46 protein-coding genes and 1 tRNA gene (2 of these 47 running past the window's edge) are annotated in these 57,671 nt (G+C 63.6%); 3 read left to right on the forward strand and 44 right to left on the reverse strand.

Annotated features, from left to right (window positions below; genetic code table 11):
• The 3 genes in view from ACPJXG_RS21145 to gspG are tightly spaced (at most 35 nt apart) and all read right to left on the reverse strand, a layout consistent with a single transcriptional unit that may run on beyond the window.
• Positions 1–512, reverse strand: the 5' end (the start) of a protein-coding gene (locus tag ACPJXG_RS21145) for a GspE/PulE family protein (RefSeq protein ID WP_425252246.1). 1,186 nt of this gene lie to the left of the window's left edge; only the first 512 of its 1,698 coding nucleotides appear in the window; its start codon is at positions 510–512; the stop codon falls past the left edge of the window.
• Positions 509–1,714, reverse strand: a complete 1,206-nt coding sequence (locus ACPJXG_RS21150) for a type II secretion system F family protein (protein WP_425252247.1) — start codon at positions 1,712–1,714, stop codon at positions 509–511. The genes ACPJXG_RS21145 and ACPJXG_RS21150 overlap by 4 nt, the downstream gene beginning before the upstream one ends.
• Before the next feature lie 35 nt (positions 1,715–1,749).
• Entirely contained in the window at positions 1,750–2,193 is a 444-nt protein-coding gene (gspG, locus tag ACPJXG_RS21155; RefSeq protein WP_034751618.1) for a type II secretion system major pseudopilin GspG, read from the reverse strand.
• 422 nt (positions 2,194–2,615) lie between these two features.
• Between gspG and ACPJXG_RS21160 the strand changes: the two genes are divergently transcribed.
• Positions 2,616–3,008 carry a protease inhibitor I9 family protein gene (locus ACPJXG_RS21160; RefSeq protein ID WP_425252248.1) on the forward strand — a complete coding sequence of 131 codons (393 nt, stop codon included), beginning with the start codon at positions 2,616–2,618 and terminating at the stop codon, positions 3,006–3,008.
• Between the two features lie 6 nt (positions 3,009–3,014).
• Here the strand turns inward: ACPJXG_RS21160 and ACPJXG_RS21165 are convergent, their stop codons facing one another.
• From ACPJXG_RS21165 to ACPJXG_RS21180, 4 genes are all read right to left on the reverse strand, one after another.
• Positions 3,015–3,689, reverse strand: coding sequence for a LuxR C-terminal-related transcriptional regulator (locus ACPJXG_RS21165; protein ID WP_425254777.1), 675 nt, complete (start codon positions 3,687–3,689; stop codon positions 3,015–3,017).
• Complete coding sequence (locus ACPJXG_RS21170) at positions 3,689–4,411, reverse strand: winged helix-turn-helix domain-containing protein (protein WP_425252249.1); 723 nt, start codon at positions 4,409–4,411, stop codon at positions 3,689–3,691. The genes ACPJXG_RS21165 and ACPJXG_RS21170 overlap by 1 nt, the downstream gene beginning before the upstream one ends.
• 137 nt (positions 4,412–4,548) lie before the next feature.
• Positions 4,549–5,187, reverse strand: coding sequence for an NF038129 family PEP-CTERM protein (locus ACPJXG_RS21175; protein WP_425252250.1), 639 nt, complete (start codon positions 5,185–5,187; stop codon positions 4,549–4,551).
• A 10-nt stretch (positions 5,188–5,197) separates the two neighbouring features.
• Positions 5,198–8,212, reverse strand: coding sequence for an ExeM/NucH family extracellular endonuclease (locus tag ACPJXG_RS21180; RefSeq protein WP_425252251.1), 3,015 nt, complete (start codon positions 8,210–8,212; stop codon positions 5,198–5,200).
• A 415-nt stretch (positions 8,213–8,627) separates the two neighbouring features.
• Here ACPJXG_RS21180 and ACPJXG_RS21185 point away from each other — a divergent pair, with 415 nt between their 5' ends.
• Positions 8,628–9,350, forward strand: coding sequence for a PEP-CTERM sorting domain-containing protein (locus tag ACPJXG_RS21185; RefSeq protein ID WP_255206181.1), 723 nt, complete (start codon positions 8,628–8,630; stop codon positions 9,348–9,350).
• Between the two features lie 66 nt (positions 9,351–9,416).
• On the opposite strand, the gene ACPJXG_RS21190 is transcribed toward ACPJXG_RS21185, so the two are convergent.
• The 9 genes from ACPJXG_RS21190 to ACPJXG_RS21230 form a co-directional block, all read right to left on the reverse strand.
• On the reverse strand, positions 9,417–10,451 hold the full coding sequence (locus ACPJXG_RS21190; RefSeq protein WP_099401027.1) for a TIGR03790 family protein: 1,035 nt from the start codon (positions 10,449–10,451) through the stop codon (positions 9,417–9,419).
• 74 nt (positions 10,452–10,525) lie between these two features.
• Positions 10,526–11,980, reverse strand: a complete 1,455-nt coding sequence (locus tag ACPJXG_RS21195; RefSeq protein WP_035825834.1) for a mannose-1-phosphate guanylyltransferase/mannose-6-phosphate isomerase — start codon at positions 11,978–11,980, stop codon at positions 10,526–10,528.
• Positions 11,981–12,042: 62 nt separating this feature from the next.
• Positions 12,043–13,197 (reverse strand): sugar phosphate nucleotidyltransferase, encoded by a 1,155-nt coding sequence (locus tag ACPJXG_RS21200; protein WP_035825832.1) that lies wholly within the window; start codon positions 13,195–13,197, stop codon positions 12,043–12,045.
• A gap of 33 nt (positions 13,198–13,230) precedes the next feature.
• The gene (locus tag ACPJXG_RS21205; protein WP_219313019.1) at positions 13,231–14,493 is read right to left on the reverse strand and encodes a glycosyltransferase family 4 protein; all 1,263 of its coding nucleotides are present in this window, start codon (positions 14,491–14,493) and stop codon (positions 13,231–13,233) included.
• Positions 14,474–15,784: a nucleotide sugar dehydrogenase gene (locus tag ACPJXG_RS21210; RefSeq protein ID WP_425252252.1), complete on the reverse strand. Its 1,311-nt coding sequence runs from the start codon at positions 15,782–15,784 to the stop codon at positions 14,474–14,476. The genes ACPJXG_RS21205 and ACPJXG_RS21210 overlap by 20 nt, the downstream gene beginning before the upstream one ends.
• Positions 15,781–17,796, reverse strand: a complete 2,016-nt coding sequence (locus tag ACPJXG_RS21215; protein WP_425252253.1) for an alginate lyase family protein — start codon at positions 17,794–17,796, stop codon at positions 15,781–15,783. Before ACPJXG_RS21215 ends, ACPJXG_RS21210 begins: the two co-directional genes overlap by 4 nt.
• Before the next feature lie 7 nt (positions 17,797–17,803).
• On the reverse strand, positions 17,804–19,672 hold the full coding sequence (gene asnB / locus ACPJXG_RS21220; RefSeq protein ID WP_035825825.1) for an asparagine synthase (glutamine-hydrolyzing): 1,869 nt from the start codon (positions 19,670–19,672) through the stop codon (positions 17,804–17,806).
• 26 nt (positions 19,673–19,698) lie between these two features.
• Complete coding sequence (locus ACPJXG_RS21225) at positions 19,699–20,733, reverse strand: glycosyltransferase family 4 protein (protein ID WP_161784214.1); 1,035 nt, start codon at positions 20,731–20,733, stop codon at positions 19,699–19,701.
• A gap of 231 nt (positions 20,734–20,964) precedes the next feature.
• Positions 20,965–22,176: a glycosyltransferase gene (locus ACPJXG_RS21230; protein ID WP_176388645.1), complete on the reverse strand. Its 1,212-nt coding sequence runs from the start codon at positions 22,174–22,176 to the stop codon at positions 20,965–20,967.
• A 315-nt stretch (positions 22,177–22,491) separates the two neighbouring features.
• Between ACPJXG_RS21230 and ACPJXG_RS21235 the strand changes: the two genes are divergently transcribed.
• Complete coding sequence (locus tag ACPJXG_RS21235) at positions 22,492–23,484, forward strand: hypothetical protein (protein WP_176388646.1); 993 nt, start codon at positions 22,492–22,494, stop codon at positions 23,482–23,484.
• A 50-nt stretch (positions 23,485–23,534) separates the two neighbouring features.
• Here the strand turns inward: ACPJXG_RS21235 and ACPJXG_RS21240 are convergent, their stop codons facing one another.
• The 28 genes from ACPJXG_RS21240 to ACPJXG_RS21375 all read right to left on the reverse strand — a co-directional run.
• On the reverse strand, positions 23,535–25,766 hold the full coding sequence (locus tag ACPJXG_RS21240; RefSeq protein ID WP_176388647.1) for a heparinase II/III domain-containing protein: 2,232 nt from the start codon (positions 25,764–25,766) through the stop codon (positions 23,535–23,537).
• Positions 25,767–25,964: 198 nt separating this feature from the next.
• Positions 25,965–26,909, reverse strand: coding sequence for a glycosyltransferase family 2 protein (locus ACPJXG_RS21245; protein WP_425252254.1), 945 nt, complete (start codon positions 26,907–26,909; stop codon positions 25,965–25,967).
• Positions 26,909–28,327 (reverse strand): O-antigen ligase family protein, encoded by a 1,419-nt coding sequence (locus ACPJXG_RS21250; protein WP_425252255.1) that lies wholly within the window; start codon positions 28,325–28,327, stop codon positions 26,909–26,911. The genes ACPJXG_RS21245 and ACPJXG_RS21250 overlap by 1 nt, the downstream gene beginning before the upstream one ends.
• Positions 28,320–29,858 carry a lipopolysaccharide biosynthesis protein gene (locus ACPJXG_RS21255; RefSeq protein WP_425252256.1) on the reverse strand — a complete coding sequence of 513 codons (1,539 nt, stop codon included), beginning with the start codon at positions 29,856–29,858 and terminating at the stop codon, positions 28,320–28,322. The genes ACPJXG_RS21250 and ACPJXG_RS21255 overlap by 8 nt, the downstream gene beginning before the upstream one ends.
• Before the next feature lie 27 nt (positions 29,859–29,885).
• On the reverse strand, positions 29,886–30,572 hold the full coding sequence (gene epsI, locus ACPJXG_RS21260) for an exosortase-associated protein EpsI, B-type (protein ID WP_425252257.1): 687 nt from the start codon (positions 30,570–30,572) through the stop codon (positions 29,886–29,888).
• Complete coding sequence (xrtB, locus tag ACPJXG_RS21265; RefSeq protein ID WP_425252258.1) at positions 30,569–31,477, reverse strand: exosortase B; 909 nt, start codon at positions 31,475–31,477, stop codon at positions 30,569–30,571. The genes epsI and xrtB overlap by 4 nt, the downstream gene beginning before the upstream one ends.
• Positions 31,477–32,355, reverse strand: a complete 879-nt coding sequence (gene epsG / locus ACPJXG_RS21270; protein WP_035828798.1) for a chain length determinant protein tyrosine kinase EpsG — start codon at positions 32,353–32,355, stop codon at positions 31,477–31,479. The genes xrtB and epsG overlap by 1 nt, the downstream gene beginning before the upstream one ends.
• Positions 32,356–32,368: 13 nt before the next feature.
• Positions 32,369–33,766 carry a chain length determinant protein EpsF gene (gene epsF / locus ACPJXG_RS21275; RefSeq protein ID WP_035825815.1) on the reverse strand — a complete coding sequence of 466 codons (1,398 nt, stop codon included), beginning with the start codon at positions 33,764–33,766 and terminating at the stop codon, positions 32,369–32,371.
• Positions 33,767–33,807: 41 nt separating this feature from the next.
• Positions 33,808–34,596, reverse strand: a complete 789-nt coding sequence (gene epsE / locus ACPJXG_RS21280) for a polysaccharide export protein EpsE (RefSeq protein ID WP_425252259.1) — start codon at positions 34,594–34,596, stop codon at positions 33,808–33,810.
• A 56-nt stretch (positions 34,597–34,652) separates the two neighbouring features.
• Positions 34,653–35,594, reverse strand: coding sequence for an EpsD family peptidyl-prolyl cis-trans isomerase (locus ACPJXG_RS21285; RefSeq protein WP_425252260.1), 942 nt, complete (start codon positions 35,592–35,594; stop codon positions 34,653–34,655).
• 543 nt (positions 35,595–36,137) lie between these two features.
• Positions 36,138–37,520, reverse strand: coding sequence for an undecaprenyl-phosphate glucose phosphotransferase (locus tag ACPJXG_RS21290; RefSeq protein ID WP_099401013.1), 1,383 nt, complete (start codon positions 37,518–37,520; stop codon positions 36,138–36,140).
• 8 nt (positions 37,521–37,528) lie between these two features.
• Positions 37,529–38,767, reverse strand: coding sequence for an XrtB/PEP-CTERM-associated polysaccharide biosynthesis outer membrane protein EpsL (epsL, locus tag ACPJXG_RS21295; protein WP_051959470.1), 1,239 nt, complete (start codon positions 38,765–38,767; stop codon positions 37,529–37,531).
• Positions 38,768–38,806: 39 nt separating this feature from the next.
• A complete protein-coding gene (locus ACPJXG_RS21300; protein WP_425252261.1) occupies positions 38,807–39,469 on the reverse strand; it encodes a CAAX prenyl protease-related protein in 663 nt (220 codons plus the stop codon).
• Positions 39,470–39,645: 176 nt separating this feature from the next.
• Positions 39,646–41,538 carry an ATP-binding cassette domain-containing protein gene (locus ACPJXG_RS21305; RefSeq protein ID WP_099401010.1) on the reverse strand — a complete coding sequence of 631 codons (1,893 nt, stop codon included), beginning with the start codon at positions 41,536–41,538 and terminating at the stop codon, positions 39,646–39,648.
• Between the two features lie 172 nt (positions 41,539–41,710).
• Positions 41,711–41,785, reverse strand: a tRNA-Arg gene (locus tag ACPJXG_RS21310).
• 76 nt (positions 41,786–41,861) lie between these two features.
• Complete coding sequence (locus ACPJXG_RS21315) at positions 41,862–42,878, reverse strand: hypothetical protein (protein WP_425252262.1); 1,017 nt, start codon at positions 42,876–42,878, stop codon at positions 41,862–41,864.
• 59 nt (positions 42,879–42,937) lie between these two features.
• The gene (locus ACPJXG_RS21320; RefSeq protein ID WP_035825799.1) at positions 42,938–44,410 is read right to left on the reverse strand and encodes an MBOAT family O-acyltransferase; all 1,473 of its coding nucleotides are present in this window, start codon (positions 44,408–44,410) and stop codon (positions 42,938–42,940) included.
• A 57-nt stretch (positions 44,411–44,467) separates the two neighbouring features.
• On the reverse strand, positions 44,468–44,662 hold the full coding sequence (locus ACPJXG_RS21325; RefSeq protein WP_152598871.1) for a hypothetical protein: 195 nt from the start codon (positions 44,660–44,662) through the stop codon (positions 44,468–44,470).
• Complete coding sequence (locus tag ACPJXG_RS21330) at positions 44,652–45,425, reverse strand: PEP_CTERM-anchored TLD domain-containing protein (RefSeq protein WP_425252263.1); 774 nt, start codon at positions 45,423–45,425, stop codon at positions 44,652–44,654. Before ACPJXG_RS21330 ends, ACPJXG_RS21325 begins: the two co-directional genes overlap by 11 nt.
• Positions 45,426–45,544: 119 nt before the next feature.
• Positions 45,545–45,937, reverse strand: coding sequence for a RidA family protein (locus ACPJXG_RS21335; protein WP_035828787.1), 393 nt, complete (start codon positions 45,935–45,937; stop codon positions 45,545–45,547).
• A gap of 26 nt (positions 45,938–45,963) precedes the next feature.
• Entirely contained in the window at positions 45,964–47,115 is a 1,152-nt protein-coding gene (locus tag ACPJXG_RS21340; RefSeq protein ID WP_425252264.1) for an acyl-CoA dehydrogenase family protein, read from the reverse strand.
• A gap of 1 nt (position 47,116) precedes the next feature.
• Positions 47,117–47,971: an enoyl-CoA hydratase family protein gene (locus tag ACPJXG_RS21345; RefSeq protein ID WP_425252265.1), complete on the reverse strand. Its 855-nt coding sequence runs from the start codon at positions 47,969–47,971 to the stop codon at positions 47,117–47,119.
• 2 nt (positions 47,972–47,973) lie between these two features.
• The gene (locus tag ACPJXG_RS21350) at positions 47,974–48,495 is read right to left on the reverse strand and encodes a MarR family winged helix-turn-helix transcriptional regulator (RefSeq protein ID WP_099401104.1); all 522 of its coding nucleotides are present in this window, start codon (positions 48,493–48,495) and stop codon (positions 47,974–47,976) included.
• 34 nt (positions 48,496–48,529) lie between these two features.
• A complete protein-coding gene (locus ACPJXG_RS21355; protein ID WP_425252266.1) occupies positions 48,530–49,330 on the reverse strand; it encodes an SDR family NAD(P)-dependent oxidoreductase in 801 nt (266 codons plus the stop codon).
• Position 49,331: 1 nt separating this feature from the next.
• Positions 49,332–51,707 (reverse strand): bifunctional salicylyl-CoA 5-hydroxylase/oxidoreductase, encoded by a 2,376-nt coding sequence (locus ACPJXG_RS21360; RefSeq protein WP_425252267.1) that lies wholly within the window; start codon positions 51,705–51,707, stop codon positions 49,332–49,334.
• Positions 51,704–53,323: an AMP-binding protein gene (locus ACPJXG_RS21365; protein WP_425252268.1), complete on the reverse strand. Its 1,620-nt coding sequence runs from the start codon at positions 53,321–53,323 to the stop codon at positions 51,704–51,706. Before ACPJXG_RS21365 ends, ACPJXG_RS21360 begins: the two co-directional genes overlap by 4 nt.
• Before the next feature lie 92 nt (positions 53,324–53,415).
• Entirely contained in the window at positions 53,416–54,126 is a 711-nt protein-coding gene (locus ACPJXG_RS21370) for a response regulator (protein ID WP_425252269.1), read from the reverse strand.
• An 86-nt stretch (positions 54,127–54,212) separates the two neighbouring features.
• Positions 54,213–57,671 carry the 3' portion of a two-component regulator propeller domain-containing protein gene (locus ACPJXG_RS21375; protein WP_425252270.1) on the reverse strand. It continues 720 nt past the right edge of the window, so only the last 3,459 of its 4,179 coding nucleotides appear in the window; its start codon lies off the right edge, out of view; the stop codon is at positions 54,213–54,215.

Here is a 57,671-nt window from a genome sequence, read left to right on the forward strand (position 1 = left end):
TCCGACACGCTGGCGAACGACAGCACGGCTGCCGTCTTGCCGTCGCGCCGCGCGTCCGTGGCGGCGCCGGGCAGCAAGCTGTCGACGGCGCGCGCCGATTCCTCCTGCTTCGACAAATAGGCGCCGATGTCGGCCTGCAGCGCCAGACGGATGCTCAAGGCGCCCTGCCCCGCGCGCGCGCCGAGCCAGGTTTGCAGATCAAGGTCGAAGGGGTCGGCGATCACGCCCACCAGCTGGCCGCCGGCGGCGCGCAGCAGCACGCTGTGGCGCGCCAGCGCCTGCGACAGGGGCAGCACATCGAAAGCCGGAGAAAACGCCAGCATGTCGGCCGTTTCCAGCACGTCCAGGCCGAACGGGCGCGCCAGTGCGCGCACCACGGCGCGCGCCTCGATGCCGCTCAGCTGCTGCAATTCCTCGACCAGGCTGCGCTTCGATTGGCGGCTCAGGATGCGCGCGCGCTGCAGCAACGCAGGGTCGATGGCCACGGTCGATTCGGCAGCTATGGGCATCATGAAATATCGCCGGCAAGGTCAAAGATGGGCATGTACAGCAGGATCACGATGGCGCCCACGACCAGGCCGATGGCGGCCATCAGCAGCGGCTCGAACGTGCGCGTAAAACGGTCGATCCAGCGGCTGATTTCGCCATCGTAAAAGGCGGCCGACTGCGTCAGCATGGGGCCCATGTCGCCCGTGCGCTCGCCCACGCGCAGCATGCGCAGGGAAATCGGCGTCGTCAGTCGATGCTGCTCAAAGGCCGACGACAGGGGCTGGCCCGCCTCGATGGCGCCGCGCGCGCCCTGCAGGGACGCCTGCATGCCCGGCGACACCATCGCTTGCACGGTGGAAATTGCCTGCACGATGGTGATGCCGCCCTCGGCCAGCATGCCCAGGGTCAGGTACAGGCGCGACAGTTCATAGATGCGCACGCGCTCGCCGATGCCGGGCAGCTTCGCCAGCAGGCGCGCCACGCCGCCATGGCGCAGCACGCGCCGCACGGCCGTGAACACGACGCTGCCGGCCAGCGCCAGCCCGAGCAACAGCAGCACGCCGTGTTCGGTGACGAACTGGCCCCAGCTGAGCATCACTTGCGACATCCACGGCAAGTTGCGCCCGGCGCCCTGGTAGACCTCGGCGAAACGGGGCACGACATAGCTGATCAGGAAGGCGCTGACGCCGCCGCCCACGGCCAGCAGGATGGCGGGATAAATGGCGGCGCTGACGATTTTACTGCGCACCGTATCGATGCGCTGCTGGTAGTCGATGTAGCGCGACAAGGAGCGCGGCAAGTCGCTCGTGCCTTCGGCCGCCTTGACGATGCCGATGTACAAGGGGGGAAACAGTTCCGCTTGTTCTGCCAGCACGGCGGAAAAGCGCTTGCCTTCGCGCAAACCTTCCAGCAGGCGCGTGAGCACGCTGCGCGTGGCCGGCGACGCTTCCTTTTCCAGCAAGGCTTCCAGCCCTTCGACGATGCCCAGACCCGCGTTCAGCAGCGCCAGCAATTCCTGGCTGAACAGCAGCAGGGGCAAGGCCCGCGCGCGCTGGCGTCCGGCCGCGCTGAACGGCGTGGCCCGCAGCGGGCGGATGGCGCTGACGAACAGGCCGCGCGCCTCGGCCTGACGGCGCGCGTCGGCTTCGTCGCGGCCGTCGATCACGCACGTCTGCAAGGTAGTTACGGCTTGGTCCGTGGAAAGCGCGCGTACTTCGAACTGCATGATGGCTTGTCCGTAGGAAAAAGAATGCGCTGGCGCTATTGCGAGCTGATGTCGGCGTTCTCGCCGCTGCCGCCCGGCTGGCCATCCTTGCCCATCGAGACGATGTCATATTCGCCCTTGCTGCCGGGCGCGCGGTATTGATAGGCATGGCCCCATGGGTCGAGCGGCACGGCCTTTTTCAGGTAGGGGCCATTCCAGCGCGTGCCGGCGGCGGGCGGTGCGACCAGCAGCGCGGCCAGGCCTTCTTCCGTGGTCGGGTAGCGCCCCACGTCGAGGCGGTAGGTATCGAGCGATTTTTCAAACGCCTCGATCTGCGCCTTGGCCACCGTCACTTCGGATTTGCCCAATTGGGCGAAATATTTGGGGCCGACATAGGCCGCCAGCAAGCCAATGATCACGATGACGACCAGCAATTCGAGCAAGGTAAAGCCGCGCGCATGGCGCGTTGCCGCAAGGTTCTGCCTGTGTGCTGCATGCATCCGGTAACTCCTTCTTGCCTACCTTCAATACATTGCCGCCATGTGCGCCGCTAGTGGCCGCGCACAGGCGGCGCGCGCCTGCCTGATGCCTAAGTAACCCCCAATAAATTATTGTAATTTCTGACCTCCATAACCGGCGCTAGGCGGCGTTGCTCACTGCTAGCAGTGCTCGCACTGCGTCGCAGCGAGCGCCTTGCATAGCATCCGGTTCTGTTCGTCATAAATTCACACTAATTTCCCGAGGCTTACTTAGCAGGCTACCATGCCGCTTATGGTTAATACAATCTTTTGTTTGTACTGAAAACAACAAAATCCCGGGGGAAACCATCGCGTTTGCACTAACGCAAGTCGCGCGCCACCCACCCTGCGGCCGGCGTAGAATCGGTGCATGAGCGGCCACGCCGCCTGCCTCGGGAGCTTGCATGTCTGCAATCCGTTTCAGCCTTGCCATCCTGGCCGCCGCCAGCGTGCTGCCTGCCGGCGCATCGGCGGCGCAGCGCCAACTGTATATTGTGCAACTGAGCATGCAACTGCCCTCACCGCCTGACGCGGTACAAAGGGAAGACCAGCGGCAAGCGCAGCGGGAAGCCGACCGGCGCGCCGTGCTGGCGCTGGTGCCCGATGCCACGGTGCAATACCACACGGTGCAATACCAATATACGGCCGCGCTGAACGGCTTTGCCGCCCTGCTGACGCCGGACGAAGTCACGCGCCTGCGCGCCAGCCCGCTCGTGGCGCGGGTGGCGCCTGGCACCGAGGATCAGTTCAACGATGGCGGCACGCACACAACCACCGCACCCCGGCCGCAGCACTAAACGGCCTCAGGCGGCCAGCAGGCGCAGCGCGATGCCGCGCGACACGGCTTGCGTGCGATTGCTTACGCCCAATAATTTGTAGATACGCTGCAAATGGCTTTTCACGGTCCCGCCGCTGATGCCGAGAATTTGCCCCACCTCTTCATTGCTCTTGCCGATGCTGACCCAGTGCAGCACTTCCAGCTCGCGCGCACTGGCCGCGCGCGCCACGCCGGCGAGTGCTGCCTGCACGCCGTCCGGCAGCGCCAGCCAATGCAGGTGCAGGCAGGGCAGCAGCAATTCCAGCACATAGGCCTGGCGCGCCGGGTCGGTCCGGGGCACGCCGAACAGGGCAAAAAAACTGCCGCCGCCCGCCGCCGCGCTGCCATGCACCAACACGCCATCGAGGATGGCCACGCGCCGCCCGCCTGCGCGCCACGCTTGCGCCAGATGCGCCACCTGCCCCTGGCGCGGGTCGCTCAGCGCCCGCACCTCGGCCTCGGCGAGCACCGCGCTATGCCAGGCCGCGCTGCGCGCCACGCCGCCATCGGCGCCCAGCTGCGCGCAGACGAGGACGGCATGCGGCAGCAGCGCCTGCAGCGGCCCCTGGCTCCACAAAAAGAAATCGCCGGGCACGGCGATGCCATGCGCGCCGAGTATGGCGTGCAGCAAGTATTCCTGTTCCCGCCCCGTCAGCAGCATCAGGCGCACACGGCGGTGTCAAGGGCATCCAGCGCCAGATAGCGGTAACCGCTGCCGCGCACGGTTTCGATGCGGTGGCCGCAGCCGCCCGGCTGCAAGGCGTGGCGCAAGCGTCCCACGTGGGCGTCGACCGTACGCTCGTCGAGATAGGCCGCATGGCCCCACACCTGGTCCAGCAATTGCGCGCGGCTATGCACCCTGCCCGGATGGTCCATGAGGAAATGCAGCAGCTTGAATTCCACGCGGCCCAGGTTGACTGGTACCTTGCCGGCCGTCACGCGCCGGGTGTGCGGATCGAGGCGCAAGGCGATGGCCCCGGCCGTGCCTGCGCCTGCGCGCAAGACCGCTGGCGCGCGGCGGCGCAGCAGCGCGTGCACGCGGGCCAGCATTTCACGGGGACCGACAGGTTTGCACAGATAATCGTCGGCGCCGCTGTCCAGCGCCAGCACCTTGTCTTGCTCGCTGTCGCGGGCGCTGACCATGATGATGGGCAAGTCGCACAGCACGCCATCCTGGCGCAGCTGGCGCAGCAGCGCGATGCCAGATGCATCCGGCAGATCCCATTCCAGCAACAGCACGTCGGGCGGGCCAGCCGCCAGCAGCGCCAGCGCGCCGCGCGCATCCACGGCGCAGCTGACCCGGTAACCGGCGCCAGCCAGGTTATGCGCCAGCAGCGCTTGCATGGCGGGCGCAGGGTCCAGCACCAGGATATGGCCAGGCATCGATGCATCTCCCAAAAAAGTTGGCGGCAGTCCATGAAAAACTAGACTGCCCGACAAGTTTTTGACTATGCATCAAGCGTAAAACAGTGGCCAATACAATTTAGTTTCCTGATTTATAGCTATTACGAATAAATAGACTAGGCGCGTGTGACAGCTTGGCGGCGGCGCAGGGCAAAACCGATCAGCGCCAGGCCGCCCGTCAGCATCATCCATTCCGAAGCTTCCGGCACGGCCGAGATCGTCGCGATGCTGGCGTAAGTGCTGCCCGTAATGCTGGCGGGCAAACCTCCGTTCAGCGGCGTCAGTTCAAATTGCACGAGGTTGCCATTTGCATTGCCCAGGTAAGTGGTGCCTGTGTAGTCGAGCAAGCCCACGCCAAACGTCGTGCCCGCGTTGCCAGCCGTGCTCAGGAAGTCGCCGCCGAAGACGACGTTGAAACCGAACTTGCCGCCCAAGGTCACATTGTGAAACCAGTCGTTGTAGGCGCCGCTGTTACCAAAGGCCAAGGTGCCGGGCACGCTGCCGCTGACATTGCCTTCCAGCGATTCGAGCGCGCCAAAGGCGCCCGAGAAATTGCTCAGCACGGCGCTGGCGCCCGGCGCCGGGCTGTTGCCGGCGATAAAGGCGAAGTCGAGGAAACCGGCGCCGGAAAACGCGCTCGTGTCGATTTCCACGCGGTAGCCGAGCGGGTCCGCCAGCGCCACGCTGGAGCTGGCAGCCAGCATGGCGGCCAGCACGGCGCGGCGCAGAGTCAGATTAAGTGTCGTTGTCAACATGATGGTGTCCTTAGAAGTTGCCGGCGTAGATGCTGGCCGAGTAATTGATCGTCACTTTCGACGGATTGCTGAAACTGACGGCAAACGAGGCCGTCGCGCCCGGCGCCAGGCTGGCCGCGTTGACGGTGACGTAGGCGGCGCCCGCATGGCTGCCCGTGGCATTGGCCAGGCTGACGCCGGCAGGCAAGCCGCCAAACACCACCTGGAACGGGCCGTTGAGCGTGCTCGTGCCCGTATTGGTGAACGAGAACGTGCCCGTGTATTTTTGCGTCGCGCGGTTGTAGCTCAGGCCCGAGCTCGCTTGCGCCACGCCGGACGTGATGTCGCGGTAGGCAGGCTGCAGGTCCAGGCTGATGACGACGGGATCGTGGTCCGAAGCGCGGTAGGGCAAGGCGTTGTACAGGTCTTGCGGCTTGGCCGAATCGATGTTGTAGTCGATCACTTCCGGCTCGTCCGCATTCACATGCCATTCGGCCACGCCGGCCACTTGCGGGCTCAGCGAGGCGCTGGCCAGCGCATGGTCGAGGTAGCCGCTCTGGCCGCCGAATACATACGAGTACGGCATGCCGGACGGCCGCACGAAACGCTCGAGTTCATTGACGAAGCCGGCGCCCGTGATGACCTGGATCGGGTCTTCCGCGCCATACGAATTCAAGTCTCCGATGACCAGCACGTCCGCGTCGCCGGCAGCGGCCGCCACCTGCGGCACGAAGCTGCCCACCAGACGCTGGGCTTGCTGCACGCGGGTAGCGTTCCAGCAGCTCTGGCTGTCGTTCTGGTCCGCGTCCAGCCCGCTCGACGGGCAGCTGCCCTTCGATTTCAGGTGGTTGACGATCAGCGAGAATTTCTCGCCATTGCTTGCAAGGAAAGTTTGCGCCATCGGTGGGCGATTGTTGATGGCGTTGGCGTCCGACAAGGCGCCGCCCACCAGGCCCAGCTTGCCTGGCTTGTAGATCATCGCCACGCGGATGGCGTCCGTGCCCGTGGCGGCCGGTTTCGGCACCACGGCATAGGTGACGCCGCCGATGGCCGCGTTGAGCTGCTCGACGAGGTAAGTGACGGCGATTTCGCCATTGTTCTGGATTTCCATCAAACCCACCACGTCCGCATCGATGGCTTTCAGTTCGGCGACGATCTTGTCGCGCTGGCGCTCGAACTCGGCCAGGTTGTCGGCGCCGCGGCAATTGCTCTTGGTGGTCGAAGTGCCGACGGTACAGCCCTGCCCCGTTTGCCCAAAGATATTGTTGCCATTCGTAAAGGTCGTAAAGAAATTGAGCACATTCGCGCTGGCCACCTTGACATTGCCGGATGGAAGTTCCTGGCTACCCGTGCGCGGATTGTCGCGCGAGAATTGCGGCGTCTGCGTCGGCTGCAATTTGTAGGCGGCGCCGCCACCGCCGATGGCGCCGAAATCCACCACGCCCGTCAAGTCGGCCACCGTATCGCCGCTGCGCACGGTATTGTCCTGGCCGATGTACGGTATCGTCACCGGCGCCACGAAAATACCATCATCGAGCACAATCAGGTTGTTCGCATTGGCGGCGATCAAGGCTTGCGCCTCGGCGGAGCCAGCCGGATGGCGATTGGTCGGCACTTCGCGCCGGCCCGCCGACAGGGTCAGCTCGCCGCGCGCACCCAGGTAGGCGTTTTGCGACACGGTCAACGGTTGCGTGAAGCGCACCAGCATGCCTTCCACGGCGGCCAGGTTTTCGTTCGGTAAGGTTACATTCGTCGGCACGATGCCGTGGCCAGCGCCTTGCGTGAGGATGGCCGTCACGTCCTTGAATTCCGTATAGGAATTTTTCGCGCCCGAGGGCGTGTATTCGACCACCGTGCCCGTCACGCGCACCAGTTCGCCCGGCTGCACGGTGGTGGCCGTCGCGCCCGTGTATACAAAGATACCGTCCGACGTCGATGGGTCGCCATCGCCGGCCGCGTCCTGCATGAAGAAGCCCGTGCCCACTTTCAGGGTCACCACGCCTTCCGTCGTTTGCACGGAATTGGCATACGGGCTGGCCGCGCCCGATCCCTGGATTTGCGGAATCGTGTGGCTGACGGCGGCCAGGCCTTGCACGGCGACATCGATCTTGCAGCTGGCGCTTTGCTGCTGGTCATTGCTGAAGCTGACGATGACGGGATAATTGCCCACCGGCACGCCAGCGGCCACCAGCAGGCTGACCATGGCGCTCTCGCCCGCCACGCCGGCCGCGCTGAAATTGGCCAGGCTGATGCCGGCCACGGCGGGCGAACTCAAGGTGGCGGCATTCACGACGCCATCCACGTCGGACGCGCGCAGCACGGCATTGCCGCCATTGCCCACGGACAAGGCCAAGCTGGCCGGGCAGCTGGTAATGATCTGGTGCACGACCGGGCCGCCGCAGACATTCAGCGGCGAGGCCGTATTGCGCGGCGTCACGCTGCCGGTGGCAAAATCAACGCTGTTATCGTCCGTGTCGCCGCAGCCGCCATTCGCGCGCAGGATAGACAAGGTATTCGATGGTGCTTGTGCCACGGCGCCTTCAAAACCGTTGGCCGTGCCGAAGCCGACCAAGTCGATGACGGCCGCGCCCGTAGGGCTGGCGCCCGTTTGCGCCGTCTTGCCATTGCTCAGCAATACCTTGCCTGCCGTGCCGGACATGGCCAGGCTGCCCGTGGCGTCCGGCGTGGGCAAGTCTTGCGTGCCGCCCGTGCCCTTGGCTTGCTGAACCAGCAAATACTGGCCAGCTTGCAAATCGATAGCCGGCAAGGCCGTCACGGACCAGCTCGTGCCAGCGGCGGACGCGTATTGCACGCTCCAGTTGCTCAAGTTGACGGGACTGGCGCCACGGTTGAACAGCTCGATGAAATCGTTGCGGTACACGGCCCCCGTGTTGCCGCCACCGCCATACACCTGGCTGATGACGACGTCGGAGGCGGCCAGGGCAGGCAGCGACAGGCTGGCCAGCACGGCGGCCATGACCGTCAGGCGCAGCGGTTTGCCCAGGGACAGGGGTGAAACGGACACGGCGGCAAGGTGGGAAGTCATGGTTTTCCTGGTCAGTAAAATGACAACGAACTTATGATTTACATACGAATGTACATACTAAACAGGCTGCATGACGAGTTGATGACATTTCATTAAGCTGAACGGAGTAATGCGCAGCCAGGAGCACGGCTGGCGGCCGCATGCCATCAGTATCCTTTCAACAACGCCATGCCTTGCAAAGCAATCCCGGCCGTTACGCAGCCGCACAATATGATATAATTCAAACAAATAAGTTTAGTTCATGACAATAAATTAAACGGCAACACCAGACCCAGTAGTGCAGGCCCCATCCATGCCTGACCTTGAAACGCACTCCCACCTTGCTCGCAACGGTAGCCTGGACGGGAGCGGCAACATTCGCAGTGGATACACGCGCCGAGCGGCGCACCCTTCCATGCTTTTTGAGAGATCGATCATGCCAACACCAATTTTCACGCCAGCCTCTTCCCGTCCCTTGCTGCTGGCCGCAGCATTGATGCTGTTCGGCGCCGGCGTCCAGGCGCAAACGGCCGCGCCTGCGCAAAAGAATGAAAAGAATTGCCAGGCCAGCACGCAGTCGGCGAATGGCAATACGAAAGATGCCAACCTCGATGGCACCTACAGCGCTTGCAGCCTGTCCAACGGCTTCATCGGCGCAGGCACGCGCACCAACGACGGCACGAACAAGACGCCGGAATTTGACGGCATCGCGTCCGACCAGGAATTCCGCAAGGCTCCCGCGGCCGAAAGCAATCAGCGCCTGGCCACGCGCCAGTTGCCTGCCGGTGCCGCTGCCGGAGAACCGAGCAAGGCGCTCGCCAGCAGCGACCGCGACTTCAGCTTTGCCACGCGCGACTTCGTCGCTTCCGAAGAAAACCGCCCCTTCGATGACGCAGCCGGCTACCGTGGCCCGGGCCGTTCGTACCAGGGCCGCAGCGGCGACACCCAGGCACCATTGATCGTTTCGTCGTCGCTGGGTGAAAACTTGCCCACAGGCAGCAACGGTGTCGGCGGCGGCGGTTCGGGTGGCGGCTTCACGGGCGGCAGCATCCTCCCCGTGACACCGGAAATCCCAGCCGTGCCGGAACCGGAAACCTATGCCATGCTGCTGGCCGGACTGGGCCTCGTCGCCTTGGCGCGCCGCCGCAAGAGCAAATAACGTTGCACATTGCAGCATAAAAAAAGGCCCGCGAGGGCCTTTTTTATTATCTGGAAGAATCAGGCATCAACGCCGGAAGCCCGCATACGGGGCGGCCAGCGGGTCGCCGATGAACAGGCCCTGGGCCGGCCACAGCACGCTGCCCCAGTACGCTTCCAGCGCCGTGCTGCCGGACAGGTAGCGGCGCAGCAGCACGGTCGGATTGGGAAACTTCTGCCAATAGCTGCACGGTTCGCTGACGGTGCCATAGCTGGCCGTCGCGCCCGCTTCCAGCCAGCGCTGGCTGCTCATCTGGCTACTGCCCTGCAAATCGCCGCCAAACGAGGTCAGGTGGTCGGCAAGGGCGCCGGGCAGGAAATGCAGGGTTTCCAGCTTGGCCACCTTGGCCTGCCCCGTCTGGTACACCATGATGTCTTGCGCCCCTTCCAGGCTGTCCGCCTTGAGGTTCTTGACGGTCAGCTTGCGCTGGCGCACGACGCCGGCGGGCGGAAAGAAACCGGCCCGGCTGTTGCGCGCCGCGTCGCTGGTGGTCAGATAGTACGCGCTGGCGGCCGGCACGGAAAAGCCGCTGACGGCGCCCCGGTCCACCACGGCCTTGGCCTCTTCCACGAAATCGATGGGCAGCAGCATCGACAAGCGCAAGCCCAGCTGCGTGTAAGGCTGCGCCGCTTCGCTGTTGAAATACGCGCTGGGCTTGCCGGGGTCGCACGTCTTCGCGCATTGATCCCCGTCATAACCCAGGGTAAAAGCCGAGGTGATGGCATTGCATTCGACGGCATACGGCGCGCTCCACACCATCAGCACGGCCTGGATCTCGGGTTTCAGCTGCGCATTGATGCGCTCCTTCAACTGCGCGAACTGATCGATGCTGAGCTTGCGGGGGCGGTTGGGAATGTTGACGTGCGCCACATTGGCGGCCGGAATGCCGTGCGCCTTGCGGTAATACTCGCCCACTTCGATACTGTTGGGCTCGGCGTCGTTGATGACGATGGCCAGCTGCGACGCCTGCAATCCGGGCGGGGCCGCAGGTGGGACAGGTGCGACAGGCTCGGCATGGGCGGCGGCGGCCAGCGCCAGCGAAAGACAAAGGAAGTTGCGCAAGGGTCGGTGCACCGGTAAGGGAGGGATCGGAGGCAGGCGGCCAGGGGCGCGGCTGCCCTCCGATTATAGCGCCATCAGGCGCGCTGGTAGACATCCTCCAGGCGCACGATGTCGTCTTCGCCCAGGTAGCTGCCCGACTGCACTTCGATCAGGTGCAAGGGCAGCTTGCCCGGATTTTCCAGCCGGTGCGTCATGCCGATGGGGATGTAGGTCGATTCGTTTTCCGTGAGTAAAGTCACCTTCTCGCCGCACGTCACTTGCGCCGTGCCGCTGACCACCACCCAGTGTTCGGCGCGGTGGTGATGCATCTGCAAGGACAGCTTGCCGCCCGGATTGACGGTGATGCGCTTGACCTGGAAGCGCTCGCCGATATCGATGCCTTCATAACTGCCCCACGGGCGGTACACCTTGCGGTGCTGCACGTGTTCGCTGCGTCCCGCCTGCTTCAAGTGGTCGACCACCTGTTTCACGCGCTGCACCTGGTTCTTGTGCGCCACCAGGATGGCGTCGTCCGTTTCCACCACGATCAAGTCCTGCACGCCCAGCACGGCCACCATGCGGCGCTCGGCGCGCACCAGGCAATTGCGCACGCCGTCGAGGTACACGTCGCCGCGCACCACGTTGCCGTTGGCGTCCCCAGCTTGCACTTCCCACAGGGCCGACCATGATCCCACATCGCTCCAGCCGATGGCGGCCGGCAGCACCACCGCATGCGCCGTATGCTCCATGACGGCATAGTCGATCGAATCGGATGGGCAGGCGGCGAAGGCCTGCTCTTCCAGGCGGCAGAAATCGAGGTCGCGGTAGCCGTCGCGCACGGCCGTTTCGCAGGCGGCCAGCATGGCGGGCTGGAATTGCCCCAGCTCGCCCAGATAGCGTTCGGCGCGGAACATGAACATGCCGCTGTTCCAGGAATAATTACCAGCGGCAAGGAACGACTGCGCCGTGGCCAGGTCCGGCTTTTCCACGAAACGCTCGACCTTGCAGCCCACGGCGCCAGGGCTGACGGGCGCGCCGCTGCGGATATAGCCATAGCCCGTTTCCGGCGCCGTCGGCACGATGCCGAAGGTGGCCAGCGCACCATCGGCCGCCAGCAGTGCCGCCTCGGCGATGGCCTGGTGAAACGCGGCCACGTCGGTGATGACATGGTCGGCCGGCAAGACCAGCATCAGCGCCTGCGGGTCGATGGCCAGCAGGTATTGCGCGGCCACGGCCACGGCCGGCGCCGTGTTGCGCCCCACCGGTTCGAGCAAGATGCCCAGCGGCGGCAAGCCGATTTCGCGGAGTTGCTCGGCCACCATGAAGCGGTGTTCATTGCCGCACACCACCAGCGGCGGCATGACCTCGAAACCGGCCAGTCCGCTATCGCCGGCACGGCGGTTGGGCAGGCTGGTGACGCGCAGCGCCGTTTCCTGCAGCATGGTCTTGTCCGTTACCAGCGGCAATAGTTGCTTGGGCAGCACGGCGCGCGACAGCGGCCATAAACGGGTGCCCGAACCGCCGGACAGGATGACTGGGTAAATTTTCATGGTTTCATTTCAAAAACAGTTTATTGGGCAGCATTTACTAGGCAGCAATTATTGGGCAGCAATTATTGGGCAGCATACAGGGCCGGCGGCGTTTCGTCGCGGCGCAGGCTGCGCCGGTCGCGCGCATTGCCCCAGGCATCTTTCTCATAGTCGGAGACATGGCGCATCTGGCCGGCACGGTCGACACTATAATCCTTGAAGACGATCATTTCATCAAGCCGCACGCCAGGCAGCACGCGCGTGTACTCGAACAGCACGCTGCGCACCACTTCGGCGCCGCCGCAGACATGGCTGCCATGGCCGATCCAGGCCGGCCCGATGATGGTCGTGCCCGCCTCGATGCGGCAGCCCGAGCCGATGTAGACGGGGCCTTCGATGCGCGTGCCGCCGCTCCAGTCGATGCTCGTATTCAGGCCGGCCCACACGCCATCGGCGATCTGGGTACCCGGCACGTGCAAATTGGCCACTTTTCCCATCAGCACGCTTTGCAGCACTTCCCAGTAATCCTTGATGCTGCCGATATCGATCCAGTTGTACTGGCGCTTTTGCGCATAGAAGGGCAAGCCTTGCGCGACCAGCAAGGGAAACAGTTGCGAACCGATATCAAAGGGCTGGCCGGCGGGAATCAGGTCCAGCACGGCCGGCTCGATAATATAGATGCCGGTACTGACGCAATTGGACTGCGCATCGGCCTGCGCCGGCTTTTCCTGGAAGGCGCGGATGCGCCCGTCTTCGTCGCTGACCACAACGCCATAACTCGATACCTTGTCCCAAGGCACTTCCAAGGTGATGACGGACGCCAGCGCGCCCTTGCTGCGGTGCTCGCGCAGAGCCGCTTCCAGGTCGAGGTCGATCAAGGCGTCGCCGCACAGCACGATCGTCGTGTCGTCGAAAAAGCCGCCGAACTCCTGGATCTTCTTCATGCCGCCGGCCGAACCGAGCGGTTGCGGCACGACCTCGCCCGCATCGTTCGTATAGCCTTCGAACGAGTAGCCGATGCGCACGCCGAACTGGTGGCCTTCGCCGAAATACTCCTCGATCTTTTCATGCAGGTAGCTGACGTTGACCATGATGTCGGTCACGCCATGCTGCGCCAGATGTTCCACCAGGTAAGCCATCACGGGCTTGCCCAGGATGGGAATCATCGGCTTGGGCAAATCATAGGTCAGCGGCTGCACGCGCGTGCCCTTGCCTGCCGCCAGTATCATTGCTTTCATCGTCCAGCATGCTCCATCACGGTGGGGCGCACTTCAGCGGCCATCCTTGCTCAAGGTTACGGGAACGGCGGGCGCGGCGGCGGGAAACAGGCGCGCATACGCGGCCAGCAGCTTCGGTGCCTCATATTCCCACTCCAGCTCGTTGATCACGCGATGGCGGCCGAATGCCCCCATCTGCTCGCGGCGGGCCGGGTCGTCGAGCAATTCGACGATCTTGCGCGCCATGTCGATGGGATCGTTCTTCAAGGCATACAAGGATGCCTGCTGCGCGGACACCTTGCCCTCGACCAGATCAAACTGCACGATCGGTTTGCCCAGCGCCATGTATTCCATGATCTTGTTCATGGTCGACTTGTCGTTCATGTCGTTGGCCACGTCCGGGTTCACGCACACGTCAGACGTGTTGAGCATTTCCAGCAATTGCTGATCCGGCACGCGCCCCGTAAACGTCACGTAGTCGGCGATGCCCATGTCCTGCGCCATCTGCTTCATCTGTTCCAGCGAGGTGCCGCCACCGACCAGGCCGAAGTGCACATCCTCGCGCTTGAGGGTTTGCACGATGTATTGCGCCGCCTGCAGCAGCAGATCGATGCCTTCCTGCGCCCCCATCACGCCCACGTAGCCGACCAGGTAAGTGCGGCCCTTCTTGAGTTCCGGCACGGGCGGCAGCACGCGCAGGCGGTCCAGCTTGGGTCCGCTGCGCACCACGTAGACATCCTCGGGCCGCATGCCGCCACGCTCGATGGCGATCTTCTTGTACGACTCGTTGGTGGCGATCGACACGTCGGCGCTCTGGAACGACCAGCGCTCGAACAGCACCATCAGTTTATAAAAGAAATCGCGCCGGCCGAACTTGGCTTCGTACAGCTCCGGATTGATGTCATGGTGGTCGAACAGGAAACGCTTGCCCATCGTCAACTTGAAGAAGCCGCCGATGAGAAACAGCAAGTCGGGCGGATTGCAGGCGTGGATGACGTCGAAGCCGCGCGCGAAATGCACTTTCCACGCCAGGCGGAAGGTGTGGAACAGCGCCAGTGTATATTCGACCAGGTATCCCTTGGCTCCTTCCGCTTCCAGCGGCAGGTTGTAGCGGTAGATATGGATGCCGTCGATGGCTTCGTAGCGCGACTCGTAGCCCTTGCCCGTCGGGCAGATGATCGATACTTCGTAGCCATTCGCATGCAGGGTGGTCGCTTCCTGCCACACGCGCCGGTCGAACGGCGACGGCAGGTTTTCCACCAGGATCAGCACGCGCCGCGGCTGGCCTGCCACGGTGTTACCAGCAGATGCCGTCATATTGCTCTCCACTTTGTTCTTTGCTGATGCGCACCAGGTCGACGATGTGCTGGTGCGGCTGCAGGCTGCCTGGCACGCTCTTGAATTCGGCCGCGCCGTTGCCGATGACGATGGTGTCGGCAAAATCGAGCACGTCCTGCATGTTGTCCACCATCAACTTGGAAATGTGCGGGATCATGTTCAGGATATAATCCTGGTTGGCACCCGTCAAGGCGGCCAGGTTGACGTTCTTGTCGTACAGTTTCAGCTCGTAGCCCTTGCCCAGCAGGTATTCGATGACGTCGACCAGCGGCGACTCGCGCAAGTCGTCCGTGCCGGCCTTGAACGAGAAGCCCAGGATGCCCACCTTGCGCGCGCCCTTGTCGACGATCATCTTAATGCCTTTTTCCACTTGCTTCTGGTTCGATGGCAGGATGGAATTGAGCAAGGGCAAATCGAGATCCAGGCTGCGCGCCTTGTAGGTCAGCGCGCGCACGTCTTTCGGCAGGCACGAGCCGCCGAAGGCAAAGCCCGGCTTCATGTAGTACGGCGACAGGTTCAGTTTGGTGTCCTGGCAGAAAATCTCCATCACCGTGTGACCATCGATGCCGACGGCCTTGCAGATGTTGCCAATCTCGTTCGCGAACGCCACCTTGACGGCGTGCCAGGTGTTGTCCGTGTACTTGACCATCTCGGCCGTTTCCACGTCCGTGCGCACCAGCGGCGCATCCATCTTTTCATACAGCTGCACCAGCAGCGCGCCCGCCTTTTCATCGGATTCGCCAATCACCGTCTTCGGCGGATTGTAGTAATCGTAGACGGCCGTGCCTTCGCGCAGGAATTCCGGGTTGTTGCACACGCCAAAATCGACGCCGGCCACCTTGCCCGACGCCGCTTCCAGGGTCGGGATGACGAGCGAGCGCATGGAGCCGGGCAGCATGGTCGAGCGCGCCACGACGACGTGGAAAGTATCCTTTTCACGGATGGCGGCGCCGATTTCCTGGCACACCTTGCGCACGTGGCTCAGGTCCAGGTTGCCATTGAGCTGCGATGGCGTGCCCACGCAGATGAGCGACATGTCCGAGCCGAAGACGGCGTCGCGCACGTCGAAGGTGGCGCGCAAATGGCCGCTTTTCACGGTGGCGGCGATCATCTCGCCGATGTCTTTTTCAATGATGGGCGTGGTGCCCTGGTTGATCAGTTCCACCTTGGTCCTGTTCGGATCGACGCCGATGACTTCGTGTCCATCCGTTGCCAGGCAACCAGCCGAGACGGCACCCACATAACCCAAACCAAATATGCTAATTTTCATGTTTTCCTCGTATTTTCTGACAGATCAGGGGTAGCCAAACTCAGGTGAAACTCCGTGCGCAAGGTGGCCGCGCCTTGCAGCCGCCCGCGCCAGACCAACACAGGCGCAGCCTGTTTTTCATCGAAGCGGTGCGAAATCCAGCCCAAGGGCGGATTGTCGCTGCCGCACACCAGTTGCACGGAGGCCTCCGGCAACTGCGGCAAATGCATGTCCAGCGCGAAGGCGTCGCCTGCCACGCGCAACACCTGGCCGTCCAGCCGCACACTGCAGCGGGGATCGAAGTGCCAGAACAGCTCCACCGCGTGCGCGCCCTGGCATTCGAGCACGTCATCGACGACGATCAGCGCGGCGCCAGGTGCCACGCGCACGTCGCGCCGGTGCAGCAAGGCATCTTTCAAGCCCAGGTAGCCATCGTGGCTGGCGCTCCAGAATTGCCCGTCGGCATCGTCACGCCACGCCAGGCACTGTGCCGTGGCCTTGCGCAGCCACAGGAAGTTGCCACCGGACTCGGACTGGTCGCGGCCATCGATGCGCACGGTGTTGTGCGCGCTGGTGCCGCGGAAATAATCGCGCCACTGCTTTTGCGTGTGATAGGCATAGGTGCCCGGATCGACCAGCACCATCTGGCCCGCCACGGACAAGGTCAGCGCCAGCGCATCGGCATGGCCGTGCGCGGCAATGCCCAGGTAGCCCAGCGGGCCGGCGTCGGCAATAAGGCGCACTTCACCGGGCGTGCCGAAGCCGGCGCCCATCACGTAATAGCCGCCATCGGGGAAGGCGCGCGGCAAGGTATCGGGCGCGGCGTCCGGCAAGGCGTCAAATGCCTGGCTCCCCGCCGCGCCCAGCAGCCACGCGCTTTTCTCGTCGAAAGTGCGCGCCCTGGCCTTGAAGTCGGCGCGGCCGAACAGGGCCGCGCCGCTGGCCAGCAGCGAGGTGTAGGGATTGGCGTCCGGCGCCTTGTCCCAGTGCGCCAGCAGCGCGTCGTCGGCGTCGCCGATCATCGGCACTTCGCCCGCCACATTCGTCATGGCGGCGATAAATGCCAGCATGGCTTCCAGGCGCCGCAAAAAAGCGTCCGAGCGGGGCCGGCCATTCGCGCGGCCCGCCAGCACGCACAGCAGCATTTCATCGGCCACCGTGTGCTGATAATAAATGGCTTGCTCGCGGTTCACGCCATCGTGACCGTTTTGCTTGAGCGCCTGCGCTTCCAGCTCGCCTTCCGTCTGCGCCAGCCAGCCGGCGCTTTCCGGCCAGCACGGCCATGTGAGCGCGGCGATATGCAAGCCCGTCAACTCGCCAAACAGGTGGTTGTTGGCCGACGAGTGGCGCGAAAAGTGTCCCGCGATGAAATGGCAATGCTGGTAGATGCTGTCGAGCCAGCGCTGCAGGAAGGCTTGCCCTTGCGCACCCTGGAACAAGGGGCTGTTGATGCCACCGAGCAAATGCCACGCATGCGACCAGCTGACCAGGCGCAAGGCCAGTTCCAGCGCGCTGCTCCAGTTCGGCCCCAGCGGATACGGGCATTGCTGCCACCACGATTCCAGCAAGGCTTGCGCGCCGAGCGCATGGCGCAGGTCGTCGCCGAGCCGGTACGCCATCGCCAGGTCGGCCACGGCCAGGTGGCGGTTCGGTTCCCACAGGCATTTGATGTCGCCCACCACGGTTTCATCGCGGTAATTGAGCGTCTTGCCAAAGTCCAGCGGCGCCACGGTGCCCGTCTTCGGATCGCGGTTCCATTGCGGCGGGAAACCCAGCTCCGCATCGCGCTGAGCGAACACGTCGAAGCGGCCCGCCAGGATGCGTTCGGCCGCCGCCAGGTGCGGCGCAGCATCAATGGGCAAGCCCAGCCATGGCGCGCCGAAACGCTGGCGCGCGGCCGGCGGCGGCACAGTCGCCAGGCCATAGCCGCGCGCCTGCAGCCGTTGCTGCACCGCATCGCGCACGCGGTGCGCCACCTCGGGCGCCCCCATGGCGCGCAAGCGGTTCAGTTTCCAGGACAAGTTGCTCAGCATGGACGTCTCACAGATACTGGCGGTGCCAGATTTCCAGGGTGAGCAAGCTCCACAGCAGCTTCTCGTGGTTTTGCCGTCCGGCCACGTGCTCGGCCAGCACCTGCTGCAGGGCTTGCGCATGGTAATAGTGGCGCGTGCGCGACTCGGCGCCCGTCAAGTGTTCGTACAAATAATCCTTCATGGGGCCGCGGAACCATTCGTTGACGGGCACGCGGAAGCCCACTTTCGGCCGCGACAGGATATTTTCCGGCAGCAGCTGCTTCATGGCTTCGCGCAAGATCCACTTGGTGCTGCGGCCGCGCACGCGGTACTCGTCCGGCAGGCTCGACACATACGCGGCCAGTTCGTGGTCCATGAAGGGCATGCGCGCTTCCAGCGAGGCGGCCATGGTCATGCGGTCGCCCCGTTCGAGCAGGTTGTCGGGCAGCCAGCTCAACTGGTCAAAGCACAGGATGCGGCGCAAGGCGCTGTTGCCGGCGCTGCCGCAGCCCAGCGCGGGATCGCGCTGGCGCGACGGCGCCGGCATGGCCACCAGGCGCGCGCGTTCCTGGTCGGACATCATGCCGAACCAGCGCGGCATGCGTTCGTCGAACGCTTCCAGGCCCAGGTTGACGATGGCCGTCTTGGCGCGGCGGAAACGGTAGGGCAAGGCGCCGACGGCCGGCTCGATCACGCCGCGGCGCAGCAAGCCCGGCAGCATCTGATAATGGCCCGCATAGCGCTCGTACACGTGCTTGGGGTAGCCGCCGAGGATTTCATCGGAGCCTTCGCCCGTCAATACCATCTTGACCGTCTTGCGCGATTCTTTTGCCAGCAGGTAGATGGGAATGTCGGATGGTTCGGCCACGGGGGCGTCGCGGAAGCGCACGAGGTCGGGCAGCAAGGCGATGACCTGGTCGACGGACACTTCCAGCTCATGGTGTTCCGTGGAAAATTGCCGCGCGATATCGGCCGCATACGCCAGTTCGCTGAAGCCGCCCTCCTTGAAGCCGACGGAAAACGTTTTCACGGGCACGCCCGCATGGCGCGACATCAGCGCCACGATGGCCGACGAGTCGATGCCGCCGGACAGGAAGGCGCCGAAGGGCACGTCGGAAATCATGCGGATGCGCACCGATTCATCGAGCTTGTCGAGGAAAGTGGCGACGGGGTCGGCCGGCAACGGGGCCGCCAGGCGGGGCCGGCTGTCGGGCGGCGTGTAATACACGCGCTCGCGCAGCACGCCGTTTTCCCACGTGGCCGTGGAACCGGGCGCCAGCTTGCGGATGCCCTGGAACAAGGTGGCCGGGCCCGGCACGTAGCGGTAGGCGAAATAATCCCAGATGGCGGCCTCGTCCGCTTGCGGCGCCACGTCCGGCAAGGCCAGCAGCGCCTTGATTTCCGAGCCGAAAGCCAGCTTGCCCTCGTGCTGCCACAGGAACAGGGGTTTTTTGCCGAACGGGTCGCGCGCCATGAACAGGCAATTCTTGCGCGCATCCCAGATGGCAAACGCAAACATGCCCCGGAAATGCTGCACGCACTCTTCGCCCCATTGCACGTAGGCATGCACGATGGTTTCCGTGTCCGATGCCGTGCGGAAATGGTGGCCCAGCGCGATCAGCTCGTCGCGCAAGGGCTGGAAATTGTAGATTTCGCCATTGAAGATGATTTGCACGTCGCCCGTCTCATTGCCCAGCGGCTGGTGGCCCGTGGCGATGTCGATGATGGACAGGCGGCGGTGCAGCAAGCCCACCTGCCAGGCGCCGTCGGCCGTGGCCGCCTGGAGCACGCCCGTATCATCGGGGCCGCGGTGGGCGATGGCGCGTCCCATGGCGTCGAGCGCGGCCGGCAGGCCGGCAACGGACGAGGGAAAGATCAAACCGGCAATACCGCACATATAGGCTCGCTTAAAAAAGAATTCGGCTAGAGCGCCGGCGGCGCCAGCAAGGCGCGGTAGACGCGGCGGAAATCCTGCGCCAGGCGCTCGACCGTATAGGCGCTTTCGATGCGCTCGCGGCACGCTTGCCCCATGCGCTGCAACAGGGCGCGGTCGGCGTCGAGGCGCACGATGGCGTCCGCCAGCGCCTGGGGCTTGCGTGGCGGCAAGAACACGCCATGCACGCCATCCTGCATCACGTCGGCAATCGCGCCCACCGGGCACACCAGCACGGGCGTGCGCGCGGCCATGCTTTCCAGCAGCGCATACGGCAAGCCTTCCTGATGCAAGGTGGGAAAACCGAACAGGTCGGCCTGGCGCCACACGGCTTCCTTTTCGGCGCCAAAGACGGGGCCGAGAAAGCGCACCACCTCTTGCAAGCCCAGTTTGGCGACGCGCTCGCGCAACGCCCCTTCAAGGGGGCCGCTGCCGGCCAGTGACAGCGTTGCTTCCACGCTAGCGGCACGCGCCAGGCGCAGCGCTTCGAGCAGATCGAACAAGCCCTTACTTTCCGCCAGGCGCCCCACGTACACGAGTGACAGCGGACGCTGCGGCGCCAGCGGCCTGTCGCCAGGGTCGCTGCCCGCATCGATGGCGTTGGGGATCACGTCGAGCGCCAGCGCGGGATCGAAGTCGCGATAGCCCTGCAGTTCGCATTGCGCCAGCAGCACCACCACATCGGCCGCGCGCAGCACGCGCCGCAGCAGGCCCGTCAGCAATGGCTTGCCATTGAAAAACACTTGCGGCAAGGCGCCGCCATGCACCTGGTACACGACGCGCTTGCCCATGGCCTTGGCCAGCAGCAGATACACGATATCGCGCCAATAGCTGCGCCACTCCATGGAGGTGTTGATATGCACGATCTGCGGACGCTGCTTGCGCACGGCCTGCACGAACTGCACGGGACTCCAGGCAAAACGCAGCAGCTTGTGCAGGCGCGACTCGTTGCGGCCCTCGCTACCGACCTGGAAGTGCACCAGCTTGTAGTCTTGCGACAAAGAACTGTGAAATAGTTGATTCAAATGGGTGGTTACCCCGCTCACCGCAGTCAGTGCAGGTCCTAGCAGCATTATCGTAGTCATATTGGTATTATATGTTGTACTTTTGTAATTTAGACGCGAAGACAAATATATTTGCTGCATTGCGCTAATATCTACAACAATTTTCTTCCAGGGAACACCACCCATGGTGCATTCTGAGCGCCGTTTACGTGTTCGGCAACAACTTCTTGCCTGCTCATCCAGCCACGGGCGTCAACTGCGCGCACTGGCAAGATCCTGGTAGCGCTGCGCCAGTGCCTGCGCCAGCACACGGTAGCTGCGCTGCGCCTCGATATAGGCGACGCCGGCCTGGGCACGGGCGCGCGCCGCAGGCACATCGGACAAGATGGCCGTCATCGCCGCGGCCATGGCGGCCGGTTCGCTGGCCGTCAGCCAGCCTGCGCCGCTGGCCGTCAGCACCTCGACCTGATCCGGACTGTCGTTGCCCACGGCCGGCATGCGCAAGGCCAGATATTCGAGCAGCTTGGTGGGCGAACTGACGTCGAACAGGGCGCCACGGGGAATATACGACAGCGCGGCATCGGCCCCGGCCAGCAGGGGCCACGCCTGGTCCGAGGGCAGCCAGCCCGTCACGCGCACGGCATCGGCCAGCCCGGCGCGCTGCGCATAGGCAAGCAAGTCATCGACATCGGAGGGCGTATCGGAAGCGCCGATCAGCAGCAGGCAGGCAGCGGGGATGGTCTGGCGCACGATCAGCAAGGCGTCCAGCAAGCGTTCCAGCTGGCGCGACTGGTCGAGTGTGCCCAGGTAAGCCAGCAAGGGCACCTCCTCCCAGCCAGCCGGCCGGATGGGCGCGATGGCTTGCGCCTGCAACACTTCCATGTCGACACCCATGGGCACGGCCGTGAGGCGCTGCGCCGCGATGCCGCGCGCCTGCATCATGCGCAGCATCGCTTCGCTTTGCACGAAGACGTGATTGGCGCGTGGCAACACAATACGGTACAGCAACCATTGTTCGAGCAATCCCTTGCACAGCACCAGGCGCGCGCGCAAGGTGGGGCGTTGCGCCAGGCTGCTGCGCGCGCGTTCGATGCGTCCCTCGCTGATCAGGTAAGACACCCAGTAATAGAACGGGATGCCCTTCAGGCGCGCCGCCAGCAAGGCAAGCAGGCCCGTGGGTACCATGTCGCGCACCTGGACCGCATCGCAACTGGCGCGGCGGGCGCCCATCAGGGCGCGCAGGCAGGTCCACTGGAAAGCCAGTTCACGCAGGAGGCGGTTGCCCAGGAAGCGTCCGTGGCGCACGGAGCGGAAGCCCTGCGCCTGCGGCGCCTGTTGCGACGGCATGCCCACGATATCGCATTCGACGCCGTAGCGCGGCAGGTATTTACCGAACAGCACCGCCACATCGGGACGAAACGTGGGCAGGCTTTCCGGCACCAGTTGCAAAATCTTCAGGGACATAGGCGGTTCGACGGCAAAAGAAGGTTGAGGCAGATACAATACGCCATGCGCCGAAGCATATCACGGCCTTACGAAATGATTAATTATATTGCATTAATAGCATCACGACAAGTTTATGCTAGCAGCGGCCAGCAATGGCGCGGCACATCACCGCAGCGTGGCATGCCGTGCATTGAAACAATATGTAAACATCTATATTAATGCTATTGTTATAATGCTGTCGATTGCCAATCATTAAGTCAGTGACAACGACGGCCGCAACGGCGCTGGCTGTTGTTTTAATGTGATAATGTCCATTTTCAATAAGGCGCAACAATGATCCATGTGCTGCTGTCGGAAGCCGGAACCTACCACGACATCGTCGAGCACCTGGCGGCGAGCGGCGCGCGCGTGACGCATATCGGACCGGACGCGCAGGCGCAGCCGCACATGCGCAGCAAACTGTCCATCCTGGCGGCCATGCTGTCGCCATCACTGTTGCGCACGCGCAAATTATGGAGCCGGCAAGACCGCCTGCTGGTTGTCGGCTGGCAAGCGCTGCCCGTGCTGGCGCTGATACGCGTGGGCCTGCTGCCGCGCCCGCAGCGCCTGCTGGTAATGGCTTGCTTCATCCATGGCGCGCGGGCACGCAACGTGATCAACCGGGCCTGGCGCCTGCTCAATTTCCCCGGACTGGAATTCATTACCTTTTCCAGCGGTGAAACGCTGAACCTGACCGACAACGTCGGCATCGCGCCCGCCGCCGTGCATTTCCACCTGTGGCGCCAGCATCTCGACGGCGCCACCGCGCCGTCCCAGCGGCAAGATGACGGCAGCATCTTCGCCGGCGGCTTTTCCAACCGCGATTACGACCTGCTGCTCGATGCGACGCGCGGACTGGGGGCGCAGCTGGTGATCGTGGCGTCGGCGCAAAACCAGATCCCCGCGCAAGATCCGGCGCAGACGACGGTCCATCTCGACTTGCCGGAAGCGCAGTTTGAAATGCTGCTGGCACGCAGCCGGGTGGTCGCCATGCCGCTGAAAAGCCAGGGCGAAGCGTGTGGCCAGAGCGTGCTGCTACGGGTATTGCGCAATGGCAAACCACTGATCGCCACGCGCCACGAAGCCATCGAAGCCTACCTGGGACGTGATTACGCCGGCTTCGTTGCCGCAGGCGACAGCGGCGCCATGCGCGAAGGCTTGAGCCGCGCCCTGTCCGACGATGCCTTCCGCGAAGCCTTGGCCGGGCAAGTGTCGCGCGCCTATGCCCGCATGGAACAGCGCGGCGGACCGGGCCAGGAAATCGAACAATTTCTGTTGGCGCCTTGAAAAAAATCCACTGCCGCAACAACGACAGTGGATTTTGCTGGAACCAGCGCTCAGTTCGGCAATGTCACCACTTGCTTGCCAACCGTCAGCGTGCGGGCCGTGCCGTTGCTGCCCAGCGTGATCAGCGGCTTCTTGCAGCCGACATCGAGCACCGTGAGGAATTCACCGCTCAGCGCCGCGGCCGACTTGATGAACACCCCATGCTCTTCGTAGGTACCAGGCTGCGGCGGAGGTCCCGTGCGCTTTTCGAAACGCGCACCGGTGCTGACCGGCACCACGCACACCTTGCGGCCCTGATTCGTCACCGAGATGGCGCCGCCGGCGTCGACCACGATAGGCGCATACGTATGGAAGTTCCACTCGAACACGCGCGGCGTGGCCGATGTCACCTGGTCCTGCACCACCACGGCGTCCATCGTGCGCAAATACCACAGCTTGCGCAGCGCCGATTTGAGCTGGCCGCCATACGCCAGCGTGGCGTCGCCCGCCACGTAGTCGACGGTTGCCTTGGGGGCAAAAGCGGTGATGCGGCCATTGCGCGCCATGGTCGTTTCATAGCCGTCGACCAACTGGCCCTGGCCATTGTCGAACGTCAGGGCATTGTGCGCCTTGGTCTGGCGGTACCAGGAACTCCACAGTGGCGAATCGTACCAGTCATACCAGCCGCTTTCCGTCAGCAGGGGCACGCCCGCGCTGGCCAGCACAAAGCCGTTCTGGTCGCCATGGCTGTGATTGAACGAACCATAGGGACTCGATTTGAAATACACCGAGGTACGCTGCAGATTGCCGATGTCGCTGTGCATGGCGGCCCAGCCGATGCTCGGGTAATACGCCGAGTTCGCTGGCGGCGCGGCCGTGGTGACGGTCGACACCGGCAACGGGTACGGTGCCTGCAGCGTGGCCAGCGAATCGTCGGTACGGATCAGGTTCTTGAAATACCATGCCGCGGCAGGCGTGGCGAAATGCGCGGCGAAACCCTTCATCATGCGGATTTCAGGCAAGGTCTCGTGCCCGTCGCCAAACACGTGGGTCTGCGAACCGGGTGGCACGAAATGCATCAGGTAGTCGAGAAAGCCGCTGGCCCAGGGTTTGGTGAACAGGTCGACCTTGGTCGCGTAAGCCAGGGCGGGCCATATCTGCAGCGCGTAGTCGGCCTCATACTCGGCATACGCCGTGCCGTTGGCGAAACCGCCTTCCGGGCCGCTCCACACGCTGTAGGAACTGACAAAGGCGCGGAACGAAAAATCGAACCAGTCCTTCGCCTCCGGGATATCGCCCAGGGACAGCGTTGAAATCAGCGTCAGGAAACCGATATTGCTGGCGGCGTGGGAATCGTAGGGATACTGGTCCAGGCGCCCCGTCTGTGCGGCCAGGTCGAGGTACATCGCATTCGTGCGTACGCGCACCTTCTCCAGCCACAGGGCGCGGCGCGGCGCATCGAGGGCGCTGGCCAGATTGTCGATAGCCTTGATCAGGCTTTGCGCAATGGCGCGGTTGCCCTGGTCATGGTTGACAAAACTGGTGCCGCCGCTCGTGCTGAGCGCGGCATGCTGGTCGCCACGCTTGAGCGCCTCCACCAGATACTGGTTCTCGCCCGTCACGCGGTACAGCAGCGAGGCAGCCTCCAGCTGGCGTGCGCTCAGATTCGTGCGCGAAATGACGCGCGCATTCTGCGCCTCGTTGGCGGCGGTACGAACCTTGCCCGGCGACAAAGGCCATTCGGCGTCGGAAACGGGCGCGAGTTCCGTCATGTTGCGCTTGACCTCATTGCTCAGCCAGGTCAGCACCTGGCTGCGGTCGGTGCGCTTGGCCGCGCTCCAGTTCGCAAAAAAGGTCGCGTTATCTTCCAAGCCGCGCGGGCGCGGGCGCAACACGACGGCAGCGCGCAAGGTGCTGTTTTCCGGCACTTCGAACACTTTCGAGGTGGCATTGATCACAAAGGTTCGCGGGCTCGACCATTCATTGCTCGTGCCGGGACGCACGCGCCAGGTGTACGTGCCATCCGCAAATTTCCTGGATGGCAGATACCAGTTGCGCGCCGACGTGAAGGTGCCGACGACGGCGCCTGCGGAGCGCACTTCAATGATGTAGGACGCCGGCGACTGCGGATGGCGCGACCAGCTGAAACTGGGGGGATTTTGCGGCTGGATCTGGCGGTTGTCCGGCAAGGTGCGGATGGCCAGCGGGTCTGTCGCCAGGGCCCAGTCGGCCTGGGCCTGGCCGCAAGCTGAACAGACGAGCAGCAGCGCTACCTTGACCAGCGTATATTTAGCGAATTTCATAGATTACCTTCTTAACATCAACTATCGAGCAAGATACCGCCGCTGCGTGGGCATACGCCTCCTGTCGAGGCTGCTTGCGAGACACAGGACGGCCCGCCGTACAAGATCGGGTAATAGGCGAAGACACTGCGGAAGGCACTGCGAATATATGCAGCATATACCTAAAGTATTCTTACAAGCACTAATATTAGTTTCTTCTCAGCTACTAATGTGCGTTTCGCGCCACATTTGCCATTTTATGGCAAGCCTGGTCGGCAACATGCAACACAAGGCCAGGGCCACCCACCAGTGGCGCGACATGCCGCCGCTGGCGGCGCGGCGCAGCCCGGCCAGCGCTTCGCCGCGGCGGCCCCGCGCCAGCGCCGCGCGCGCCACGCTGACGCGCGCATCGGACACCAGCCGCAAGGCCGAACGGCGCGCCGGCTTGGCCGCCGGCCAGGCCAGGGCACGCTGCTCCAGTCGCTCGAAGGTGGGCGCCAGCACATCGACCGATTCGATCGCGCACAGACTGCCGACCACCTCGACACGGTAAGCCACCAGCTGTGCCGGCGTAAACACCAGCGTCAGGCGCTCGGCCAGCCGAAACCACAGATCCTGGTCTTCGCCAGCCGATTCGCCTTCCGGAAAGCACGGTTGCAAGGGCAACAAGTCGCTGCGCCAGATGGCCACGGAATTCGTGCAGAAAAACGGTCCGCCGCGGCGGCGGCGCTCGAAAAAGTCGTCGAGCAGGCGCGTCTCGCGCACCGCCACGCCCTGGTAGCTGAGCGCGGCCAGGCTGCTGTCCGGTATGCGTTCGAAGCCGCAGGCGAAAAACGACCCCGACGGATGCGCGCGCGCCATCGCCACCATGGTTTCCAGATACACGGGGCCATACCAGTCGTCCGCATCGAGAAAACAGATCAATTCGCCACGCGCTTCCTGGATGCCGCGGTTACGCGCGCGCGACACGCCGCCATTCGCCTGGCTTACCAGCCGCACGCGCGCATCGGCGCAGGCCCGCACGCGCTGCGCGCCATCATCGCTGGAACCATCATCAACCACCACCACTTCCCAGTCGGCATGGGTTTGCGCCAGCACCGAGGCCAGCGCCGCTTCGATATATGGCCCCTTGTTATACAGCGGCACAATGACCGAGCACAGCATCAAGCCATCCCCGGCACGCGCACCTTGCGCGCCCTGACCGCCTGCCGGTCGGCAGCCGGATAATACGCCGTCAAGATAATGAGCAGCAGCAGGTGCGTCATCGCCTCTGCGGCAAAGCCCGTCAGCGACAGCGGCACTTCGCTGATCGAACGGATGGCAATGAGCACGAACAGGGCCATCGACAGGCCCTGGCTGGCACGGGCCGTGCGCGCGCAGGCATACAGCAGTGCCATGGCATACAGTACCAGGCCGATGGCCCCGATGGTGCCAGCGCTGGCCAGACTCTGGTAAAACTGGCTATGCGCATGGGTGGCGTAGGGCATGCCGATGCTGACGCGGAACGCGTCATCCCACAGCGGCAAGCCATAGCCGAACACGGGATTTTTGTGCCATTCCTGCAGCGCCACCTGCCAGATCACGTCGCGGCCCGTCAAGCTGATCAGGTCAAAGCCTTCGTTGCTCGAGGCAAAGCGCGCCAGCTTGGCGTCGAGATTGCCGAACATTACCATCAGCATGCCCAACGTGCACAACAGGATGAAGCAGAAGATGCCGATGATCGACAATTGCGGGCGGCGGTAATCGAACAGCCGCTCCTTGATTTGTTCACGGAAACCGAAATACGCGACACAGGCAAAGCACAGGAAGCAGGCGATCCAACTGGTTTTCGATTGGGCCAGCAACAGGCTGCCCAGGCCCACACCCCAGGCGAACAGGTTCAGCAGGTGCGAGGCATAGGGCTTGCGCCACAGGCACAACAGGAACACCACCACCATCGGTCCCAAGCTGTTGGCGTGATTGGCCAGGCCCGTATAGCGAATGCTGAGGAAGGGAATCAGGCCGTGGTAACTCTTGTTGATGACCATGTTCGGCTTCCAGACAAACACGGCCGCGCTGAGCACCAGGAACAGCAAGGTGGCGTTGCGCATCGAAATGACGCTCAGGTCGACCTCTTTCGGCGTCATCAGCAGCGCCGCATAGCCGGCCAGGAACATGTACAGGTATTCATGCGAGACACTGGTATGGCGCCCCAACAGGGCCGGACTGACAATATTGCTGAGGAAGTACACGAACAGCGCCCAGAACAGCAGCATCGGCATCGGCTGGATCTTGTCGCGCGAAGTCAGGCGGTGCAATATGCGCTCGCCGCAGGCAAAGATCACGAACAGGGACGTGAGCCGGCCAAACCAGGCGCTGGCCGGGTTGCGCACCATCGCCTGCATGCCCATCTGGAGCTCATCGCCAGAGATATCGCGGTTCGACAAAATGGCCGCCACGGCGATCGACAGCAGTACCGGATAGAACACATAGGGCACCAGTCCCGTCTCGCGCTTGTTGCCCCAATGAATGCTCAAGGCGATCACGAACACCACCACCAGCGCGGCGACCACGGCAAACAGGCCAAACAGTATTTCACTCATGTAGTTCTCGCGTATCCAGTAAGTTGTCGCGCGCGCCACAGCGGGCGCGCAGATAAGAGACCACCCTGGCCGGCAGCGGCGGGCTGAAACGGGCCAGCATGCCCACCGCGCGCGTGCCCAGCAGTTCGGGCCAGGCCAGCACGGCCAGCAGCAGGGTCACGCCGCCGAACAGCGCGCCGCCCAGGAATGCCGGCAGCGGATGGCTGCCGCCCAGGCCGCCCAACATGGCGCCGCCCCAGCTGCCGGCGGCGGCCAGCAAGCCCATCGCCAGGCCGCGCGCGGCCAGTGGCGCCAGTTCGCCCAGCCCCACCTGCAGGCGCAGGCACGCCACCGTACCCACCACCAGCGCGCGCGCCAGCAGGGTGCCGGCGGCGATCATGGCGACCACCGCCCCGCCCTGCTCCGCCCACAGCACCAGCGCCGCGCCGGCCAGCACGATCAGCGGCAGCTGCAGCAGGCTTTCCAGGTGCTTGCCGCCCGTATTCCATAAAATCGGCGTCGACATGCCCCACGTGATGTACGCGGGCATGGCCAGCGCCAGGATGCTCAGCACGATGCCCGACTCTTGCCACACCTTGCCGTACAACACGCCGATCAAGTCCGGCGCCGTCATCGCCAGCAGCACGAACAGCGGCAGGATGATGATCCAGATGGTCGCCAGCACCGACAGATAGGTGTCGCGCAGGCGCGGCAAATCGTCCTGCAGCTTGGCGCCCGTGGCCAGGAACGCCGGCTGCAAGGCGCTCAGGAACAGCGAATTGGGCGTATTGGCCAGGTTGTAGCCGACCGCATACACGCCCACCGCGTGGGCATTCAGGAAGCGGCCCAGGAACACGCGGTCCATATTGTTCAGGCACCAGTTGCACAGATTCGTCACGAACACCGTCACGCCCACATTCGTCGAGCGCCGCGCGCCCTCGTACCACAGCAGCGGCTTGAGCGAGAAACGCGTGCGCGCATACGTCAGGACCAGCGCCGTGGCCGCCTGTCCCAGCCAGGCGCACACGAGAGTCCACACGCCGGCGCCCGCATACGCGAGCGGCAAGCCCACCAGCAGGTAGCCGACGATGTAGCTGCTCACCTGGATGATGTTGAGCCAGCGGAAATCGAGGGCGCGCCGCAGCAGGCTGCTACCCGGTGCCGTCAGCGCGTTCAGCAGGCAGGTCAGGCTCATCCACGCGATCACGGGCGCGATGCGCGGCTCCTTGAAATACGCAGCGATCCAGGGCGCCATGAAAAACAGCAAGGTCATGGCCGCCAGGCCCGTCAGCGCCTGCCACGTCACGGTAAAGCGCACATCTTCCTCGCTGAGCGTGCGGTTCTGCACCAGCCCCCAGGAAAAACCGAAATCGGCCAGGAAGTTGCTAAATGTCAGCACGATCAGTCCCATGGCAAACAAGCCGTAGTTTTCCGGCCCCAGCAGGCGCGCCAGCACCACTTGCGTGACCAGCTGCAGGCCAAACATGAGGACCGTGCCCATCGCCGCCCACTTGACGGCGCTGACGCTTTTCTTGTTGATGTCGCTACTCATGATTCTCGCTATCTGCTTCGCTGCGCCTCAACGGGACGGCGCGCCGATCAGGCGGCCACGCTCCGCCGGCGGCATACTGGCCAGCAAGCCATTGACGAAATCGGCCTGCAAGCGGTACGCGCGCGGCAAATCCGTATCGATGCTCGAGACGCGGAACAGCATGGCGTCGGCGACGGTGCCCGTCAGGCCGTAGCGCAATTGCTCCAGGCGCTGCTGCATGCCGACCTTGCTGATCTTGTCGCCGATGGTGATCCAGTACGTGATGGGTTCGCTGCGGTTGCCATTCACGGCCAACAAGCGCTTCACGGGCAGGCTGCCGTAGGCCGAGGCCAGCTCGCCGTATTCGTCGCGTTCGACCTGGAAACCCTGGGCCGCGTAGCACACTTCCGGCTTGTGCACGCCCATGTTGTCGCTCTGGTCGCCGCCGTAGGCGATCGACAGCATCACCCGTTCGCCATGCGCATTGATGTAGGTGCGCGACAAGGTCTGGTTGTAGATCTTGTTCAGGCGTTCCTGGGTTTCCGGATCCACCTGCAGCGGCACGATGGAACTGTCGACCCGCCACTCGCCGAACGCTTGCGGTATCGCCGTTTCCAGCGAAAAACTCGGGCGCTGGTCGGCCAGCTTCACGCCCGGCGCCACGCCGTGGCTGAGGATGGCCGCGCCCAGCAGCAAGGCGCCCAGCAGCATGTTCTTGCGCAGCGCCGCGTTCATGTCGACGCTCCCATGGCTGGCGCGCGGCCCGCCTGGCGCCTGCGCACGATCCACTGCAGCAGGCTGTCGACACTGAGGATCAGCAGCAGCGCGGAAATGAACAGCACCATGCCGGCGAAGCCATGCAGAAAGCCCTGCCCGGCCGCGTCGCCGAAGTAATACGTGATCAGGGTCAGCACGATCACGCGGATGACATTGGCGGTAAAGGAAATCGGCACGATCAGCAGGGCCAGCACGATGTTGCGGAACGGCGAAGTATGCCGCACCAGGTTCAGGTAAAACAGGCCCAGCGCTTCCAGCGTGAGCAGGGTCTGCAAGCCGGCGCAGGCGTCGGCCACCAGCAGTTGGTACTGGCCGATCTGCAGGATCACGCCATTGCGGGCGATCGGATAGCCGGCCAGGAAAAGCAGGTGTTCGGTGACATACGAAACGGCCATTTTCATCGGCATGGTCAGGGTCGTCACCAGCGGCAGCGGCAGCGGCACCATGAACAGCATGAAAAAGAAGGGAAACCACAGCACGCGCGCGGCAATCCAGCCGCGCTTGAGCAGCAGCAGGGCCAGGCCGGTGCCGATCAGGGCGAGGATTTCCAGCGACAGGATGTGCTGCGAACGGCCCAGCACATACAGCAGCAGCGCGGCGGCCAGCAGCGGCCAGCCGGCGCGGGCCGGACGGGCGCCGGCGCTCTGCGCCAGCATCTCGGGCCATTTGCGGTAGATCAGCCACAGCGACAGGGCCAGGATGATGGGGCCGTGCGCCTGCTCTTCGGTGGACCAGATGCCGCGGAACAGTCCGACCAGGCTGGGCGCGAGCATGGCCAGGAAGCCCAGCGCCAGCGGCAGCCAGTCCGGCACGGCGGACCGGCCGGACCGTGCCGGCGGCATGGCATGGCCAGGCGCAGTCATCAAAAGTCGACCATCACGGAACCGACCACCTGGGCGCCGCTATGCGTCATTTGCTCGGCCATGGCTGCCACTTCCGCCATCGGCGTCTTGTTCTTGCGCGCCACCAGCAGCACGCCGCCGGCACGCGCGGCCACGGCCAGCGCATCGGAACCGGTGGCATACGCCGGCACGTCGTAAAGCACCACGTCGTAGCGGCTTTCCAGCTGCTTGTTGAGCGTGACGAAGGAGGTCCGGCTCAGCAATTCCTGCGGATTCGGCGGCAAAGTGCCGGCAGCCAGCACCGACAGCGCGACAAACGATTCCACCTTGGCGATGATATCGAGTTCGGCGCGGCCGGCCAGCACGTCGGACAGGCCCTGGCGTGTCTTCAGGTCGAAGATTTCCTGCTGGCGCGGTGCGCGCAGGTTGGCGTCGACCAGCAAGGTGTGCTCGCCCAGCTGGGAAAACACCACGGCCAGGTTGGCGGCGAACAGGCTGGCACCGTCGCCCGGCTCCATGCCCAGCACCACCAGCGACTTGCTGCCGCGGGCGAACCAACGCAGCATCAGCTGGCTGCGCACGGCGCGCAGGGTTTCCACCTGGTGGCTGAATGGCTGGTAGGCGGCCACCAGTTCCTGCGGATACTTGCCGGCGCCCGGCTGCAGATAGGGATAGTCGAACTGGCGCGCCAGCACTTGCTCGATATCGGCTTCCGTGATCAGGCCCAGGCGCAGGGCCGCTTCGCCGAAGCGGATGCCCAGTTCCTTTTGCATGCGCAGCACGCGTTCGGCGTTTTCCGGCGTGATCTTGCCCGATTCGAGCAACAGGCCGCCTATGCTGGAATCGGCGCCGCGCACCAGCGGTGCGGTGGTATTCAGAAGGTGTGGACTTGAAGTCATGATAGGTTCCATCTCAGTTCAGGCGCAAGCGGCGCGGCAGCATACCGCGCATGCGGCGCTGTTTCGGTTTCCAGTCGACCACGCCGAACACGGGAATCTGCAGCACTTCGCTCAGGTCCTGGTCGGAACGGATACGGCGGTCCAGCAATTCGGCCAGCAGCGCGATGCCGCAGCCCAGCATGAGGCCGAGGAAAATCGACAGCAGCACGTTGCGGGGAATCTTCGGGCTGTCCGGCTCGATCGGCGCCGTGGCCGGGTTCAGCATGGCGATATCGGACTGTTCTGCCTGGCCTTCGATGCGCGTCTGCGACAGGCGCTGCGAGGTCACGTCGAAGGCGCGCTGGGCGCTTTCCACATCCTTGCTCAGCACGCCCATTTCATCGCGCGTCCGGTTCAGTTCCAGCACCTTGGCTTTTTGCGCCGCCAGTGCGGCGCGGATCGCGCCTTCGCGCTGCTGCAGGATCTGTGCATTGTTGCCCACGCTTTGCGAGGTGGCGCGCGTCTGCTCGGCCAGGTCGCGGCGCAGCTTGTCCACTTCCGCCTTGGCGCTTTGATATTGCGGGTGATTGCGGTCCAGGCGCTGGCCCAGCTCGGCCAATTTACCCTCGGCGTTGCCCAGGCCCAGCTTCAGGCTCTGGATCAGCGGATTCGACGCCACGTCCGGCGATTCGGACAGGTTGCCGCCCTGCGCCATGCGCTGGCGCGAATTGGCTTCCATGGCCTGGCCCTGCGCCAGCACCAGTTGCGCCGACAGGTCGTTCAGGCGGTTCGATTCCACGTCGAGGCGGTTGTCGACGCTGACGATGCCGTTATCTTGCTGGTATTTCGACAAACGGCTTTGCGCGCGCTCGACGTTATCGCGCAGCAATTTGGTCTGGTCATCGAAGTACGTCGTCGCCTTGCGCATCGGGTCGACCTTCAGCTGGATGCTGACCTTTTGATACTGTTCCGCAAAGGCGTTCGAGACGGCCGCGACGAATTGCGGGTCGGCGCCCTTGAAGCTGACATCGACCACGCTGCTTTCGCGCGACGGCATCACTTCGAGTTTCTTCAGCAGCAAGTCGGCCAGCCAGTCGCGCACCGTGCCCTTGCCTTGCGCCGCGTCATTGAACTGGGCGATCACGGCGGGGCTGCGCGCCAGCTCCAGCTGGTCGACGACGCGCAGGGCGACGTTCTTGCTGCCGATAATATCGACCTGGGTCGCCATGTAGCCGGGCAGCAACTGCCCCGGCATGGTCATGCCGGTCAGGGGATCGACGCCCTTGTAGTTCATCAGCAAGGTGCTGGTGGCCTTGTAGGTCTTCGGCAGCACCAGGCTGACGCCCAGCGCCAGCGCCACGGTGATCATCAAGGTCAGCAGCACGATCTTCTTGCGTGCCCGAAGAATCAGCAATAGTTGGGTGAGGTTCATTTGGAAACTTTCAATACAAAAAGGTAGGGAGCCAGTTGCTCTTAGAACAGGCTTTCCTGGACATACACGACATCGTCGACGCGCAGCAGGTCGTCATGCTTGACCGGCAGCACTTCCATCTGCCCTTCCGCATTGCGGCGCTTGACGCGCACGCCGCGTTCGGTGCCGCGCACCGTCAGACCGCCGCCCACGGACAGGGCTTGCAGCACGGTCATGTTGCGTTCCAGGCGGAAGGCGCCCGGGCGCTGCACTTCGCCGTAGATATAGAAGCGCGGCGCGCGTTCGACGTAGATGATGTCGTTGCCGCCCACTTCCGTGTCGCCCTTCAGGTCGCCGTTGCGCACGATGTCGAGGATATCGGCCACGTCGCGCGTGGCAGTGCCGCCGCGCTTGCGGATCACGGTGATCTGGTCGGCGCCGTCAGTACTGACGCCGCCGGCCATGGCCAGCATGTCCATCACGCTGCGCTTGCCTTCCACCGGATAGCGGCCCGGGCGGTTCACTTGGCCCAGCACGGACGCCTGCTGGCTTTGCAGGCTGGTGACGATGATGTTCACTTGCGCCTTGCGCAGGAAGCCGCCGCTCTCGAGCAGGCCGCCCAGTTTCTTTTCCGCTGCCGAGGTGGACAAACCGCCGATCGCTACCGCGCCCACCAGCGGGAAGGTGATTTCCCCCGCTTCGCTGACGCGCGTCTCCAGGCCCAGATCCGGATTGCCGTAGACGGAAATTTTCAGCACATCACCAGCCCCGAGGGGGACATCGGCTGCACCGGCCATGCCTGCGGCGAGGGCCAGGAAGGCCGCCATCATCCAGTTTGCGAGTCGTTTCATGATTACAGATTCCCGTTGGTAGATTGCTGATGTTTAACTACTTGTTGATACGTCACTTATTTCAAACCCGCTACGCCGCGCTCGTTGGCTTCATGCGCGCTGTTCGCCGGCGCCGCTGCCGCTGGTGCCGCCGCTGCAGTGGCAGATGCCGAGGCCGCCGCATCCTTGTTGAAATACTCGATCTTGGCGCTGGCGCGCAGACGCTTCAGCTCGGCTTCGGCCGCATCCTTGTTCTTCTTGTTGGCCAGGAACTGTTCGATTTGCGGCGCGGCCGCGTCCAGGCCCACCGGGCTATCCTTGATATCGGCCAGCGCGATGAGCAGGCTGCGCTCGCCTTCGCGCACGATGAACAGCTGGCCCTTGGGCATCGACTGCAGTTTGCCGCTCAGTTCGGGCGCCAGGTCGGCGCTGGTGCGCGACACCTGGGTGCGGCCAAACGCGATCTTGTGTTCGTCGAGCCATTGCGCCACATCTTCCAGCGACTTGGCGCGGTCCATGACGGCCTTGAGTTCATCGTTCAGCGCCGCCGTCGGAATGACCAGCTCGCGCAAATCGAATTGCTTGCGCTGGCTGAAGAACAGGGGGTTTTTCGCGAAGTACTCTTCCACTTCGGCCTTGCTCGGGCGGGTGGCCGCGCCGATGCGTTTTTGCATGTATGCCTGGGCAACGATCAGCGCCTTGGCGCGCTCGATGGCTTGCATGACTTTCGGATCGCGGTCGACCTTTTCCTTGGCCGCTTCATTCTGCAGCAGCTGGCGGTCGATCAGCGACTCGAGCAACTGCTTGCTGGCCGCGGCCTGCTGCGGCGCCTGCACGCCGGCCCGCTGCAACTCTTCATTCAACTGCAGGACGGTGATTTCTTCGCCGTTCACGCTGGCCAGCGCCTGGCCAGCCTTTTTTTCCTTGTTGCCGCAGGCCGACAGACCGGCGGCGGCCAGCAGGACCAGGGCGGCGCACAACAGACGTGGCGCGGGACGGGAATGAATAAAGTGGTTCAAGCGAGCTCCTTCGGATGACGGGTATGACGGCTGGAAAAATCCGGCGCGGCGTGCCGGCTGCATGGCCAGGCTGCACTGCTCAGATTCCTCCGAAAAATAGTTATTCGTCAAATAATTAATAATATTGTAAACATAATACACACAATGCATGACGACAAGCAAAATATTTGCTTAAAAATCTACTAATGAGATATAAAAACAACTATTTCCGCAGTCTACTTCATTGCAAAAAATTATGTATTGCACGGTACAGACTGACTTTAACAATGATAGTTGGCGCGTGCCGTCCCTGACGGCTGCCCGTCAGGCTGACGCTACGACCGGCAGGGGCAAGGCCGGATACTGCACCCTTCGTCGAACCCTTTCCAAGAGGAAAGTAATGGCGCATGGCCGGCACGACTCGCGGCAGGGTGAGCGCGGAGTGGTCGCGTGATGCGCTGGTGCTCTATGCTGGTACTCTAAAGATGCTCCATTTTAACGCGTATTGACTCCGTGCAAAGTATATTCAAACGCTATTTTTTCCTGCAGGCAGCATACTGGCGCTCAATGGGCGTTCTCGCGCGCCAGCACCACTTTCACCGTGCGCGCGATAATCCACAGATCCAGCCACAGCGACCAGTTGCGCAGGTAATCGAGGTCGAAATGGATGCGCGCCTCCATCTTGTCGAGCGTTTCCGTCTCGCCCCGCAAACCGTTGACCTGGGCCCAGCCCGTGATGCCGGGCTTGACCTTGTGGCGCAGCATGTAGCCCTTGATCAGCTTGCGGTACTGCTCGTTGTGCACCACCGCGTGGGGACGCGGACCGACGATGCTCATGCGGCCCTGCAGGACGTTGAGAAATTGCGGCAGCTCATCGAGCGAGCTGCGGCGCAGAAAGGCGCCGACGCGCGTCACGCGCTGGTCGTTCTTGGTGGCCTGCACCACCGTATCGCCGTCTTCGCCCACCGTCATGGAACGGAACTTGTAGACGACGATCTCCTCGCCATACAGGCCATAGCGGCGCTGGCGGAAAATCACCGGCCCCTTCGAGGTGCTTTTGACGGCGATGGCGATGACCAGCATGACCGGCAGCAGCAGCACCTGGATCACCAGCCCCAGCACGATGTCGCTGCCCCGTTTGACCATGCTGTTAAAGCCCGTGAACGGCGATTCGCGGATGGCGATCACGGGCATGCCGCCCACGTTGTCGAAGCGCGCCTGCATCAGGTCGAAGATATAAATATCGGGCAAGAAATACACGGAAGCCGTCGTATCTTCAAGCTCGTCGAGCATCTTGCGGATGCGCGGCTGGGCCGAAATCGGCTGACTGATGAAGATCATCTTGATATTGTGTTCGCGCACGTAGGTGGCGATATCGTCCATGCGCCCCAGCATCGGTTCGCGCATTTTTTCCGGCCAGCGGTCGTCCGTGCGGTCGTCGAAGAAGCCATGCACCTGCATGAACAGGTTGGCATTGCGCTCGACGGTGGCGGCAAACTTCAGGCTCGCGTCATTGGCGCCGATGATGACCACCGAGCGCACTTCGCTGTCGCTGTCCGGACGCAGACTGAACCGGCGCCCGGCCAGGTGCCCGGCCAGCAGCACGAAGGGCGTGAGGACAAACCAGGCCAGCACCACCTCGGTATCGAAATGATAGGCCAGGCCCGTGGCCGAGCCCAGGAAGATGAGAATCAGCGCGACGATCGTCCAGCCGACGAGGATATCGCGCGCATACGCCAGCATGCGGCCGCTGCGCCAGGTACGGTAGGGGTCGACGTGCTGGTACACCGTCGACGAAATGAAGACGGCCAGTATCATCAGCACCAGCGTATAGCCGGTAAAGGGCGAACCCGACAGAACCGTCATCAGGTACAGCAAGCCCATGATGATGATCGGGTCGAGGACGCGCTGAAAAAACGAAATCAGGGGTATATCATTGACAGTCATGTTGATCTTTAAAACTGGACGCTGCCATTGAAGGAAATGCCCTTGGCCCGATAGCTGCCGCTATCGATGATGGCGACGCCTTCGCGCCGCTCGTGGAACAGGCGCACGCCAAGCTGGATTTTCCGGTGCGGCGCATACGTGGCGCCCAGCGAAGCGGTGCGCGTGGTGTCGCGCCCGTCGCCGGGCAGCACCAGGCCGCTGACGGCTTCGAAATCGCGCCGTTCCTGGCGTAGCTGGGCATCGACGCGCACCTTCGAGGTGGCCGTCCATGTGGCGCCCAGGCTGCCCCCCGTGTTCAGGCTGCTTGTCACCAGCGAATTGTCGACGGAACCGAATTCACGCCAGACGATGCCCGTAAAATTGACCTTGCCCAAAGGCTTCCAGTACACGCTCAGCCGGCCATTCGTGCCGCTGGTGTCGCGCCCGGACAGCAAGTTGTTGCGATGGCGTACCCAGCCACCGAGGAATTCCACCTGCGTGATGTCGCTGTAATCCCAGAAGACATTGGCCTTGATCTCGTCCTGGCGATAGCCGTTGCCGTACACAGTGGCATCGAACGCGCCGCGGTTCGGATACTTGCCATTCAGGTGGCGCAACTGCAGGCCGACGCGGCTATTGCTGCGCGCCAGGTAGTCGACGCCCAACTCCGTCGCGTCTTCCGTCCAGTTGGAAAACGCTTGCGACGGCAAGTCATACGAGTAGCGGTCGCGCGACAGGCCGCCGCGCACGCGCCAGCTGGGGTGGAAGCGCCAGGCGCCATTCACGTACTCGCGGCGCTGCGTGCGCAAATTGCGCACCGTGCTCTGGAAGTCGCTGAACGGCGTCAGGGTCTGCGAATAACTGGCGCCCACATGGCCTTCGAGGTGGTTGGCGATGTGCCACTCCAGGTCGGCCAGATAATCCTTGCCATCGTAGTCGAACTGGCTGAAGCGGTTGAAGCTCACCTTCGACCACTTGGCCTGGCCCGTCAGTACCTGGCGGCCGATGGGACGGTTGAACAGGAAGCCCGCCTGCAGCATCCTCGACGTATCCGAACGGGGACCGGAAAAACCGGGCACGTCGTCCGGCAAGCGCATCAGGTTGTCGTCGTACGAATACGAGGTGGCAACGAAAGGCTTGATGGTGTCGCTGATGTCGGCCAGGGCGGCGCCGCTGGCCAGGGTGCCCAGGAGAAACAGCGCAGCCGGCAAACGCGGGCTGGCCATGAAGGCGGCGGCAACGGCTTTTTTACGCAAGGAATTCAACATGGTTTTGTCTTTGAAAGATCACACAGTTGATAGGCAATACTACCAGTAAATCCAATGCCCACCAGAAATAATCCAGAGCCCCAACACGCCGTTCGTCACGCCATGCGCGAGGATCGGCGACCACAGGGACTGGCTACGCATGTACAACAAACTATATGCCGCACCGGCCACCATGCCGGCCAGCCACAAATTATGTTCAAAGCCAAACAGCAACACGCTGATGGCGAAGGCCTTGGCGCTGGCCAGACGCGGATCGGCCCGCAAAAAATCCGGCCTGTCGATCCAGCGCAGCAGGAAGGAACGCCAGAACAGCTCCTCCATCACGGGCACCACCAGCGCCGCGCCGGCGATGCGCAGCACCACCAGGCTCCACTCGATGCGGCCATCGGTGCGGGGATCGAAGCCGTCCGGATTGCCGATGCGCATCCAGCTGGCGTCGAGATTGATCCACAGCAGAAAAACAACAACACCGCTGACCAGCGCTCCGAGAATGGCACGCGCGCCCAACGGCGTCCACAGCAATTCCGTGTAACTGCGGCGCCAGTACAACAACAGGCCCAGCACGACGGCTATCTTGATGGCGTACAGCCAGCGCAAGTCCTGCGCGGCAACGCCCAAGCGGCCGAGCACGTCGGCAATGACAATGAAGGAGAGATAGGCCAGGAATGGCGCTACCCGGGGCAAGGCGGCGCGGTCAAACATGCTGCTGCGCACCGGAGGTGGAACCGCGCACCGGACGCGGTGGTCCGGAGCGCATGTTTTTCATGACAAACATGCATCCCCCGATGTAATAAATATAATTATATAATTATATCAAGCTGAACCGTTGCCGTGGCAAATAATCCTGACTTAATTACAACAGGGTATGCAAAAAAGCATCAACTATTGGTGCGCGCCTCGATCAGTTCCCACTTTTCCAGCGCTTCCAGCAGTTCGCCTTCGATCTCGGCCACGCGCGCGTTCAGGCGCTTGCCTTCGGCCGGCGTCTTCTTGTAGAAGTCCGGGTGCGACAGTTCGGCGGCCAGCACCGACTGCTCATCTTCCAGCTTGGCGATCAGTTTCGGCAACTCTTCCAGTTCGCGCTGTTCCTTGTAGCTGAGCTTTTTCTGCTTGGCGGCCGGCGCGGCAGCCTCGACCTTCACGGCCGGCTTGCTGGCGGGCGCCGTGGCGATCGGCAAGGTGCGCACGCGCTCCCAGTCCGTGTAGCCGCCGACGAATTCGCGCCACTTGCCCTCGCCTTCGGCGACGATCACTTGCGTGACCACGTTGTCGAGGAAGGTGCGGTCATGGCTGACGAGGAAAACGGTGCCGGTGTATTCTTCCAGCAACTCTTCCAGCAATTCCAGGGTATCGATATCCAAGTCATTGGTCGGCTCATCGAGCACCAGCACGTTGGCTGGCTTGGCGAACAGGCGCGCCAGCAGCAAACGGTTGCGCTCGCCACCGGACAGCGACTTGACGGGCGAACGGGCGCGTTCCGGCGCGAACAGGAAATCGTTCAAATACGTCATCACGTGACGGCGCTGGCCATTGATCTCGACCCAGTCGCTGCCTGGCGCGATGGTTTCCATCAGGTTCGCCTCTTCGTTCAGCTGCGTGCGCATCTGGTCGAAATACGCCACTTGCAGCTTGGTACCCAGGCGGATGCTGCCCGTGTCCGACTCTTCCTGGCCGAGGATCATCTTCAGCAAGGTGGTCTTGCCGGCACCGTTGGCGCCGATCAGGCCAACCTTGTCGCCGCGCAAGATGGTGGCGCTGAAATCCTTGACGATGACCTTGTCGCCATAAATCTTGGAAACGTTTTCCAGGTCCGCCACGATCTTGCCCGAGCGTTCGCCGGCCGAGACGTCCAGCTTGACTTGTCCCTGCTGGTCGCGGCGCGCATTGCGCGTCAGACGCAGCGCTTCCAGACGGCGCACGCGGCCTTCGTCACGCACGCGGCGCGCCTTGACACCCTTGCGTATCCACACTTCCTCCTGCGCCAGGAACTTGTCGAACTTGGCGTTTTCCACTTCCTCGATTTCCAGCTGTTCCGCCTTGCGGGTCTGGTACGCCGTGAAGTTGCCCGGATACGACAGCAAGCGGCCGCGGTCGAGTTCGATGATGCGCGTGGCAACGTTGTCGAGGAAGGAGCGGTCATGGGTAATGAACAGCACGCTGCCCTTGAAGTCGCGCAACAAGCCTTCCAGCCACAGGATGGAGCTGAAATCCAGATGGTTGGTCGGCTCATCGAGCAGCAGCACGTCAGGCGCCGACACCAGCGCACGCGCCAGCGCCACGCGCTTTTGCATCCCGCCGGACAGGGTTTTCATGGCCATGTCGCCCGTCAGGTTCAGACGGTCGAGTACGGTTTCCACCTTGTTCGGCAAGCTCCACGCATCGGCCGCATCGAGTTTGACCTGGATGTCGTGCATGCGTTCCATCAGTTCGTCGTCATTGCCCTGACCAAACTGGCCCGTCAGCGCATCGTATTCCTTCAGCCACGCCTGCGATTCGCCCATGCCGGAAGCGACGGCGTCGAACACGGACATGTCCGGGTCGAATTGCGGTTCCTGCTCCACATACGCGATCTTGATGCCTTGCTGCATGACCAACAAGCCGTCATCGAGCTTGAACTTGCCCGAAATAACCTTCAACAGCGACGATTTACCCGTGCCGTTACGGCCGATCAAGCCGACCCGCTCCGTGGTTTCCAGTGAAAATTCCGCGTGATCGAGCAGCGCGACGTGACCGAACGCAAGTTGCGCCGATGAAAGAGAAATGACAGCCATAATGAGTAAGAGTGCTCGGGCGCCGTCTCGCGCACACCGCGTGGTGTGCAAAACAGCCGCCGATTGGATGAATGAAGCACGCATTGTACCGATAACTCGGACTTCAATCGCCATCGACCAGTAATTACCGCCTGGATGATCACAGGCTGCCGACGCGCGTTGCGTGGAAACGTGGTGTCGCCAGCAGGAATCGAACCTGCATTTAAGTCTTAGGAGGACCTTGTACTATCCATTGTACGATGGCGACACGCGCAGCGGCATTATACAGGCTAGTTCCGGCCATTGACAGTCCGGCAATCGGGCGCGTGCGTGGGGCCGGCGCCTCAGTGTCCTGCCACCTGGCGCAATGGCGCCGGCAACGCAGGCGATGCCGAAGGCAGCAAGGGCAGGATTTGCTGCGCCGCCAGATCGTGCGCCACAGGGTTCCAATGGCCGTCCGCCGGCAGGAAATCCATGCGCTCGCGCTGTTGCTCCCAATGGCGCGCGAATATGGGCTGCATGTCCACCACCTGATAGCCATGTCGCATTGCACTCTGGATAAAAAATGTGCGATCACCGGCTTTCCAGTTCGGCACCGCCTTCCGCGGCGCATACAGCATGTTCCGGTCAGCATCGACCACGAAGATAAAGCGCGTATCGTCAGCGCCGCCCAGCGCGCGCAATTGCGTCATGTAGTATTCAAGCGCGGCAGCGCGGCGTGCATCAGGCGCGCCGGCGGCCAGCTCCTGTGCCGCGCCAGGGGAACTGCGGCGCAACTGGCTCATCAACCAGTCAGGAAACTTCAAGTTGTAATAGATATAACGGACCAGGGCCGAATAGGAAACTAGCCGCTTGACCTTGGACTCGACATACGGGACGTGCACCAGCTTGATATTGTTTCCCTCGCTGACAAACATGCTATGGCCCCGCTGTGCTGGCGCCAGGATGTCGAGCATGTCCATCGGCTCGACAAACATCACCACCGTGCGCGGATGCAGCTGCGCACGCGTATAACGCAACACTTCCAGCGCATCGGCAAACCCGTTTCCCGAGGCGGAAGCGGCATACACGCCGCCGCCCAGTGTCTGAGCCAGCCGGCCTTGCAGGGTTTCCGGATACTCCAGCATCAAGCTTTCGATAAAGCTGTCACCGATGACAAGAACGGCCGCACCATCCTTAAAATCAGGAGAGTTGGTAAAGCCCTGCCGATTTGTCTTGCCATGCCGGGCATTCGCCAGGGCCCAGCCGTGCGAATACACGTAGTCCTGCTGCGGCAGATAGCGGGCATACGGGCGCTGCTCGCTGCTCTGTTCCATGCGCAGGCCGGACACCACCGGCAGGCATTGCAGCAACGCTTCCAACACCAGTGCCGTACCCAGGACACCCAGGCCTATCGCAAATATAGAGCGCATATGATTTATCAGAAATTAAAATACAAGAATTCAGAAACGCCACGCGTCTCACTAATTGCCAGCAAGACCAGGCACAGCATCAACATGGCCCCCAACAGGACGCTGCCCCGGTCACTTTCCAGGCGCTGCTCCGTCGACACGCGCAAGCCTCGCCCCAGCAGCTCATACACATTCGGCATGAAAAAAATGATGGCGGCACAGACGCCCAGCCACCACAGGCAGGAACTCAGCTGCATGATGCGGTTCACACCCAGCATGCTTTCCTGCATGGCGGGCGTCAGCGTGCCGCCGCACATGGCCTGGAGCACATCCAGCGCCGCGTCGATGGAACTGGCGCGAAAAAAGACCCAAGCCAGCACCACGGCAAAAAAAGTCGCCAATGCGCCGCCAGCGCGTACCACCAGGTTGCTGCGCTGGCCCAACAGGTGGCGCAGCGCATGGTTGACGATGAGATAAAAGCCGTGCAAGCCGCCCCATACCACGAAGGTCCAGTTGGCGCCGTGCCAGAGTCCGCCCAGCAGCATCGTGATCAGTAGATTGCGGTAACGCAAGAACCCGCCCTTGCGGTTCCCCCCCAGGGGGATATATAGATAATCGCGCAGGAAATTGGACAGCGTGATGTGCCATCGGCGCCAGAAATCGATGATCGAGGTCGCCTTGTATGGCGAGAAAAAGTTAATGGGCAAGATGATGCCGAACATATAGGACAAGCCGTAGGCCATGTCGCAGTAAGCCGAGAAGTCGAAATACAGCTGGAAGGTATATGCCAGCGCACCGGCCCAGGCCTCCAGCATGCTCAAATGGGCGTGATGGAGGTCGAAGACGGGAGCGACGTAGCGCGCGATCCCATCGGCCAGAATAACTTTCTTGAACAAACCAACCGTGAAGAATGCAAGGCCGACGATCAGGCGCCCGCGACTGAAAACATGCGATTCGGCCTGCACGAACTGCGGCATCATCTCCTTGTGATGCAGAATGGGACCAGCGATCAGGTGCGGAAAGTAGGTCACAAATAAACCATAGCTTTCTGGCTGGTAATCCTTGACTTTTCCGGCGTGGCAATCGACGAGGTACGCGATTTGCGTAAAGGTGAAAAACGAAATGCCAATGGGCAAGGTAATCCCCAGCGGCTGAAATGGCGCTCCCGTCAAGGTGGCAACATTGCTGATCACAAAATCAAAATACTTGAAAAACACCAGCAGCGACAAATTGAAGGCCAGTCCGGCCCACAACCAGCGCTTTGCCTCGCGCTTGCGGCCCGTCTCCTGACGCTTCGAGACGACTCGGCCAATAGTGAAATTACAGCAGATTGACAACAGCAGCAGCGGCAGGTAGGCGACGTCCCAGTAGCTATAGAATGCAAGCGAGGCCAGCAACAGGAAAATTATGGATAGCCGCAGCGAATACTTTGAAATGAGAAAGTATCCCAGCAACGCCAACGGCAAAAACACCAGAAAGAACGGAAATGAATTAAATAACACGGCGCGATTCCATAAAGTTGCTTACACGTGACGCTTCGGCGACCAGCAAGCGCAAGTCTAAACGCTTGATGCCGATATTTGTTTATTATTATTTTTAACATGAGGATGAGACGAGTTCTTGCCCGCACGACGCGCCATCATGCGCCGCACGGCCGCAATCACGCGCGCCATCGCCGTCAGCCAGTCCTGCGCACCATGTTCCTGTTCCGCCGCACTGTCGATCCCGTAAAAGCGTTCTGTCTTACTTGACACGCCTCGTTGCAAACGGCGGCACGCTCAATTTCCTGTGCCGCACGGTAGCTGCACCGACAAGCAACAAGCCGGCCAGCAACAGCTGCAACATCGCCGGCTCAGGCACGGCGCTGACGCTAAATACTTGCATGGCGCCAAACGTGACATTCGGATAGGAGCCGTACGGCGTGCCATCGAGCAAACTTGCGCCGAAGATGCCATTGGCCGGGTCGATGTAGGAGTAGCGCGAAGAAATGCCGTTCGTGCTCAGGTCCGCCGACATGCCCAGATCGGCGCCGATGCCGAAGGTGGGGCCGGCGTTGATGTCATTGAAGGTCTGATACGACCCCACCGAGTCCAGCGCATAGGTTTTCGGCGTTTGCCGGAAATGCTGGCCCGAAGTCAGGTTGAAGATGAAGGCCGTGCGGTCGCGGTCTTCCGGTGTCATGTTGTAGTGGCCCGACGAATTCCAGCTTTGCGGGTTATAGCCGCCCACCAGCCAGGTCTGGCCGGCGCTGTTGCTCGCCTGCATCACGGAAAACGTGCGTCCCCTGCCGTCGGCCGCCAGGTGAAAATCGCGCGAGGTGTCGCCCGCCGACTTCGTGTAGATGGCCGTCAGCGCCAGCGGACCTTCGCCCAGCCAGGCGGACAGCTGCGCTTCCTGCGCGCCGTTGAGCAAGGATTGCGCCGACGCGGCAGGCACGGCACCGATGCACAGCAAGGCGCCAGCGAGCAAGGTGACGGGCTGCACCGCCTTGATTTTCAGCATGATTTGTTGTTGCATCGCTCCCCCTGTGTAGTTGCCGCGAATTTTCGGCATATCAATATAGCACAAGGAAATGCATTAATTGCATTAATTTATTTCAATTGAAATGCACTTAATACAACAGTTTACTGCAGCCATCATGGCGGCAGCACGGCCGTCACCTCGATTTCCACCCTGGCGCGATCCTCGATCAGGCCGGCCACCTGCACGGCCGTCATGGCAGGAAAATGCTTGCCGATCAGCTCGCGGTAGGCCACGCCGATTTGCGGATACGCCGCCACGTATTCCTTCTTGTCGAGCACATACCAGTTCATGCGCACGATATGCTCGGGCAAGGCGCCCGCCTCGGCCAGCACGGCGACGATATTCTGCAAGGCCTGGCGCACCTGTCCCGCAAAATCGTCCGTATGAAACTGGCCCTGCGCATCCCAGCCTATCATGCCGCTGACGTACACCGTGCGTCCGCTGGCGGCCACGCCATTCGCATAGCCGCGCGGCCTGGCCCATCCCGGTGGTTGTAAAACTTGCATATTGCTTTCCTCGTTGTTGATGCGGGTCATGCGTCCGCCGCCTCGCGCAGCAATTCGCGCGCGATGATCAATTGCTGTACTTCGCTGGCGCCCTCGTAGATGCGCAAGGCGCGAATTTCGCGGTACAGGCGCTCGACCGGATGGTCGCTCACCACGCCCATGCCGCCGAACAGCTGCACCGCCGCGTCGATTACCTGCTGCGCCGTTTCCGTGGCCGTCAACTTGGCCATCGCCGCTTCCTTCGTCACCTTGCGGCCCTGGTCGCGCTGCCAGGCGGCGCGGTAGGTGAGCAAGGCGGCCGCATCGATGCCGGTCGCCATCTGCGCCAGTTTCGCCTGCGTCAGCTGAAAGTCGGCCAGGGTCTGGCCAAACATCTGGCGCTTTGTCGCGTGGCGCAGCGCTTCATCGAAGGCGCGCCGCGCAAAGCCCAGCGCGGCGGCGGCCACCGAGGTGCGAAACACGTCGAGTGTCGCCATGGCCACCTTGAAGCCCTGCCCCGCCTCGCCCAGGCGCTGCGACACGGGCACGCGGCAATTGGCAAAGCGCAGGCGCGCCAGCGGATGCGGTGCGATCACGGCAATGCGCTCGGCGATTTCCAGGCCGGGATTGTCGGCGTCGACGATGAAGGCGCTGATGCCGCGCGCGCCTGGCGCCTCGCCCGTGCGGGCGAACACCACGTAAAAATCGGCGATGCCGCCATTCGAGATCCACGTCTTTTCGCCGTCGAGCACATACTCGTCGCCGTCGCGGCGCGCCGCGCACGCCATGGCCGCCACGTCGGAGCCGGCCTGCGGTTCGGACAGGGCAAAAGCGGCGATGCGCTTGCCGCTGGCCACGTCCGGCAGATAGCGCGCCTTGTTCTCCAAACTGCCAAACAGGCCGATGGCGCCGGAACCGAGTCCCTGCATGGCAAAGGCGAAATCGGCCAGGCCATTGTGGCGCGCCAGGGTTTCGCGCATCAGGCAAATGGCGCGCGTGTCGATCTTGCCATCGGTGCCGGTGGCGTGCGCGAGCCAACCACCCTGCCCCAGTTGCGCCACCAGCGCGCGGCAAGCCGCATCGACATCGGCACCATGCGCGTCGTCCAGGTGCAGCGTCGCCCAGGCATCGAGCTCGCGTTCGAGTTCGGCGTGGCGCGCTTCGAAAAATGGCCAGTCCAGATAGCTCATGTCACGCATGTCAGTTACCCTCGAATTGTGGTTTTTCCTTCGCCACGAAAGCGTGATAGGCGCGGTGGAAATCGTTGGTGGCCATGCAAATGGCCTGCGCCTGCGCTTCCGCCTCGATGGCTTCGTCGACGCCCATGTTCCACTCCTGCTGCAGCATTTTTTTCGTCATGCCGTGGGCGAACGTGGGACCGCTGGCAAGGCCGGCCGCGAACAGCTGCGCCGCCTCGGCCAGCTCCTCGGGTTCAACCAGGCGGTTGAGCCAGCCCCAGCGTTCACCCTCGGCGCCGGCCAGGGAGCGCCCCGTGTACAGCAGCTCGGCGGCGCGGCCCTGGCCAATCACGCGCGGCAGCAAGGCGCAGGCGCCCATGTCGCAGCCGGCCAGGCCCACGCGGGTAAACAAAAAGGCCGTCTTGCTGCGCGCCGTGCCAAGGCGGATATCGGAGGCCAGCGCCAGCATGGCGCCGGCGCCCGCGCAAATGCCGTCGATGGCAGCGATGATGGGCTGCGGGCAGGCGCGCATGGCTTTCACCACGTCGCCTGTCATGCGGGTAAAGGCCAGCAAGCCTGGCATGTCGAGCTGCGTCAGGGGACCGATGATGTCGTGCACGTCGCCGCCCGAGCAGAAATTGTCGCCGCTGCCCGTGATGATGACGGCCTTGACGTCGTCCGCATGCGCCAGCGCGCGAAACAGCTCGCGCAATTCCGCATACGAGTCAAAAGTGAGCGGATTCTTGCGCTCGGGCCGGTGCAAGGTCAAGGTGGCGACGCCTGCGTCGACGGAAAACAGAAAATGCCGCGCGGCGTAGCTCGCCAGGCTGGCGCGGTTGCCTGGCAGGTCTTGCGGCTGGCCGGGTAGATGGCGCATGCTCAGTCCTTTATGGGGGTGTTATTCAACTGCTGTTTCATGTGCGACAGCAGGTCGATCAAGCGGGTTTTGTCGTCCGGCGTCACGCCGTGCAGCAGTTCGGCGATCCAGCCTTCGTGCACGCGCGCCATCTCGTCGAACGCGCGCCGGCCCGCCGGCGTCAGCTTGACGCTGTAGGAGCGGCGGTCTTTCGGATCGACCACGCGCACCACCAGCTTTTCCTGTTCCAGCTGGTCGGTGATGCCCGTGATATTGCCGCCCGTGACCATCATGCGCCGGGACAGTTCGCCCATGCGCAAGCCTTCGGGAAAGCGTTCGAGCTGCGCCATCAAGTCGAAGCGGGGCAAGGTGATGCCGAAGGTGGCGCGCAAGCGCGTGCGCACCTCGTTTTCGATTTTGACCGTACATGACAGCATGCGCAGCCACAATTTCAGCGACTGGTGGTGGTCCTGCGTCAGCCGGCTCGCCAGGTCCAGCACCGGTTCTTCCGGTATGGCTTCGTCCTGCACGGGTTCGTGCTGCATGTTATCGGGTTCTTTATCCATGGTCTTCACTCAGTTACATGACTTCGCCGCCAGCGACGGCGATCGATTGTCCATTCATGGCGGCCGACGCGGGCAGGCATAGCCACGCCACCGCATCGGCCACTTCCCGCGGCTGCACCAGCCGCTGCTGCGGATTGGACGCCGCCAGTTCCGCGCGCGCCGCGTCTTCGCCGCGCCCCGTCTTGCGCACGATGTTTTGCACGGCCTGAGCCACCATGTCCGTTTCCGTGTAGCCGGGGCAGACGGCGTTGACGGTGACGCCGCGCGGTGCCACTTCCAGCGCCAGCGCGCGCGTCAGGCCGATCACGCCGTGCTTGGCGGCGACATAAGCGCTGACGTAGCGATAACCCTTCAGGCCCGCCGTCGACGCCACGTTGACGATGCGGCCCCAGCCCGCTTCCAGCATGGCCGGCATAGCGGCATGGCAGCAGTGATACACGCCCGTCAGGTTCACGGCCAGCATCTGCTGCCAGATGGCGGCATCCGTCTTGCCGAAGGGCGCCGCATGCGCCTGGCCCGCGTTATTGATCAATATATCGATGCGGCCGAAATGCGCGGCCGCCTGCGCGAAGCCCGCTTGCACGGACGCTTCCACGGCCACGTCGAGCACGCAGATGGCGACCCTGCCCGCGTGGCCCGCCTCTTCCAGCTGCATGCGCGCGCGCGCCAGCCGCGCACCATCGCGCCCGGCCAGGGTGACCCTGGCGCCCGCGTCCAGCAAGGCGCCCGCGCACGCGAAGCCGATGCCGCTGCCGGCGCCCGTCACCAGCGCGTGTTTATCGGCCAATGCGCCGTCCAATTGTTCCTTGCTCATGTCATCCTTCCAGCAGCCGCGCGGCCACCTGTTGCGGGGTGAGGCCCGTATTGGCGGCGGCCAGCTGGCGCTCGCGCTGCAGATTGCGTTCCAGCTGCTGCTGGCCCGGCCGGTACTGTTTCGGCCACGCTGCGCCTGCGCCGCTGTAGCCGATGCGCGCCATTTCCGTCAGGGTCCAGGCGGGGTTGGCCAGGTGCGGCCGGCCCACGGCGCACAGGTCGGCGCGCCCGGCGGCGATGATGCTGTTGGCGTGATCCGCCTCGAAGATCGAGCCGACGGCCATGCTGGCGATGCCCGCCTCGTTGCGCACGCGGTCGGCGAACGGCGCCTGGAACATGCGCCCGTACACGGGCTGTTCGAGTTTGCTCACCTGGCCCGAGGAACAGTCGATCAAATCGGCGCCGGCCTGCTTGAACAGGCGCGCGATGCGCACCGCGTCGTCTGGCGTGATGCCGCCTTCGACCCAGTCGTGGGCCGAAATGCGCACGCTCATCGGTTTATCCTGCGGCCAGGCGGCACGCATGGCGCGGAACACGCGCAGCGGATAGCGGCAGCGGTTTTCCAGGCTGCCGCCATAGTCGTCCGTGCGGCGGTTGGTCAGCGGCGAGATAAAACTCGACAGCAGATAACCATGCGCGCAATGCAGTTCCAGCCAGTCGAAACCGGCGACGGCGGCGGCGAGGGTGGCGCGCACGAAGTCCTGCTCGATGCGCGCCAGGTCGCTTTCGGTGGCCGCGCGCGTCGTTTGCGATACGCCGGCCAGGTATTGCTGTTCCGAGGCCGCCAGCAGCGGCCAGTTACCGTGCGTCAAAGGCAGGTCGATGCCGTCCCACATCGGCCGCGTCGAGCCTTTCGGCCCCGCGTGGCCCAGTTGCAGGGCGATCTTCGCATCGCTGTTCGCATGCACGAAATCGACGATGCGGCGCCACGCCTGCGTGTGGGCTTCGCTGTACATGCCGGGGCAGGCGGGCGTGATGCGCGCATCGGCCGACACGCACGTCATCTCGGCAAACACGAGTCCCGCGCCGCCCATGGCGCGCGCGCCCAGGTGCATCAGATGGTAATCTCCCGCCACGCCATCGACGGCGCTGTATTGCGCCATGGGCGAGACGGCGATGCGGTTTTTCAGCAGCACGCCGCGCAGCCGGAAGGGCGTGAGCATGGGCGGCAGGGCCTCGTCCCGCATCGCCACTCCAGCCTGCTCGCCCGCGCGCCGCGCCAGCCACCGTTCATAATCGGCCACGTAGGCGGGGTCGCGCAGGCGCAGGTTTTCATGCGAAATGCGCTGGCTGCGCGTGAGCATGGAATAGGCGAACTGCGGCGCTTCCATGGCGCTGTAGCGCTCGACGTTTTCAAACCACTCCATGGAATTGCGCGCCGCGCTCTGGATTTTCAGCACCTCGATGGCGCGCAGCTGCTGGTAGGCGGCCAGCGCAGCATCGCTATCGCCATGCTGGCCGAAACAGCGCGCCAGCTCGATGGCGTCTTCCAGCGCCAGCTTGGTGCCCGAGCCAATCGAGTAATGCGCCGTGTGGGCCGCGTCGCCCATCAGCACGACGGGCACGCCGTCCTGTACATGCACCCATTGGCGGCAGACGATGCGCGGGAAGGTGATCCACTGCGCCGAGCCGCGCAAGTGCGGCGAATTGCTCAGCAATCCTTGCCCGTCGAGCTCCTCGGCGAACAGCGCGGCGCAAAAGGCGATGCCCTCTTCCTGGCTCATGGTATCCAGGCCCGCCGCGCGCCACACGTGTTCGGGCGTCTCGACGATGAAGGTGGAAGTGTCGCCGTCGTATTGATAGATATGCGCCTGGAACCAGCCGTGCGGCGTCTGGCGGAAGGCAAACGTAAACGCCTCGAATTTCTTGCGCGTGCCGAGCCAGACGAAGCGGCACTGGCGCTGGTCGATATCGGGCTGGTAGCTGGCCGCATAGCGCGTGCGGATGCGGCTGTTCAAGCCGTCGCTGGCGATCACCAGGTCGGCGCCGTACTGCTGCGCGATGGCCTGGTCGTCCTGCACTTCCGTCTCGAACACCAGCTGCACGCCAAGTTCCTCGCAGCGCGCCTGCAGGATGTTGAGCAGGCGCTTGCGGCCGATGCCGCAAAAGCCATGGCCGCCGGAACGCACGGTCTGGCCCTTGAAGTGGATCTCGATATCGTCCCAGTGGTTGAACGCCTGCAGGATGGCGCGCGCGGTCGGCTCGTCCGCGTTGGCCAGGTTGCCCAGGGTCTGGTCGGAAAACACGACGCCCCAGCCAAACGTGTCATACGGCCGGTTGCGCTCGATGACGGTGATGCGGTGATCCGGGTTCTGCTTTTTCATGAGCAGGCTGAAATACAGGCCGGCGGGGCCGCCGCCGATGCAGACGATATTCATGGCGTATCCGTACGAAGTTTGAAGCGCTGCAGCTTGCCCGTTTCCGTGCGCGGCAGGGAAGGCAGGAAGCGGATGGCGCGCGGGTATTTATAGGGGGCGATCTGCTGGCGCACGAAATCCTGCAGTTCGGCCGCCAGCGCATCGCTGGCCTGGCTGCCGTCTTTCAGCACGATGTGCGCTTCGACGATCTGGCCACGCTCGGCATCGGCGCGCCCGACCACGCCGCATTCGGCCACGGCGGGGTGGCGCAGCAGCGCCTCTTCCACTTCCGGGCCGGCGATGTTGTAGCCGGCCGAGACGATCATGTCGTCGCTGCGCGAGCGGTAATAGAAATAGCCGTCGGCATCCATCTCGAAAGTGTCGCCCGTCAGGTTCCAGCCGTTCTGCACATACTCGCGCTGGCGCGGGTCGGACAGGTAGCGGCAGCCGGTGGGGCCTTTCACGGCCAGGCGGCCCGTCACGCCGGGCGGCTGCGGCACGCCGGCATCGTCGACGATGCACGCCTGGTAGCCGGGAATGGCCTTGCCGATGGCGCCGCGGCGGATGCCCTCGCCCGTGGCGGAAATGAAGATGTGCAGCATTTCGGTGGCGCCGATGCCGTCCGTCATGGCCAGGCCTGTCGCCGCCTGCCAGGCGTCGCGCGTGGCCAGCGGCAGCGCCTCGCCGGCCGACACGCACAAACGCAGGCTGCGCACGTCGTGGCTGGCCGCCAGGGGCGCCATCTGGCGGTAAAAGGTGGGCGCCGTGAAGCAGATGGTGGCGCCGTAGGCGCCGATGGCACGCAGCAGGCTCTCGGGCGTGAGTTTTTCCAGCAGCACGGTGCAAGCGCCAAAGCGCAGCGGGAACAGCAGCAAGCCGCCAAGGCCGAAGGTGAACGCCAGCGGCGGCGTGCCGATAAAGATATCGCCGGCGCGCACCTGCAGCATGGAGCGGGGAAAGCAGTCGCAGATGGCCAGCAGGTCGCGGTGCATGTGCATGGTGCCTTTGGGGACGCCCGTCGTGCCCGAGGTAAAGCTGATCAGGCAAACGTCGTCGGCCGCCGTATCGCACGCGGCAAACGGTGCGGCGTGGGCCGCCATGCGCTGTTCCAGTTCCGCGTCATCGGCGCCAAAGCACAGCATGGCCGGCAAGCCGGGCACGCCATCGAGCTCCGCGCGCAAGCCTTGCGCGCACAGCACGGCGTTCACTTCCGCCTTGCTCACGATGGTGGACAGTTCGCGCGCGCGCAGCAGCGGCATGGTGGGCACGGCGATGCAGCCGGCCTTCAGCACGGCCAGCAGGCAGGCGGCCATCATGGGGGTATTCGCGCCGCGCAGCAGCACGCGGTTGCCGGGGATCAGGCCCAGGTCTGCGCGCAGCACGTGGGCGATGCGGTCGACCTGGCGCGCCAGCTGCGCGTAAGTCCAGTGCTGGCCGTCGGCAAGGATGGCGGTGCGTCCACCGCCGCCATTGGCCACGGCCGCATCGAGCAGCGCGGCGACGCAATTGAGGCGGGGCGGATACTGCAACTCGGGCAAGTCCAGGCACAACTGCGGCCAGAGCGCGCGCGGCGGCAAGTGCGCACGCGCGAAGTCGTCCCGGGGAGATGCGGTGGTAGGCGAAGGGTCGCTGCTCATGCTCGTCCTGGCTGGTGACGGGCGCGTGCAAAGGCCCGGAAGCAGATACTTTAAACCTAAAGTATTTTCCCGGCAAGCGGAAAACAGCGGATTCAGCCAGCGCCGTCCGGCTTCTGTGCCAGACGCGCCTGCTGCGCCACGCTGCGCGCCAGCGCGGCCAGGGCCGTTTGTATCTGGCCGCCGTCGAGCACCGCGGCCTGCAGCAGGGCCATCATGCCCGCTTCCGCGCCGTGCAGACCCAGGGTGCGGCAACCGAGGTGCAGGCGTTCGAGCTGCTGGCGCGCCTGGGCCGGTTCGCCGCGCGCCAGCAAGGCGTCGACCTGCTCGCCAGCGGCGACTATCTGTCCCTGGAAGCCCGTCAGGTAGGCCAGCAGACGTTCGCTGTCGATGCCCAGGCGCTGCAAGGTGTCGCGCGGCGCCTCGGCCGGCAAGGCCGAAACGTCGAAGCAGGCGTCGATATGCAGGCGCACCTGCTCCGGCTGGAAGGGCTTGACGATGTAGCCGGCGGCGCCGGCCTGCACGGCGTCGCGCACCGTGTCCTGGTCATTCGCCGACGACACGAGCACCAGCGGCATGGCATCGAGCGCGCTGTCGGAGCGGATTTTCTGCAGCAGCTCCATGCCGGACAGGCGCGGCATGCGCAAATCGCAAAAACACAGCGACGGACGCAAGCCGCCTTCGAGCTGCTCCCACGCCGCCGCGCCATCTTCGGCTTCCACGATATCGTGCACGCCGCAGCTGTCGATCAGATGCATCAATACCATGCGCGACACGACATCATCGTCAACCACCAGTACTTTCATTGCTTTCTCCATAGGCGGCAGCGTCACGGTGCCTGGCCATATTCTACCCAGTTTGGCCGCGCGCTCGATGGCCGGCATTGCCTATTTTACATTTCCTTGCCCAAAACGGCTATTTGCGCCAACAGTGCGCGCAACTGCGGCAAATGCAGGGCCACCTGCGTCCAGCGCCCGCCGTCCGCCGCCTCCTCCATTTCCGTGCACAGCATGTGCAGCTGCGTTTCATCGAGATAGGCGGCGCTGCCCTTCAAACCGTGCAGCAGGCGCCCGGCGTTGTCCTTGTCCTGCGCCGCCAGGGCGGCGTCGAGTTCACGCAAACGTCCCTCCAGGTCGGCGAGGAAAGCGACGCGGATGCGCCGTTGCAGTTCGCCGCTGCGGATGGACTGGGCAGGCGCCGGCACGGGAACCGCCGGCGCGATGCCGAACAGGGCGTCGAGTTCGGCCTGCCCGCGCGCGGCGGCGCGCGGCGCGTCCGACGGCATGCGCGGCAACATGAAACCGCGCTGCAGCTGGCGCTCGATGGCGCGCGCCAGCAAGCCATGCAGCACCGCCTCGTCCACCGGTTTGCTGAGGAAATCGTCCATGCCGACGCCAAGATAACGGTTGCGGTCTTCGTCGCTGGCGTTCGCCGTCAGGGCCACGATCATCAGTTCCTGGTCGCGCACGGGCTGGTCCGGCCAGCCGCCCACGCGGATCAAGCGCGTCGCCGTGGCGCCGTCCATCTCCGGCATGCGCCCGTCCATCAGGATCAGGTCATAGCGCGTATGCACGCAGGCGGCCACCGCCAGCACGCCGTTGGCGACGACGTCGACCCGGTGCCCCAGTTCCTCAAGCATGACGCGGATGATGATCTGGTTGGTGGGGAAGTCTTCCGCGCACAGCACGCGCAACTGGTGGCTGTGCGGCGCCAGCGCCACCTGCGGCACCAGCGGCGGCGCCACGCCATCGGCCAGCGGCAGGGTGAAGGCAAAGGTGCTGCCCTGCCCCGGTGTGCTGGCCACCTCGATCTCGCCCTCCATCAATTCGACCAGCTGGCGGCAGATCGCCAGGCCCAGCCCTGTGCCGCCGTAGCGCCGCGTGGTGCTGGCGTCGGCCTGCTCGAACTTCTGGAACAGGCGCGCCATCGCGTCCGCATCGATACCGATGCCGCTGTCGCTGACCGTAAAGCGGATCAGGTTGACACGCCGTCCGCCGCTGCCGCTGGCCACGCCGGCCCGCTCGACGCAGACGCTGACGCCGCCGCGCTGGGTGAACTTGAAGGCATTGCCGACCAGGTTGACCAGCACCTGGCGCAAACGGGTCGGGTCGCCCACCACGAACGGTGGCAGGTCGGGCGCGAAATCGATGGAGAAACCGATGCTGCGCGCGGCCGCCTGCTCCTCGAACAGGCTGACGACCGTCTCGATGGCCGCGCCGAGCGCGAAGTCGATGTTTTCGATACTCAGCTTGCCCGCCTCGATCTTGGAAAAATCGAGCAAGTCATTGATGATCACCAGCAGCGACTGGGCGTTGGCCTGGCCGCGCAGGATCTGCTCGCGCGTGGCGTCGTGCAGCTGCTCGTCGCGCAGGGCAAAGCCCAGCATGCCGATCACGCCGGCCAGCGGCGTGCGCATCTCGTGGCTCATGTTGGCCAAAAATTCCGACTTCTGGCGCGTCGCATCCTCGGCCTTGCGCTTGGCCTGGCGCAGGCTTTCCTCGTTTTTCGTCAGGCTGCTGTTGACTTGCGCCAGCTTTTCCGACTGGGCCAGCACTTCGATTTCCTTGCTCTGCAACTCGGCCGTGCGCTCGCTGACCTGCTTTTCCAGTTCATTCTGCTGATGCCGCAGCGCGCGCACGCGCTGGCGGTAGGCTCCATAAATGGCGCCCAGCAGCAGCGCGCCCATCAGGGTGCGGAACCACCAGGTTTTCCAGAACGGCGGCAAAATCGTGATGGCCAGGGTGGCGCCGCTCTCGTTCCACACGCCGTCCTTGTTGGCCGCCTTGACGCGAAACACGTAGTTGCCGGCATCGAGGTTGGTGTAAGTGGCAAAGCGCCGGCCCGCATCCGTCATGACCCAGTCTTGGTCGAAGCCTTCGAGCCGGTAGGCGAACATGTTGCGCTGGGGCGCGGCGAAATGCAGGGCCGCGAATTCCAGCGAAAAGACGCTTTCGCGGCTGGTCAGCACCAGCTGGCGCGTATGGTCGATGGCCGTCCTGAGCACGTGCGCGAACTCGCCGCGGCCGATGGCCACCGGCTTGTTGAATATCTGCAGTTCCGTGATGGACACCAGCGGCGGCACGCGGTTGTCGTGGATATCCTGCGGCACGAACGCCGTCATGCCGTTAAAACCGCCGAAGTACATGGTGCCGTCGGACGCGCGCAGGGCCGCGCCATCGAAGTAGGAGCCTTCCACGGTGCCGTCGGCGCTGTCGTAGTTGCGAAACAGGCCGCTGCGCATGTCGAGCCGCGTGATGCCGCTATTCGTGCTCAGCCACAGTTGCTCGTTGTCGTCGCCGAGGATGCTGGCGACGGCATCGTCGGCCATGCCATCCTTGCGCACGAAGCGCCGGAAACGGATCTCGCCCTTGGCGTCGACGTCCATGCGGTTCAGGCCATTGGCCGTGCCCACCCACAGCACGCCGCGCTTGTCTTCGTGCAGGAAATGCACTTCGTCGTGGCTCAGGCTCTGCGGGTTTTGCGGATCGTGGCGGAAATGGCGGAAGTGGCCAGTGGCGCGGTCGAGCAAGTCCAGGCCATGGAAGGAGCCGATCCACAAGCGCCCCTTGCCGTCTTCCAGCACTGGCCGCACCATATTGTCGGACAGGCTGTTCGGGTTGGCCGGGTCATGGCGGTAGGTGGAAAAGCGCTTGGTCGAGGGGTCGAAGCGGTGCACGCCGCCGCGCGTCGAGACCCAAAGCATGCCGCTGCGGTCGCTCACGACATTGCGGATGGTGTCGCTGTTCGGATCGCCGGCGGCAAAGCGCATGGTGAAAAAACGCCCGAGGGCCGGATCGAAGCGGTGCAAGCCCGTCGAGCCGCCCACCCACAGCACGCCGTCCGGCGCCTTGTACAGGGTAGTGACCTGCTCGTCGCGCGACATGCCGGGCGAACTGCGCAGGTCGAACAGGCGCGAGCTGCCGTCGCGCGTGTCGTACAGTTTCAGGCCGCCCTTGGTGGCCAGCCACAGCTTGCCATTGCCCGCGTCGGCCACGGCGCGCACTTTCTTGTCCGCCAGCGCGCCCACGTCGCCGGGCGCGCGCGCCATGCGCGAAAAGCCGCCGCTGCCCAGGTCGACCCGGCTCACGCCGTTGTACCAGGAGCCGACCCAGAAGGTGCCGGCGCGGTCGCGGTACAAGGATGACAGCTGGTTGTCGGCGACGCTGAACTTGTCGCCCATCTGGTGCCGGTACTGCAGGAAGGTGTCGCTCTCGGGCAGCCAGCGGAACAGGCCATCGGCATTGCTGCCCAGCCAGACCGTGGCGTCAATGTCCTGATACAGGCTGGCCACGCGGATGGCGGAAAAGCCCTGTTTTTCATTCAGGCGCAGGCGCGACTGCGGTGCCTGCCC

Source organism: Janthinobacterium sp. NFX145 (assembly GCF_049810325.1).
In the GTDB taxonomy this organism is placed as follows: Bacteria; Pseudomonadota; Gammaproteobacteria; order Burkholderiales; family Burkholderiaceae_D; genus Janthinobacterium; species Janthinobacterium rivuli.

Bases quoted from the DNA above. Each gene is read 5' to 3' on its own strand.
- ACPJXG_RS21150 (WP_425252247.1), bottom strand. From the start codon at position 1,714: ATGCAGTTCGAAGTACGCGCGCTTTCCACGGACCAAGCCGTAACTACC.
- gspG (WP_034751618.1), bottom strand. From the start codon at position 2,193: ATGCATGCAGCACACAGGCAGAACCTTGCGGCAACGCGCCATGCGCGC.
- ACPJXG_RS21160 (WP_425252248.1), top strand. From the start codon at position 2,616: ATGTCTGCAATCCGTTTCAGCCTTGCCATCCTGGCCGCCGCCAGCGTG.
- ACPJXG_RS21165 (WP_425254777.1), bottom strand. From the start codon at position 3,689: ATGCTGCTGACGGGGCGGGAACAGGAATACTTGCTGCACGCCATACTC.
- ACPJXG_RS21170 (WP_425252249.1), bottom strand. From the start codon at position 4,411: ATGCCTGGCCATATCCTGGTGCTGGACCCTGCGCCCGCCATGCAAGCG.
- ACPJXG_RS21175 (WP_425252250.1), bottom strand. From the start codon at position 5,187: ATGTTGACAACGACACTTAATCTGACTCTGCGCCGCGCCGTGCTGGCC.
- ACPJXG_RS21180 (WP_425252251.1), bottom strand. From the start codon at position 8,212: ATGACTTCCCACCTTGCCGCCGTGTCCGTTTCACCCCTGTCCCTGGGC.
- ACPJXG_RS21185 (WP_255206181.1), top strand. From the start codon at position 8,628: ATGCCAACACCAATTTTCACGCCAGCCTCTTCCCGTCCCTTGCTGCTG.
- ACPJXG_RS21195 (WP_035825834.1), bottom strand. From the start codon at position 11,980: ATGAAAATTTACCCAGTCATCCTGTCCGGCGGTTCGGGCACCCGTTTA.
- ACPJXG_RS21200 (WP_035825832.1), bottom strand. From the start codon at position 13,197: ATGAAAGCAATGATACTGGCGGCAGGCAAGGGCACGCGCGTGCAGCCG.
- ACPJXG_RS21205 (WP_219313019.1), bottom strand. From the start codon at position 14,493: ATGACGGCATCTGCTGGTAACACCGTGGCAGGCCAGCCGCGGCGCGTG.
- ACPJXG_RS21210 (WP_425252252.1), bottom strand. From the start codon at position 15,784: ATGAAAATTAGCATATTTGGTTTGGGTTATGTGGGTGCCGTCTCGGCT.
- ACPJXG_RS21215 (WP_425252253.1), bottom strand. From the start codon at position 17,796: ATGCTGAGCAACTTGTCCTGGAAACTGAACCGCTTGCGCGCCATGGGG.
- asnB (WP_035825825.1), bottom strand. From the start codon at position 19,672: ATGTGCGGTATTGCCGGTTTGATCTTTCCCTCGTCCGTTGCCGGCCTG.
- ACPJXG_RS21230 (WP_176388645.1), bottom strand. From the start codon at position 22,176: ATGTCCCTGAAGATTTTGCAACTGGTGCCGGAAAGCCTGCCCACGTTT.
- ACPJXG_RS21235 (WP_176388646.1), top strand. From the start codon at position 22,492: ATGATCCATGTGCTGCTGTCGGAAGCCGGAACCTACCACGACATCGTC.
- ACPJXG_RS21240 (WP_176388647.1), bottom strand. From the start codon at position 25,766: ATGAAATTCGCTAAATATACGCTGGTCAAGGTAGCGCTGCTGCTCGTC.
- ACPJXG_RS21245 (WP_425252254.1), bottom strand. From the start codon at position 26,909: ATGCTGTGCTCGGTCATTGTGCCGCTGTATAACAAGGGGCCATATATC.
- ACPJXG_RS21250 (WP_425252255.1), bottom strand. From the start codon at position 28,327: ATGAGTGAAATACTGTTTGGCCTGTTTGCCGTGGTCGCCGCGCTGGTG.
- ACPJXG_RS21255 (WP_425252256.1), bottom strand. From the start codon at position 29,858: ATGAGTAGCGACATCAACAAGAAAAGCGTCAGCGCCGTCAAGTGGGCG.
- epsI (WP_425252257.1), bottom strand. From the start codon at position 30,572: ATGAACGCGGCGCTGCGCAAGAACATGCTGCTGGGCGCCTTGCTGCTG.
- xrtB (WP_425252258.1), bottom strand. From the start codon at position 31,477: ATGACTGCGCCTGGCCATGCCATGCCGCCGGCACGGTCCGGCCGGTCC.
- epsG (WP_035828798.1), bottom strand. From the start codon at position 32,355: ATGACTTCAAGTCCACACCTTCTGAATACCACCGCACCGCTGGTGCGC.
- epsF (WP_035825815.1), bottom strand. From the start codon at position 33,766: ATGAACCTCACCCAACTATTGCTGATTCTTCGGGCACGCAAGAAGATC.
- epsE (WP_425252259.1), bottom strand. From the start codon at position 34,596: ATGAAACGACTCGCAAACTGGATGATGGCGGCCTTCCTGGCCCTCGCC.
- ACPJXG_RS21290 (WP_099401013.1), bottom strand. From the start codon at position 37,520: ATGACTGTCAATGATATACCCCTGATTTCGTTTTTTCAGCGCGTCCTC.
- epsL (WP_051959470.1), bottom strand. From the start codon at position 38,767: ATGTTGAATTCCTTGCGTAAAAAAGCCGTTGCCGCCGCCTTCATGGCC.
- ACPJXG_RS21300 (WP_425252261.1), bottom strand. From the start codon at position 39,469: ATGTTTGACCGCGCCGCCTTGCCCCGGGTAGCGCCATTCCTGGCCTAT.
- ACPJXG_RS21305 (WP_099401010.1), bottom strand. From the start codon at position 41,538: ATGGCTGTCATTTCTCTTTCATCGGCGCAACTTGCGTTCGGTCACGTC.
- ACPJXG_RS21330 (WP_425252263.1), bottom strand. From the start codon at position 45,425: ATGCAACAACAAATCATGCTGAAAATCAAGGCGGTGCAGCCCGTCACC.
- ACPJXG_RS21335 (WP_035828787.1), bottom strand. From the start codon at position 45,937: ATGCAAGTTTTACAACCACCGGGATGGGCCAGGCCGCGCGGCTATGCG.
- ACPJXG_RS21340 (WP_425252264.1), bottom strand. From the start codon at position 47,115: ATGCGTGACATGAGCTATCTGGACTGGCCATTTTTCGAAGCGCGCCAC.
- ACPJXG_RS21345 (WP_425252265.1), bottom strand. From the start codon at position 47,971: ATGCGCCATCTACCCGGCCAGCCGCAAGACCTGCCAGGCAACCGCGCC.
- ACPJXG_RS21350 (WP_099401104.1), bottom strand. From the start codon at position 48,495: ATGCAGCACGAACCCGTGCAGGACGAAGCCATACCGGAAGAACCGGTG.
- ACPJXG_RS21355 (WP_425252266.1), bottom strand. From the start codon at position 49,330: ATGAGCAAGGAACAATTGGACGGCGCATTGGCCGATAAACACGCGCTG.
- ACPJXG_RS21360 (WP_425252267.1), bottom strand. From the start codon at position 51,707: ATGAATATCGTCTGCATCGGCGGCGGCCCCGCCGGCCTGTATTTCAGC.
- ACPJXG_RS21365 (WP_425252268.1), bottom strand. From the start codon at position 53,323: ATGAGCAGCGACCCTTCGCCTACCACCGCATCTCCCCGGGACGACTTC.
- ACPJXG_RS21370 (WP_425252269.1), bottom strand. From the start codon at position 54,126: ATGAAAGTACTGGTGGTTGACGATGATGTCGTGTCGCGCATGGTATTG.